This is a genomic window from Streptomyces minutiscleroticus (assembly GCF_014650875.1).
In the GTDB taxonomy this organism is placed as follows: Bacteria; Actinomycetota; Actinomycetes; order Streptomycetales; family Streptomycetaceae; genus Streptomyces; species Streptomyces minutiscleroticus.
Map to the genome: position 1 here is coordinate 1 of NZ_BMVU01000012.1, position 56,969 is coordinate 56,969.

The window sequence follows — 56,969 nt, forward strand, 5'->3', positions numbered from 1 at the left end:
CGCGAGGACGGGGCCGAGGTCGACCGCGACCTCGCCCCCGTCCTCGCGCAGGCCCTTCATCAGCGCGTCGTGCGTGGTCCGGTTCGCGGTGTCCCACGCCTCCCGGAACGCCGAGGTGCCGGTGAAGGACCACACCGTCCGCCGCACGAGGTCCCGGACCGCGCCCGGCGGCGGGCCCGCGCCCGCGTTCTCCGGCGGTCCGGCGGCGAGCTCCGTCAGGATCTCCTCGGTGACGGCGTCCGTCACCGCCCGGCGCACGCCCGGCTCCGCGGCCGGCGCCCTCATCGCCCCGACGTACCGCCGGACGTCGCCCACCTCGTACGTCGCCCAGGCGGAGAGGGTGCCGAGCGGCGCGAGCAGGCAGGCGAGCGCGACGAGCGCCGCCGAGAGGGCGCCGCGTGCACGGAGGGACCGCCGTCCCGCGGACGCCGGCGGTGCGGGCTGTGACGACACCTCTCCAGGTAAGGACGTACGGTCCCGGGCGGCGAGCCCCCTGACTGCAGATGGGCCCGTACGACGACCCGTACGGGGGCCCGGCGGTCCGTACGGGGACGGGACCCGTGCGCGGGCGGCCGGAGGGGCGGCGGCCGCGCGGGAGCTCCGGTCCGGGATGCGGGCGCCGTCCCCGCGTGCTTGGCTGAACGGGTTCGGTCGGCGGGGTGGTGGGGCCGACCCCGGGAGGTGAGCGCGGTGAGCACGCGCGCCGAGGGCCCGCGCGGCATGGAGCCGCGCGGTGTGGAGCCGCGTGCCGCGGGCACCGGCGACCCGCGCTGGGACCACGGCCGGGAGGCGGAGCGGCAGAGGCCGCTGCGCGTGCGCGGCCGCAGCGTCGCCTGGCTGCCGCCCCTGCTGCTGCTCCTCGCGATCGCGGTCCTGGACGGCAACACCTCCGGCGAGTTCCGGATCATCTCCTGGATCGTGCTCGTCCCCGGGATCGCGGCCGCGATCTGCGGCGTCGCCGGCACCGCCGTGTTCGCCGCCCTGTCCCTCCTCACCTACGTCGAGGTCGACAGGGCGTGGCCGCACCAGTACCAGACCGGCCTGCCCGACTTCATCCTCGTCGCCGCGGGCAGCGCCCTGGCGGTCATGGCCTGCGCGGTGCGCGTGCGCGGCGAGCGGCGGATGCTGCACATGCGGGACGTCGCCGAGACCACCCGCCGCACCGTGCTGCGGCCGCTGCCCGACCCCTGGGCGGGGCTCGACCACGCGGGCGTGTACCTGGCCGCCGACAGCGAGGCCCACGTCGGCGGCGACTTCTACGACATCCAGCCCAGTCCGTACGGCACCCGGGTGCTGCTCGGGGACGTGCAGGGCAAGGGGCTCGGGGCGGTCGAGGCGGCCGCGGCGGTACTGGGCACCTTCCGCGAGGCGGGCCACCACGAGCCGGACCTGGCGGCCGTGGCCGAACGCCTGGAGCAGCGCATGATCCGGCACCGCCACTACCTCGCCGACCTCGCGGGGGAGCCGGACGCGGGGACGCGGCCCGGCCGGCTGATGGACCGCTTCGCGACGGCGGTGCTCGTGGGGTTCCCGCCCGCCGGGACGCCCGGCGGGCACGTCGACGTCGTCACCTTCGGCCACGAACCGCCCCTGGTGGCCGGCCCGCGCGGGGTGCGCGCCCTGCCGCCCGGCGAGCGGCTGCCGCTCGGCCTGGGCGACCTCGTGGCCGGGGCGGCGCCGGTGCGCCCGCAGCGCGTGTCCCTCGCGCAGGACGAGACGCTGCTGCTGTTCACGGACGGGGTGACGGAGGCGCGGAACGCGAGCGGCGACTTCTTCCCGCTGCACGAGCGCCTCGCCGCGGCCGTCGCCGCGCATCCGCGGGCGGTGGCCCCCGCCCCGCTGGTCCGGCTGGTCCGGGACGCCGTCCTGGGGCACGCGGGCGGCCGGCTCGCCGACGACACGACCCTCTTCGCGGTACGCCGCACCGCCGCGCGGCCGGCCGCCGGACGGGGGGACGGCGGGGCGTCGTAGGCGGGGGAGCGGGCGAGGCGCGGAGGGGCGGCCGCACACGGGCCGCGGGCCGCGTTCCGCGGACCCGGAACCGCGTCGGGACCGTGCCCGGAGCGGCGTCGGAGCCGCACCGGAGCCGTGTCCGCGACGGCGTCGGAAGCGCGCCGGAGCCGTGCCCGGGCCGTGCCCGGGCGGTTCCGAACTCCCCGCCACCGCCGCCGGGATGCCTCGTCGACCTGTTGTTTCCCCTCCACCGTCGCGGCTTTGCACCCGCAGCGGTTACGGTGCTGGCGTGGTGATCGAAGGGGAGGGGAGAGCGGCCGTGCCCGGAACCGTACTGCTTCTGGCGGCTGCGCCGGTCGGCAGGGGACGCGCGGTGGACGCGACGTCCGTGCTCACGGTGCTCGCGGCCGTGGCGCCGTCCGTGCTGTCCGGCACGCCGACGGCGAACGTCGTGGAACTGCCCGACCCGACGGACCCGCAGGCCGTCCTGACCCGGCTGCGCGCGGCGGCCATGGCGCCCGGCCCGCTCACGGTCTTCCTCACCGGACAGCTCGGCCTCGACCGCAAGCAGCGGCTGCCGCACCTGGCCCTGGCCCGCACGACCCCGTCGACCGTCCGCTACACGGGGTTCCCGTGGCACTGGATCGAGCAGGAGGTGCGGCTGCGCGAGCCCGGCGGCACGACGCTCTTCGTGGACCTGCACGCCGACGCGGCGGCCTGGCGGCAGCTGGCCGGGCAGCCGCTCACGATGGCTCCCGGCGTACGGCTGTACGGCCGGATCGCGCCGTCCCCGGCGCGCCGCGCGAAGGCGCAGCCCGCCTACATGAAGGCCCTCGCGACCATCCTGCGCAGCGGCCACCGGCCGCCCGTGCGGGAGCTGCACCAGCAGGTCCTGGCCCGCCTCCAGGCCGAGGACCCGCAGTCCCCGGCGCGGGACATGGTCCTGTCCTTCGACAGCTGGCACCCGGCGGCCCCGCCGAACATGCCGGTCGTCCCGGTGGCCCCCGGCACGTACGGCGCGCAGGGCGCCCACGGAGCGCAGGTCCCGCAGGGCGTTCCCGGGGCGTGGGCTCCGCAGGGTGTCCACGATGTGCGGGCCCCGCAGGGCGCCGGCGACGAGTACGGCGCGCAGGGCGTCCCCGGCGCGCGGTCCGCAGGGGACGCCTCCGGCGGCCGCGTTCCGCGGGGCGCCCGGAGCACGGACGCCTCAGCCACCGAGTCCGTCGCGTCCGCAGTGCCCGGCGCGTCCGCAGTGCCCGGTGCGTCCGCCGCGGCCGATGTGTCCGAGGCGCCCGGCGCGCCTCGTGCGGCCGACGCGCCCGACGCGCCCGCCACCGTTCTGCGGGTCGGTTCCGTCCTGCAGGCCGAACCCTTTCCGCAGGCCGCGCCCGACACGCAGGACGCGCCCGACACGCCGGACGCGTCCGGGGCACAGGGCGGGCCCGACGCGCAGGACGCGGCCGACGTGTTCTCCGTCCTGGCCCCCGGGTCCGCCGCCAGGGCCAGGGCCAGGGCCAAGGCCGCCCCGGCTCCGGCGGAAGCCCCCCGTGTCCCGGCCCCGTCGTCCCCGGCGTCCCCGTCCTCCGCGCGGGCGTCAGTCGAGGACGGCGACGCCTCCGCCCCCGGCGCCCACGAGGACGCGCACGCCGCGATCAGCGCGGCCGTACGGGAGGGGCGGCACGAGGAGGCCCTCGAACTCGCCGTCCGGCGGGAGCACGCCGCGCTGCGCGAGCACGGCGCCGGGTCCGACGAGGCGATCCACTGGATGGAGGTCCGCGCGGACCTGGCGATGTTCGCGGGGGACGCCGCCCGCAGCTGCCGGGCGTGGATGGAGACGGCGCTCGCCCGGCTGGACGCGGGCCAGTCCCCGGACACGTACGGGGTGGAGGCGGCCGTCGACCGCGCCCACCACCAGTGGACGCACGTGCGGGACGCGGCCGGCGCCCGTGAACTCGGCACGGACCTGGTGGAGCTGCGCCGCCGCGTGCCCGGCCGCCGGGCCGGAGCGCTGCTCAACGTCCAGCAGCGCATGGAGCACCTGCTCGCCCCCGCCTGACCCCGCGCGCGGGCGCACGGGGACGAACGCATCGGACCGGTGCCGACCCGTGCCGACCGGAGCCGGGAAGTCCGGCCGGAAACGGCCTTGCGCCGCCGCACGGCGGAATCGTCACGGATCCGCAAGGACGCCGCGCGGACGGGTCCGATATGCAACTCGAGTGCCATGATGGTGAGTTATGGCTGAGGGGGACGACGTTCGACGGAGAACGATTCGTGTGCGCCTCGCGGAGGACGCGCATGACAGTGACGTCGGGGCGCTGAAGAAATGGCTGGAGCGGGAGAGCGGTCTGGAGGAGCTGGCCCGCAGGGGTGAGCTGCAGATCCACGAGCGGGCCGCGGCCGACGAGCGCGGCACCCCGATGGGTGCCGGCATGGAGATCGTGCTGCTGCTGACCGGCTGGGCGGCCAACCGGCTGTTCGACGCGGTGCTCGACCAGACCGTGCGGGCCGTGACGGCGTGGCGGGCCAACCGCCGGTCCGTGGAGAGCGGGGAACCGCCCGAGGCCGAGGTCGCTCCGGGCGACGACGAGCGGTAGTCCCGTGGCGCGTACCGAACCGCGCGACAGGGCGAACCGGGCGCTGCTCGTCGGCGTGCCCGTGTACGACGCGAAGGCGCCCGACGACCCGCACGGCGTGCCGGGCGACATCCCGGCCGTCGAGCACAACCTCACGCACCTCACCGAGGCACTGATCCGGGGCAGGGTGTTCCGCGAGGACGAGGTCGTGCAGTGCAGGCCGCGCGGCGTCGACGAGTTCCACCAGGCGCTGGACGGGGCGGTGGCGGAGGCCGGAGGGCTGCTGCTGCTCTACTTCGCCGGGCACGGGGCGCTGCCCAGCGCGGGCGACGAGCTGTGGCTCCAGATGCGCAACGCCAAGACGGTGCCGGGCGCCACCGCCGTCTTCCAGGGCGCCTGCGCGTGGAGCAGCGTGCTCACCGTGCTGGCCACCGCCCGGGCCCGGCACGTGGTGGTGATCCTCGACTGCTGCAACGCGGGCAACGCGGCACAGGTGTGGGACGGCTTCTCCGACGCGGACAAGCGGTTCGTGTCGGTCCTCATGGGCGTGCAGGCCAACAGCCGTGTCGACGCGGGCGATCCGGACACGCCCACGCCGTTCACCCGGCGGCTGGTGTCCTTCCTCACGGAGGGCGTCGACGACTCGGGCGAGGTCACGTTCGCGACGCTGGCCGAGGCCCTGCGCGAGGACATGCCGCGGCGCGGCGCCCTCACCCTGCGCGACGAGCCGTGGACGCCGCAGTACCGGGTGGGCACGTCGGGGAAGGACGTACGCCTCGCCGTGGTCGGGGCGGGCCCCGTACCCTCGTCTTCCCCGTCCCCGAGGCCCGAGCCGTCCGCGCCTGAGCCGCCCGTGCCCGTGCCGTCCCTCCGGGACCGCGTCCGCGCGGCGCTCGCCGGGGTGCTGCGCCGGTCCAGGGCGCTCCCGTACCCCCCTCTCCAGGGGCGGCTGCGGAGTCTTTCGGCCGGGCTCCGCCGACACGGCCGCCTCGCCGTGGCCGTCCTCACCGTCCTGCTGCTCACCGGGACCGGTCTCCTCACGTACGCACTGGTCACCGGCCCCCGCACCACCTGCGCCCCACCCCTGGAGCTGCGCCTGCTCACCGACCCGGAGCTGGAGCCCACCGTCCGCAGGGCCACGGACACGTACCTGACCTCGGCGGCGAACCTCACCGGCGACGGCTGCCGGCGCAGCGGCATCACCGTCTACAGCGCCCGGGCCGCCGACGCGGTCACCGCCCTGCGCGAGCAGTCCGACCAGTGGCAGGAGCCGCCCAGCACCGGCGACGACGTCAACCCGCAGCGGGACGTCGGCCCGCAGCCCGACATCTGGATACCGGCCTCCTCGTCGAGCGTGTCCCGGGCGGAGCCGGACGGGGTCGGCGGGGCCTTCGTGACGCTCGAAGGCGACGCCACGCCGTTCGCGTACTCGCCGACGGTGCTGGCCGTGCCGCAGGCCATGGCACTGGAGGCGACGCGGGAGCGGACCGGCCGTCCCCTGGCCGAGCTGCTGGCGAAGCTGCGCGGGAAAGGGGGCGAGGTGCGGCGCGCCGACCCGGAGTCCACGGACTCCGCGCTGCTGGCGGCCGTCGGCCTCTACGGCGCGGGCGGGCGCGACGCCACCGCGGCGGACCGCACGGTGACCGCCGGGGAGGCCGCCGAGGCCGAGCGGGTCCTGGAGCGGTCGGGGCCGCCCGACCCGACCGGCGCCGACCTGCTGTGCGCGCTGCCCGGCGACGACGCGGCGGACAAGCGCACGGCCGTCCTCGTCCCCGAGTTCCTGATGCGCAGCGGCGTCGGCTGCGCCGCGGCGACCCGCACCCAGCGGATGGCGGAGTACCCGCAGGACGTGCCGGGTCTCGACCCGGTGTTCGTCCGCGTCCGCTGGGAGGAGGGCGACCGCGACGGGCCGGCGCGGGACGACGCCGTGCGCCGGTTCGAGAAGTGGCTGACCACGAAGGACCGGGGACTCGCGGTGTTCGGCGAGGACGGCTTCCGCGGTCCGCGCGGCGACCACGCGCCTCTGGACGACGAGGAGGACGCCGAGGACCCGGGCACGGGCGAGGGGACCCTGCGTGTGCCGGGGGCGCTCGCCGGCGCCGTGCCCGGCACCGCCATGGAGTCGTCCCTGGCCGCCTACCGGGACGCCGACGGGCCCGGCCGGGTGCTGTTCCTGCTGGACAGCTCCGGCTCGATGGGCGATCTCTGGGAGGGGCCGGGCGGCGGGCCCGGCATCGTCGCGCAGTCGCTCGGCGGCCTCGGCGGCCGGGACGAGTACGGCGTGTGGGCGGTGGCCGACCAGCCCGGCGGCGACCACGCGCACAGCGTGCTGCTGTCCATGGGCCGGCACACGCGCGAGGAGGCCGAGCGGACCCTCGACCGCCACGCCCGGGTGCACGACGCCGAGGCGGACCCCTACACGGCGCTGAAGGCGGCGCTCGGCGAGATGGCGCGGCGCGGCGCGGAGGACCCCAGGCCGCAGCTGATCGTCCTCGTCACGGACGACGAGGACGACGACCGCCTGCGGGGCGCGCGGCTGACGGACCTGCTCGACGCGGCGCGGGAGGGCCAGGTCCCGGTGGTGACGGCGATCCTGGAAGGCGGCACGTGCGACCGCGGCGAGCCGGACGCCCGCCTCGCCGAGGCGAGCGGCGGCCGGTGCCTGGACACCGGGGACGACCTGGTGGCGGGCCTGCGCGACGAGGTGTCCCGCACCGGGACGGGGAGGGAGTGACGCCCATGAGCCGCCCCCGCGGTCTTCGGCACGGTGCCGTGCCGCTGGTCGTCCTGCTGCTGGCGCTCGTCGCCGCGGCCTGCACCGACGGCCGGCTGGAGGGCCCCGCCCGGCCCACCGGCTCCGGCGGCTCCGGCGAGGTCGTGCTCGCCAGCGGCCGCGACGTGACCGGCGAGGCGGGCATCCGCAAGCAGCTCATCGACGCCTGGAACGCCGAGCAGCAGCGTGAGGGGACCGGCCGCTGGGCCCGCCTGGTGGAGCTGCCGGGCTCCGCCGACGAGCAGCGCAGCCAGCTGCTCGGCGCGCTGCAGTCCGGCAGCGCACGGTACGACGTCGTGAACCTCGACGTCACCTGGGTGCCCGAGTTCGCCGCCGCCGGGCTGATCCGCCCGCTGCCCGGTGACCTGGTGGACGACGACGTCGTCCCGTCGGTGGCGCGCACGGCCCGCTGGGACGGCGAGCTGTACGCCGTCCCCTTCAACAGCGACGTCGGCCTGCTCTACTACCGCCGCGACTACCTGAGGAAGGCGGGCGTCGACGACACCGACCCGTTCGGCCCCGACACCGACTGGCGGACCGTGCGGGAGCTCAGGAACAGCCTCGCCGACGCCTCCGACCGGCTGCCCGAGGCGTACGAGGAGAGCTGGACGACGCAGCTCGACGAGTACGAGGGCCGTACGGTCAACGCCGTCGAGGCGTTCGCCTCCGTCCCGGGCGGCGGCCCGTTCACCGACGGGGAGGGCCGTTACACCGGCACCGAGCGGACCCTGGAGGCGGGCGTCGCCGAGCTGCGCAGGCGCACGGACACCGCGTACACGCTGTCCGCGGCGTTCCGCTCGGACGAGGCGGAGTCGGTGGCGGACTTCGCGGACGGCAGGACGGCGTTCCTGCGCCACTGGCCGTACGTCTACCGCAGCCTGCACCAGTCGCTGACGGAGGACCAGGTCGGAGTGGCGCCGCTGCCCGGCAGGGCGGTCCTCGGCGGGCAGAACCTGGCGGTGACCCGGGCCTCCGCGCAGAGCGACGCGGCCCGGGACCTGATCGGGTTCCTCACGGGCAGGGAGAGCGAGCGCTGCCTGCTGGACGCCGGGTTCGCGGCCACGCGCACGTCGGCGTACACGGACGACGACCTCACCTGCGGGACGGCCACCTCGAACGGCGCCACCGGGTCCCCCGGCGCGACGGTCTCACCGGGCGCGTCCTCGTCCGGCTCCCCGCCCGCCGCCCCGGCGTCCGGCGAGCGCGCCGACCGGATGCCGCGCGACGGCCGGGGCCGTCCGGCGTACGCCCGCGACGTGCTCCTGCCCGCGCTCCGGGACGCCGTGCAGCGTCCCCGCACCCCGCAGTACGGCGCCTTCACCCAGACCTTCACGACCACGCTGGGCCCCCTCTTCGGCAGCACCCCGCCGACCGACGCCGAGCTGGCGGCCCGGCTGGACGAGGCGCTGCGGCGGGTGCTGGGGGACTGAGACGGATGCCGGGCGCGCCGGGCGGCTGAGCCGGAGCCCGCACGGGCCCGGCCCCCGGGGCCGTCGTCCCGCGCGTCCCGTCAGCGCGCCGTCGTGGTGACGACGGAGCCGGGGGCGGAGCCCGGCCCGGTGACCCGCCCGGTGGCCGGCCCGTCGACCGCCTCCGCGGGGACCGCGTAGGCCGCGGCGATCAGCGCGACGACGGCGATGACGGCCGCGGTGAGACATCTGGAGTAGCGCGCGGTAATGCGTCGGAGCACGGCGGCCTCGCCTCAGCTGAATCGAATCGTCGGTTAAATGAGCTTAATGTGGCGTTTAACGTAAGGGGTGCCGGACGGCACGGCAAGGGGTTCGGGGTCTCCGAATCGCCGCCGCGGCCGGATCTGTCGGCCGTCAACTGCATCGACAGGCGGCCGAGTTGGGTTTCCGCCTGATGGTAAGTCACCTTAATGGCATGCTTAAGCCATGCCGGACCGTGACGACCAGGAGACCATCGGGCGCAGGGTGCAGCGCCTGCGGACCGAACGCGGTCTGACGCAGAGGCAGTTGGCGGAGCCCGCCTACACCCCCGCGTACGTGTCGACGCTGGAGGCCGGCCGCGTCCGTCCCTCCGAGGAGGCGCTGCGGCACATCGCCGGGCGGCTCGGCGTCGCGTACGACGAGCTGGCCACCGGACGCCCCGCCCGCCTCGCCACCGATCTGCGGCTGCGCCTCACGGACGCGCAGCGCACGCTCGCCACCGGCGAGGCCGAGGTGGCCGCCGAGCAGTACGCGCAGCTGCTCGCCGAGGCCGAGGAGCACGGTCTGGACGCGGAGGCGGCGGCCGCGCTGCTCGGCCTCGGCGAGTGCGCGCTGGAGTCCGGGAACCTGGCGGCCGGGCGGCTGCGGTTCGAGGAGGCGGAGAAGCGGCTCGCGGACGAGCCGCTGCCGGCCCGGGTGCCCGCGCTGCGCGGCCGGGCCGTCTCCCACTACCTGGCGGGCGAACTGCGCTACGCCTGCTACCTGCTGGAGTCCGCGCTCGACGAGCTGAACCGCACCGGGATGCACGACCCCGACGCCCTGCTGCTCCTCTACACGGCCGTGATAGCGCCGTACATGGACATGGGCGCGCACGCGCGGGCCGCGCAGGCCGCCGAGTTCGCGCTGGCGCTCGCCCCGCAGGTGCGGGAGCCGGCGCTGGTGGCGCGCATGCACCGCTCGGTGGCCCGCACGATGATCGCCGAGGGGCGGATCGCGGACGCCGACGCGTCGCTGGCCAAGGCGGCCGAGCTCTACCGCCAGCTCCAGATCCGCACCGAGCTGGCCCACTGCCACTGGATGCGCGGCTACCTGTACGCCCAGAACGGCGAGCTGGAGCGCGCGGAGAGCGAGCTGCGCGAGGCGCAGGAGATGCTCTCGGCCAAGCGGGCCGCCCTCTACACCAGCCAGGTCGCGGTGGAGCTGGCCGACGTGCTGCACCGCCGCGGCAAGTCCGACGAGGCGGCGGCCCTGCTCCACGACGTGCTGGGCGACCTGTCCTCCGAGCGCGGCGCGATCCACTCCGGCGCCGCGCACCGGCTGCTCGGCATCATCGCGGAGGACGCCCGCGACACGGACAGGGCGGAGGAGCACTACGTACGGGCGCTGAGCCTGCTGGAGCGGGCGGGCGCGGCCGGCGACCTGGCCGACCTGTGCCGCCTCCTCGGCGACCTGCTGCGGCGCACCGGGCGGGTGGAGGCGGCCCTCGACGCGTACCGCACGGGCCTCGGCCACCGCACGGCCCCCGGCACGACGACCCTGGGCCCGGCCCCGGCCCAGCCCCCGCTCTGACCGGCCGCATCCCCGCTCCGACCGGCCCGGACACCGCTCCGGGCGGCCCAGCCCCCGCTCCGACCGGCTCGGTCCTCGCTCCGACAGGCCCGGACACCGCTCCGAGCGGTCCGGCCCCCGCTCCGGCCGCGAGGAGCGGCTGACCCGGCGGCGTACGCCCGGCGGCGGAGCGGCGGGCACGGGCCGGCGCGGCCTCCCGGCCGCGCTGCGGCACGACTTCCTGCGCGCAGGCGGCCTCCTGGTGGTGGGCGCGACCGCGCCTTCGCGCTCCGCTTCTCGTCCGCGGCCTGGCTGGTGGCCGTGGCCGCGAGCGTCCCCACCGGCCGGCGGCCCCGTCGACCCGACGCTCGGCGAGTTCGCCTCCCGCGCCGGGTGGGACACCGGGGCGTCCATGGCGGGCCGCACCCTGCGCCTGACGGGCTTCGTCACCCGGAGCGACGGCGGCACCTGGCACGTCGCCCGCCTCCTGGTCTCCTGCTGCGCCGCCGACGCCCGGGCGCTGAAGGTCGAGGTGCGGGGGGCCGGCGCCCCGGCGGCCGACACCTGGGTGACGGTGACCGGCACCTGGCACCCCACGGGCACCCCGGGCACGGAGTCGGCCGTCCCGGTCCTGGACGCGACGGAGGCCGGCGCGACGGAGGAGCCCACGGACCCTTACGAGAAGCGGTAGTCCGCCCACGGAACTCGCTTACGGAGGGCGGAAGTTCTCCGGGGCGTCTGCTCCGGCCTCCTGATCCGTGGCTGAAGACAAGGGTGTTCACCGTGTGCTTCTTGTGTTGTGCTTCGATGTACGCCACGTACGGGACCTGTACGCACGGCGGACTCGGCCGCATCGCACGGGACTTCGCAGACACCGGCGGGGGGCATGGACGAGGAAGAGTTCGACGCGTTCTACGCCGCCGCGTTCCCGCGGCTGACCGGCCAGCTCTACGCCTTCACCGGGGATCACGGCGAGGCGCAGGACGTCGTCCAGGAGGCGTTCGTACGCGCCTGGGACCACCGGCGGGACTTCCTCGCCGACGGGTCGCCCGAGGCGTGGATACGCACCGTCGCGATGCGGCTGGCCGTCAGCCGCTGGCGGCGCGCCCGGCGCTGGCTGGAACTGGTGCGCCGGGACCCTCCGCAGGACCACGTGCCGGGTCCCGGTCCCGACCGCACGGCGCTCGTGGCCGCGCTGCGCACGCTGCCCGAGACCCAGCGGATGGCCATCGTTCTGCACCATCTGTGCGACTTGACCATCGAACAGGTAGCCTCCGAGACCGGTGCGCCCGTGGGCACGGTCAAGGCCCGGTTGTCCCGCGGCCGGGCGGCGCTGGCCCGGCGGCTCGGCGAGACCGACGGGCTGGGCGAGAGGGAGGACGGGCGTGTCCGGTGAGCCTGTGCCCGGGGGGCCGGGGAAGGGCGGGACGGCGGACGGCGGAAGCGGCGGGACCGCGGGGGGCGTCGAGAACGGCTCGGAACTCTCGTCCCTGTTACGTGAGTTGGCCGCGGCCCACGAGACGCCGGCGCCGGTGTCCGGCGCGGAGATCCGCGGCCGCGCGGTGCGGCGCGGGTGCCGCCGCCGCGCCACCGCGGCGGCCTCGGGCGCGACCGGCGCGGCGGCCCTCGCCCTCGCGCTCACCCTGGCGTTCACCGGCGCCCCGGACGGGCGGCACGGACACGGACAGCACGGGCACACGGCCGCGGACCGCCCGGCGGCGAGCACCTCGGCGACCCCGTCGTCCCCGGCGGCCGGGCGGGGGGTGCCGGTCGCGCGCGTGGACCTCGCCCGCCGCGTCCTGACCGTCGCCGGCCGTACGCTGCCCATCTCCTCCGGCGCGGAACGCACGCCCACGCCCACGGGCCGGATGACCGTGATCGCCAAGTACGAGATCACCGTGGTGCCCGGGACGCGGACCGGGAGCGGGACGCACGGCCTCAAGGCCCCCTGGGTGATAGAGCTGCGGGCCCCCGGCGACCGCACCGGCTACATCCTGGCCCTCACCCACGACGAGAAGGCGCCCGGTGCCCGGGACCGCACGGGCGGCTGGATCGGCCTGCGCACGCGGGACGCCAAGTGGCTCTACCAGCGGCTGGCCCCCGGCGCGGCCGTCGAGGTCGAGGGCTCCGCCCCGGACGCGGGACGGAGCGCGGACGCCGGGAGCGCGCCCGCGTCCCCGGCTCCGGGGAGTCCGGGCCCCGAGAGCCCCTGACGTGTCCGGCGGCGGCCGTCCGCCGTCCTCAGCCCCTGCGGCGTCCTCCTGCGGCCACCGTCTCCCGTGGCTGCTCCCAGTCGCACGGCGCCGGGACACCCGGCGGCACCGCCCCGTGCTCCTTGAGCGCCACGCTCACCAGCCCGAGCAGCAGCTGCACGTCCGCGTCGCAGTCCAGCAGGACGGTGATCCAGTCCGCGCCGGGGTGGGCGCGTATGGCGCTGTTGTGCTGGAGCTGGGGGCGCAGGCGCTCGACGGCCGTGCGCGTGAGGTTGAGGTCGGCGGCGTCGTCGGAATGGAAATGGACGATGTCGTGTCCGGCCGATGCGAAGGCGTGCCCAACGGCGCACCGGGACGGGCCACTTACCAGGTTCGGCCATGTCTCCAGCAGAGCCATGGCGCGATGAGCCGCGGTCATAACCACATCCTCGCGCACGCTTCACCTGGAGGACCAGCCCTGTCCACCCGTCACTTCTCCCCCGTCCTCCGCGGCCCCTCCGCGCCGGGGCGCACCACGCGCCCCGGTGTCGCCCGGCCGCGGGGCGCGGGGCGCGCCGTCGCCGCCCGGCGGGCGGCCGGACGCGCCGGCGGGAGCGGTGGACGCGGCGGGGCCCGTACGGCATCCGCGCCGCACCGGGGGCGCGCGGGCGGGACGCCCCGGACCAGGGACGTCAGGCCGATGGGTCAGCGTGCCCGCACCGGGTCCGCCGCCGTCCGCGCGGTGCCCCGGGCCCCGTGACGGCTGGGCGGTCCGCGTCCGAGGGGTGCCGGCCGTCCCGGTTTCCGGCTCGTTTCCGGCGTGCGCCCGCAGGCCAATTCGTTCGAAAACTGATGGTATGGCTGCTTGTGTGCCTTGATGGGGATACGGGCGAACCGCAGGGAGGTGTCGGATTGAGGCGGGGCGATGCGGGCCCGGGGCCCGTGGAATCAGCGGACGAGCACGAGTGGACCGGCGCGCGGCCGTCGTCCGGACCGCCGCCGGCCGGGGGACCGCCGGTGACGGGTCCGCCGGACGCGGAGCCGCCGGACGTGGAGCCGCCGGACGTGGAGCCGCCGGACGTGGACTTACCGGTGCCCGGGGAGGGCCGCACCGGGGCGGTCCCGCGGGGACCGGTCGCGGGGGAGCCGGGCGGGAGGGGGCCGGGCGGCCGGAGGCCGCCCGAGGAGGACGCGGAGGGGCAGGACGCGTACGGGAGCGGTTCGTACGGGAGGGGTCCCCACGGGAGCGGAGCGCGCGGCCCGTACGGTTCGCACGCTCCGTACGACCGGGGGCCACGCGGGAAGAAACCGTCCGGTCGAGGGCCGTCCGGTCAAGGACTGTCCGGCCAAGGGTCGTCAGGCCGGGGGCCGTACGACCAGGATCCTCACGGCCGGGAGTCGCCCGGCCGGGATCCGCGTGCTCAGGACCCGCCCGGCCGGGAACCGCTCGGCAGTGATCCCTCCGCGCGGTTCAGGGCCGCCCCCGCGCCGGTCGTCCTGGCCTCGCTCGGACCGGTCGAGGACGCCGTCGAGTCGATCGGCACCCGCCAGGACGAGCGGAACACCTGCGCGGAGCTCGCCGCGTTCGTGTGCCGGCACGGCTGCGAGGCCGGCGAGGTGGACCTGCTCGACGAGGACCTGCCGGCGGGCCGGCACGCGCCCGACCCGCCCCTGGCCAGGGTCGCCACCGCGGGCCGGCGCGACCTGCTGGAACCGCGCGTCCCCGGCTCCGTCCGCTCGCTCAGGGTGCAGGCGCTCGACGAGGGGCACCCGATCACCGCCTCGGACGACCTCAGCGGGGGCGTGCCGCGCCGGGCCGTGTCGGTGCCGCTGCTCGCGCACGGCCGGCTGTACGGCGTGCTGCTCGCCGTCCGCACGGGCGCGCCCTTCACCCACCGGGAGACCACGACGATGCACTACGCGGCGCGGCTCGCCGCCGTGCACATCGGTCACGCCCGCCGCCGTGCGAGGGCGCGGGGCACGGCGCTCGACCTGCGGCGCACCCTGCCGGCCGGGTCCGGGCACCCGCACCCGAACCTCGACGTCGCCACCCGCTTCCTGCCCGTGGGCGGCGGCGCCGCGGCCGGCGGGGACTGGTGCGAGACGGTGCGGCTGCGCTTCGGGCGGACCCTGCTGGTGGCGGGCGACGTGATGGGGAACGGCCTGGAGGCCGCCGTCGACATGAACGCGTACCGTTCGATGCTGCGCTACGTCGCCGCCGCCGGCCCGTCCCCGCACCAGGTGCTGTGCCGGCTCGACGACGCCGCCGCCGGGGACGGCGCCCGGCGCCCGGCGACCTGCCTGCTCGTCCGCGTCGACCCGGTGCGCGGCACGGCCGTCCTGTCCAGCGCGGGGCACCTGCCGCCGGTGGTCTTCGCGGGGGACGGCACGGCCCGGCTGCTCCCCCTGCCGGTCGGTCCGCCGCTGGGTGCGGGCGTGGGCGGCTACGAGGCCGTCACGCACGCCCTCGCGCCCGGGGACGCGCTGCTGATGTTCACCGACGGCCTGGTGGAGCGGAGGGGCGTGGACATCGACGCGGCGCTGGGCCGGCTGACGGCCCTGACCCCGCCGGCCGGCGCCGACCTGCGCCATCTGCTCGACCGGGTCCTCACGGCCCTGGAGACCCACAGCGCCGAGGACGACGTGGCGGTCCTGGCCGCGCGGATCAGCCCCGGCGCGGGGGTGCGCGCGCCGGGGAACGGTGCGGAGGACGTGGCGGAGGGGGCGGGGGAAGGGGCGCCGGAGACCACCGGGACCGTGGGGGCGTAGGCCCGGCTCAGTGGTCCGCGTAGCCGATGGCGCCCACGGTCCAGGCGCTGACGTCCTTCAGGGCGACGCGGTACATGCCGCCGGTGTCGGGGATGCCGACATTGCCCTGGAGGATGCGGGCGACGTGGAAGTGCAGGTGGGTGGGGCGGGCGACCGGGCGAGGCGAGTCGCCGTCCGCCCGCTCGGGCGGCCCGGCCCCCTCGGGCGGGTCGTGCGGGGCCCGGGGACCGTCGGACCCCGCGAAGACGGCGGCGAAGGCGCCCAGCCGGTCGGAGTCCCGCAGCACCTCCGCGACGCGCTGCCTCCACAGCGACTCCGGCGCCAGCCGCCCGGTGAGGACGGCGCCGGGGATCACCACGGTGAGGGACATCTGGTTGCTGTGCTCCGACTCCACCATCGCGGCGATGTCGGCCAGCAACTCGTCGGGGTGCGACCCGGCGGAGGACGCGCGGTGCGGCTCGGGGAGCGATGCCCGCGGGGCCTCGGGAAGCGACTCGGGGTGCGCCATGGGGAGCGACTCGGGGTGCGCCATGGCCGATGACTCTACTACCGTACCGCCGTGCCGCGACGGCACCACGGCGCCGTTCGCGCGCCCCGCGCGCGCCGTGACCGGTCGGCCGCCCCGGACCCGCCGGGCCTCGGCCCGCAGTCGGGTCCGGACTCGGGCCCGTGTCCGGCCGCGACGTGGCGCCGGGCGACGCGGGGGCCGCGGCGGGCGGAGCGAGCACGGTGACCGGCTCGCCGGGCCCGGGCGCGGGCGGCGTCATCTGCTCCGACGGCGGCTTCGGCGGGGTGGTCCGCTGGAGGAGGACGGTGTCGAAGCTCACCGTGCCGGTCTTCTCCGGCACCGTGATGTGGTCGAGGACCGTAGTGTCGGCCTGGTCGGCGAGGGGAACCTTCGCCGCGGGTGAAAAATCTCGCGCCCGGCCGTACGGCGGTCCTCACCGGTCTCACCGGCCTCATCGCCGAAGCGCCCGGTACCGCTTCAGGAGCGCGGTGATCCGCTCGTTGTCCCGCTTCCCGTTCAGCTCGGCCAGGAGGTCGTCGGGGCAGAGCCCGTAGAGGTCGCCCCACCACTTGCGGCCCCGGTCGTCCCAGATCCGGTAGCCGCCGGGGACCCCCCTGGCGACGAAACGTCTCCTGCCCACCGGTGCTCTCCCCCGCCCCTCCGCGCACGTCCGCGCGCCGCCGTCCGAGGGGCGACCCTACGCGCGCCGCACGGCGGCGCGCGACGCGATATCCGGCGCCGCCCCACGACACGGCATCCGGCACCGGCCCGCCCGCCTCGCGGGACCGGGGACGCGGCCCGCGCCGTCCGTCCTGCCCGGACGACGTGGAAGCCCCCGGGCCGGAACCCGGGGGCTTCCACGTCACTGACGAACCGGACGCGGCGGCGGACGGTGCCGATGACGTCGTCCGGCGTCATCGGCACCAGGCGGTGTCAGACGAGGTCGAACCGGTCCAGGTCCATGACCTTGCTCCACGCCGCGACGAAGTCCGCCACGAACTTGCCCTTCGCGTCGTCGCTCGCGTAGACCTCGGCGAGCGCGCGCAGCTCGGAGTTGGAGCCGAAGACGAGGTCGGCACGGGTGCCGGTCCACTTGACCTCGCCGGTGGCCCGGTCGCGGCCCTCGAACGTGGCCTGGTCCTCGGAGACCGAGCTCCACGCGGTGCCCATGTCGAGCAGGTTGACGAAGAAGTCGTTCGTCAGCGTGCCCGGGGTCTCGGTGAGGACACCGGTCTTCGAGCCGTCGTAGTTCGTGTCGAGGACGCGCAGGCCGCCGACCAGGACGGTCATCTCCGGGGCGCTCAGCGTGAGCAGGTTCGCCCGGTCGACCAGCAGGTACTCGGCCGGCAGGCGGTTGCCCTTGCCCACGTAGTTGCGGAAGCCGTCGGCGCGGGGCTCCAGCGCGGCGAAGGACTCCGCGTCGGTGTGCTCGTCGGTGGCGTCGACGCGGCCCGGCGTGAAGGGCACCTCGATGTCGAAACCGGCGTCCTTGGCGGCCTTCTCCACGGCCGCGGAGCCGCCGAGCACGATCAGGTCGGCCAGGGAGACCTTGCGCTCCGATACGGCGTTGAACTCCTGCTGGACGCTCTCCAGGGTGCGCAGGACGAGCGCGAGCCGGTCGGGGTTGTTGACCTCCCAGCCCCGCTGCGGCTCCAGGCGGATGCGGGCGCCGTTGGCGCCGCCGCGCTTGTCGCTGCCGCGGAACGTCGAGGCCGACGCCCACGCGGTGGAGACCAGCTGCGAGACGGTCAGGCCCGAGTCGAGGAGCTTGGCCTTGAGGGCGGAGACGTCACCGGCGTTGATGACCTCGCCCTCGCGCTCCGGCAGCGGGTCCTGCCACAGCAGCGTCTCCTCGGGGACCTCCGGGCCGAGGTACAGCGACTTCGGGCCCATGTCGCGGTGGGTCAGCTTGAACCAGGCGCGCGCGAAGGCGTCCGCGAACTCCTGCGGGTTCTGCCAGAAGCGGCGGGAGATCTGCTCGTAGACCGGGTCGAAGCGCAGCGCCAGGTCGGTGGTGAGCATCGCCGGGGCGATCTTCTTCGAGGCGTCGTGGGCGTGCGGGACGGTGCCCTCGCCCGCGCCGTCCTTCGGCTTCCACTGCTTGGCGCCGGCCGGGCTCTCGGTCAGCTCCCACTCGTAGCCGAAGAGGTTCTCGAAGAAGCCCATGCTCCACTGGGTGGGCGTGCTGGTCCAGGTCACCTCGAGACCGGAGGTGATGGCGTCCGCGCCCTTGCCGGTGCCGAACGTGTTCCGCCAGCCCAGGCCCTGCTCCTCGACGGAGGCGGCCTCCGGGTCGGCCCCGACGTGGTCGGCCGGGCCGGCGCCGTGGGTCTTGCCGAAGGTGTGGCCGCCGGCGATCAGGGCGACGGTCTCCTCGTCGTTCATCGCCATGCGGCGGAACGTCTCACGGATGTCGCGGGCGGAGGCCAGCGGGTCCGGGTTGCCGTTCGGGCCCTCGGGGTTGACGTAGATCAGGCCCATCTGGACGGCGCCGAGGGGCTCCTCCAGCTCACGGTCGCCCGTGTAGCGCTCGTCGCCGAGCCAGGTGGTCTCGGGGCCCCAGTAGACGTCGTCCTCGGGCTCCCACACGTCCTCGCGGCCGCCGGCGAAGCCGAAGGTCTTGAAGCCCATCGACTCCAGGGCGACGTTGCCCGTGAGGATCATGAGGTCGGCCCAGGAGATGTTCTTGCCGTACTTCTTCTTGACCGGCCACAGCAGACGGCGGGCCTTGTCCAGGTTGCCGTTGTCCGGCCAGCTGTTGAGCGGGGCGAAGCGCTGCTGGCCGGCGCCGGCGCCGCCGCGGCCGTCGCTGATCCGGTAGGTGCCGGCGCTGTGCCAGGCCATACGGATCATGAGCGGGCCGTAGTGCCCGAAGTCGGCCGGCCACCAGTCCTGCGAGGTGGTCAGCACCTCCTGGATGTCCCGCTTCACGGCCATCAGGTCCAGGGACTTGAACGCCTCGGCGTAGTCGAAGTCCTCGTCCATCGGGTTGGCCACGGCCGGGTTCTTGGCCAGGATCTTCAGGTTGAGCCGCTCGGGCCACCACTGGCGGTTGCCGTCGCCCTGGGTCGGGTGCGGGGCGCGCGCCGTGTGCGCGACGGGGCAGCCACCCGCGCTCTCCGACTCCGTTTTGGGGTCTGTGACGATGGCGTCGTGGTTCTCAGACATGGGAATCCTTCCGGACCGAGCAGGTCGCGAAGTTGGAGCTGGGGAACTGCGGGTGGTGACGAGGAGGCTGGAACGGCGATGACGCGGACTCGATGACGCTGACTCTTCGGGTGACCTCGGCCTCGGCGCGCGAGAGCGGGGTCGTCGGGCGCGGCCGGGCGCGCCGCCCCCTCCGCCGTGCGGCCGGCGCCGGCGACGGACCCGCACCACCGTCACTCCCGTGGTGCCGGTCCCCCCCCCCGACGCGCTCCGCGCACCGGCCCGGGCGCCCGGACCGGCGGGGTGTGGCGTACGAGCCCCACCCGGTTGAGCATGTGAGAAGCCTCCGACACGACGTGAAGAGAGGTACGACCACGTGATCGTTCGTCTCCTGCCGTCCTGGGGCCTCCTGTCCCTTGGCGGGTACCGGAACAGATCCTACGATGGACTGAGTCCAAGTCAAGAAGAAAGCCAAGCCCATGGCCGGTTGAGACCCACGCCCTCACCCATGGACCCGACCCCGCGCACCACCGAACGCGAATAGGTGAAACGACATGAGTGACCTGCTGGAGCGGCTGCGAGGGCGTGGCTGGCGGATGACGTCCCAGCGGCGCGTCGTCGCGGAGGTCCTCAGCGGCGACCACGTCCACCTCACGGCCGACGAGGTCCACGCCCGCGCCGTGGAGCGGCTGCCCGAGATATCCCGCGCGACCGTCTACAACACCCTGGGCGAACTGGTCACCCTGGGCGAGATCGTCGAGGTCTCCACCGAGGGCCGGGCCAAGCGCTACGACCCCAACGCCCACCACCCCCACCAGCACCTGGTCTGCTCCGGCTGCGGCACGATCCGCGACGTCCACCCGGTGGGCGACCCCCTCTGCGACCTCCCGCCGGACCAGCGCTACGGATTCGTCGTATCGGAGGCGGAGGTCACCTACCGGGGGCTGTGCCCCGACTGTGCGTAGGACCGCTGCGCGTACGCGTGCAGGCAGGACTGCGAGGGGGCCTCGGCCCCGGCCGGTCGGCCGGATCCGTACAGGCGCGCCCCGGGGCCGCCCGGACGGACCGGGGCAGGGGTGCGAGTCCCGCGACGCGAAATGCCAGAACCCGCGTACGGCGAAGGGCGACTCGCTTCACGAAGGGCGGCTCGCTCTGCGGCGACAGGAAAAGAGCCCGTGCTCCAGGAGGGTCCGAGCCTCTGGAACCGGCCCGGGGACCGGTCAACCGGCGTGTCCCGGCAACCGGTCAACCGGCGTACGCGGCGGCCATGGTGCGTCAACGCTCACTTGGTCCTGCTGGGGACGGAGCGCCCGGTCCGGGCCTCGGACGCGATGCGGGCACGGTGATCGCCGACCGCGCCCCGGTGGCATAAGGCACAGAGGAATGCGGACATCCTGGGCAGTCGTCCTCATTCACCCCTTTTGCCCGGGCGAATCTCCTTCGACGGTAACCGCGAGACGGAAAAAAAGACCGCCGACGCCTCCGCCCTGCCGCCTCCGGCGCGTACAACCCCTGCGTCCTGGGCCCGATGAAGCGCTACCACTTCGAGGTCCTGCCCGGGGGCAGCGGGCCCGGCCCGGTCGACGGGGCGAGGCCCGGTCGGCCCGACAGGGACGACGACGAGCGGCCGGACACCGTGAAGTCCGGCACGGGTACGGGTCCCTCGGCGCAGGGCGGCACGTCGGAGCAGGCGGTGGCCGCCGGGACCGACGCGGACGGCGACCTCGCCGGGACCGGTTCGTCCTCCGTGACGGCGCCGATCGCCCTCACGGGCGCCGTCGCCGTCGCACTCGGCGCCGGAGCGGGTCGTCGCCGTACGCCGCCGCAGTGCCGCGGACAACGCCTGACGACGGGGTGCCCGGCCCCGCGGCCGGGCGCCCCGCCCACTGCTCCGGACAACGGAGAACCCCCGGATCGACGACCCGGGGGTTCTCGCCGGAACGGGTGACGAGAACACGACTCGCGCTCTCGGCCCGGAGAACCGAGGTGATCCACGCCGGAGCCGCGGTCACCGATCGGGCGCGGCCGGAGCCGCTGCCACCGGCCGGGCCCGGCCGGCCTCGCGCGAAGCCGCGCCCGTACCGGGGGCGGACCGGACGCTCATGCGTCGTCCATGGGCCAGAAGTCCTCGTTCTCCTCGAAATCAGGTGCCTGGAAGGGGTTCGTCGTCGGAGGCGGCGACACCGCGGAGGCACAGGGGGAGGCTCCTTCCGGAGCGGAGAACGGCGAGGTCAGGTCGATGGGGGATCTCCCGGGCGTCAGTAGGGGTGTGGAGGGAACCTGGCGTGCCGCGACCGGGCACAACGGTCCTACAGCTTGCTCATCTTGGCGTACGGACTCAGGATCCGCTCCTGCGCCGAGCTGAAGTCCACGAGTACCGCGATCCCGTCCTCGACGCCGATCACCCGGCCGAGGCCGTACACGTCATGCGTGACCCGGTCGCCCACGGCGAACTCCTTGAGGGGCGGTACGACCGGGGCCTTGAAGGGACTGGTGGACAAATGGCGCTTCGGTGCTGCTCGCTTTGTCATTACCATCAGTATGCGCCCGCGCGTACCCGTCCTCCACGGCTTTGCGTCCGCCGTCCGGCACGACTCCGGACGGTGAGGACCCCTTCGCAGGGCCGGCCGCGGGAGCCGAGGGCCCGCACCGTCGCGGTCGGGCGGCGTCCGGCCGGGCCCTCCGGCACGGATCCGGCACGCGACGAGTGATCCCAACGCACAGCAGAAAGGCCCGGGTCGACGACCTGGGCCTTCTTCGTGGAGCGGGTGACGAGAATCGAACTCGCGCTCTCAGCTTGGGAAGCTGATGTTCTACCATTAAACTACACCCGCACAAAGCGCCGGTCGGAGCCGGTGCCGAAGTGCTCGCTCACTCTACCCCATGCCTGGCCCCCGGTGCTGACGCCGTGGGGTCCTCGTCGTTCGGGGGCCGTTTCCGAGTCGTGCCGGAGGTTCCTCGGGGGCGCGCCGGAGCCGTTCCGGACCCCTGCGGGACCCCTTTCGGGGCAGCTCCGGGACGGGGACCGGGGCCGACCGGCGGGCGGGAGCCGTCGCTGCGCTGCGGATTCCCGGGGAGTGGACGGGGCTGCGCGGGGCAGAAGTTGGGGCGTACGGTGGGGGCGGGGCCGAGGGTCCTCGTGTGGCCGGAGTGCCGTCTGGAGCGCCTTCCCGTTCATCCCCTAATGTGGCTTTCGTCGTCAGTCAGACGCGGCTCTTGGGGAAGGGACTCTGAGGACTTGATGGAGCGCACCGTCGTCCGTTGTGCCGAGGGGCACGTGTTCAGCACCGCTTCGTTCCCGATGCAGATGGCCGAGCGGCTCGGTCCCGGCCGGCTCATCCGTTGCCCACGGTGCGCCCGGCTCAGGAACGCCGTTCCGGTCGGGGCGCAGAAGCAGTAGGGCTGAGCACCAGCGCGGTCACACGTCGTACCCGTGCGCGGGCCCGTCACCGAGGTGGCGGGCCCGCGCGCGTATCCTCGGGGCGTGCTTCTCTCAGACAAGGACATCCGGGCCGAGATCGACTCCGGGCGGGTACGGATCGATCCCTACGACGCTTCCATGGTGCAGCCGTCCAGTATCGACGTGCGCCTCGACCGCTACTTCCGGGTGTTCGAGAACCACCGCTACCCGCACATCGACCCCTCGGTCGAGCAGGCGGACCTGACCCGGCTCGTCGAGCCGGACGGGGACGAGCCGTTCATCCTGCATCCGGGGGAGTTCGTGCTGGCCTCGACGTACGAGGTCATCACGCTGCCCGTCGACATCGCCTCCCGCCTGGAGGGCAAGAGCTCGCTGGGGCGGCTCGGACTGGTCACCCACTCCACGGCCGGGTTCATCGACCCGGGCTTCTCCGGGCACGTCACCCTGGAACTGTCCAACCTCGCCACGCTGCCGATCAAGCTGTGGCCGGGGATGAAGATCGGGCAGCTGTGCCTGTTCCGGCTCAGCTCGCCGGCCGAGTTCCCGTACGGCAGCGAGCGGTACGGCTCCCGCTACCAGGGCCAGCGCGGGCCGACCGCCTCCCGGTCCTTCGTCAACTTCCACAGGACCCAGGTGTGAGCGACGTGAGCAGCGAACGGGAGAACCTGACCTACGAGCGGTTCGGCGTCGCCGTGCGCGAACTCGCGCAGACCATCGCCGACGACGGCTACGAGCCGGACATCATCCTGTCCATCGCCCGCGGCGGGGTCTTCGTCGCCGGCGGGCTCGCCTACGCCCTGGACTGCAAGAACATCCATCTGGTGAACGTCGAGTTCTACACCGGCGTCGGCACCACGCTCGAGATGCCCGTCATGCTCGCGCCCGTGCCCAACGCGATCGACTTCTCCGACAAGAAGGTGCTGATCACGGACGACGTGGCCGACACCGGCAAGACGCTGAAGCTCGTCCACGACTTCTGCCTGGACACCGTCGCCGAGGTCCGTTCCGCCGTCATCTACGAGAAGTCCCACTCCCTCGTGAAGTGCGAGTACGTGTGGAAGCGTACCGAGGACTGGATCAACTTCCCGTGGAGTGTCCTGCCTCCAGTGCATACGTCGGGGGAAGCGGCCAAGCCGAACAGAGAAGCGCTCTGACCTGCGGTTACTGTATTTCGCAGCTGTACCGCGCGCGAATGGGTCAAAACGTCCTGTATGCCTCGGGGGCCGTGTCCGGCGGCAGGGAGCGGGTGAAGAGCACGTACACAGGACCGTAGGGCGTACTGGTCCGCAAGCTCTCCCACTGGTCGAGTTCGTGCGCGCAGTACCGGCGCAGCAACTCGCGGAACTGGTCGAACTCCTGGTCCGACAGAGGGCCGTCGTGCCGGGCTGAGGTGTCCATGGCGTACAGGCCAATGCGCGGGCGGTGGCGTTCTGTTGACCAGGCCAAGCCGCCGGCGATCTCGGAAACCGTCGTGGCGCGAGTCACCGTGGGTTCGAATCCCACCCCACCGCACAGGTTGAGCGCCCTTGACCAGGAAGAACGGTCAGGGGCCTTCGTGCTGCGCGCTGTCCGTGAGTGCTCGTCGTTCCCCGGTGTTCCCCGCTCGATCGGGCACGATCGGGGCACGGCTGTTCACACGGCGGATCGAAAGCCATCGGCCTCCGGGGAGTGTCAGTGGCTGGTGGCAGACTCCGTCGGCATGAGTGATCAGGTGCGTTTAAGAGACGTCGTACCGGCTGATCTGGAGGAGTTCTTCGCGCAGGAGCATGATCCTGAGGCCGTGCAGCGGTCGAAGTTCCCGCCCCGGGAACGGGAAGCCTTCATGACCCACTGGGCTACGAAGGTCCTCGGGGACCCCACTGTCTTCGTGCAGGCCATCACCGTCGACGGGGAGCTGGCGGGCAATGCGGTGGCCTGGTGGGACGAGGGGCGGCGTTTCATCGGGTACTGGCTCGGCAGGCAGTACTGGGGGCGGGGGATCGGTACGCGGGCGCTGACGCTGTTTCTGGAACGGGAGAAGGCCCGTCCCCTGTATGCCGATCCCCATGCCGGGAACACCGGTTCGGTGCGCCTGCTGGAGAAACACGGCTTCCGGCGTACCGGGACGGTCCGGTATGGGGAGAATGAGCACATCATGTTGGTGCTCGACGAGAACCCCGCCTGAGTTCACCACCGACCCCGGCTCCCGCGACGGTGTTGAATCGGCTCCCACCCGCCCTTGGCGGGCTCTCCGCCGTCCCCGGTCAGGATCCCGCCGTGGTACGTCCGGTATCCCGCCGACGAGGGCCGGTCAGGATGTGCTCGATGCGCGCCACGACGAACGGGCCTCCCCCGAGTCTCGGAGCAGGGCAGGGCCACTGCCCTCATGGAGTCAAGTCGGCCAGATCGTCGAGGCGCCGGTGACGAAGAGAGCCGGGCGGGTGCGCGACGCCTGACGTTCCCGGGACCTTCCGGCCGCACGGAAAGAGGGCTCCCGGTCGGCCTGTGCCGACCGGGAGCCCTCTGTCGTACGCGGGTCCGCCCGCCGTCAGAACGTGCCCAGCTTGACGAGCGACAGCAGGGCGATCAGCTGGATCGCGGACGCGCCCAGGGCGCGCGACCAGGGCAGGTCGTGGGACTTGGAGACCATCAGGGTCAGCAGCGCGCCGCCCGCGATCCAGGTCGCCCAGCCGAGGATCTGCACGAACGGGGCGTCGCCGCCCGCGAACATGGCCACGACCAGGCGCGGGGCGTCCGAGATCGACATGATCAGCATGGAGAGGCCCACCGTGGGCTGCCAGGCGCCGTCGCCGCCGAGCTGGCGGGCCAGCGTGTGCGTGACCACGCCCAGGATGAACGCGCTGATGACGATCGCGACCGCGGTCGTCAGGACGATCGGTACGGCGGCGGTGAGCGTCGCGTTGATCGCGTCCTCGCGCGCGCCGTCGAAGCCGAAGACCGCCAGCAGGCCGTAGAGGAACGTCACGATGAGGGCCGGGACCCACATCGTGTAGTCGCGCATCTGCAGGAAGGTCTGGTTCGGGCGCAGGACGATGCCGCTCAGCAGCTCCTTCCAGGGCAGGCGCGGGCCGACCGGAGGCGGCGGTGCCTGGCCGGCGCGGTAGGTGTCGCCCTGGCTGTAGGGGTCCTCGCCGACCGTGAACGCCTGGGTGTGGCCCGGGTTGTTCGCCGCGTACGGATCGGGGCCCTGGTGCCGGCCGCCGCCGTCGCCGAAGTACTCCGGCTCACCGTGCCCTCCGCCCTGGGTCCACTGCTGGGGGCCGCTCCCGTACTGCTGCCCGCCGTACTGCGGCTGCTGCTGCGGGTACGACGGCTGCGGCGCGGACGGGTAGCCGTACGACGGGCCGCCGCCCTGCGGGGCCTGCTGCCCGTACGGCTGCTGCCGCGCGTGCTGTTGCGGGTGCGCCTGTTGCGTGCGGTTGTCCCGGCCGCGTCCGATCCTGAATCCAGCCACGTTGTCGAACGTACCTGCTCCCGCGGGGCGGCGTGGTGGGACCGGCCCGTCGGACCCGGCATTGCTGCCGAGCTGTGACATCCCTTACGGGGGTTCACCGGGGCGTCCCTTAGGGGCGCCGTCCGGCGGGCGGACCGGTGACGGCCTTCGGCCAAGTGGGTTCCCCGGGGCGGCTCGGCGTCCCCGCTCCCGGCCTCGGACGGGCTGCGGCCGGGCCCGCGCCTGGAGGGCGCGGGCGCGGGCACGGGGTGGTACGGCGGCGGATCAGGTGGCGGCGTTCGGGCCGCACACCGGGCAGGCGCCGGTGGAGACGCCGATCGCCGACGGCGGGATGGAGCGTGCGCCGGTGGTGACGATCTTCGTGCCGCCGGAGGGCAGGCAGGTGACGGCACCGTCGAAGTCGTTCTCGCCGTTCGCACCGGCGAGCGGGTCGGACCTGCCGCCGCCGTTGACGTCGCCCACCGTGAGGTTCAGTGGCACGGTCCCACCGCCCGAGGGTTATACGGGACACGAAAAGTCCCTGAGTTCTCCGTGAACCGTGGGACGGGACGGAACAGGACATGGGGAACGGGGCGGAGCGGGACATGGGAACGGGACCGGGCGGGAGGGGGCGGGGCCGTCAGCCCTTCGTCTCCAGGAACTCCGCGCTGGAGAAGGTCAGGACGGGCTTCGCCGCCACCACGCCCTCCTTCGTGCCGGGGTACACGGCGACGGTGTCCTCCGTGTCCCCGCGCGACGTGCGCACCACCAGGTCCGCGCGGCCGTCCCCGTCGTAGTCGGCCACGTCCAGCACACGCGTGGTGCCCTCGGCGGGCGGCTCCACGGTGATCGCGGCGGATACGGACGGGCCCGCCGTGCGCCCGCGCAGGACGCGCAGCCGGGTGCCGGCGGTGATCAGTTCGTCGAGCCCGTCGCCGTCCAGGTCGCCCGCGTCCAGGGCGGTGCCCGGCAGGTCGAGCGTGCCGCGCGCGGTGCCGGGGACGTCGTAGCGCAGGGCGGTGCCGCCGGCGGAGCCCACGGCGGCGTCCAGGTTCCGGCCCCGGCCGAAGCGGCCGAGGGCGACGTCGGCGCCGGCGGGCAGGGTGACGCCGGTACGGGCGGGGCCGCCGGGGCCGCCCAGGACGACGGCGGACGCGGCGTCGCCCTCGGCCGCGCGCACCAGCAGGTCGTCGTACCCGTCGCCGTCGACGTCCGCGGCCGGGCCGGTGGGCACGTTGCCGGGCGAGGCGAGCGGGGACCCGGCCGCGCGCGGGGCGCCCCCGCGGCCGAACGGGCCGCGCAGGAGGCTGAGGCGTCCGTCCGAGGCGTGGACGACGAGGTCGACGGCGTCGTCGCCGTCGAAGTCGCCGCACACCGGCTGGTCCGGCCAGTCGTCGCCGAAACGTGCCTGCGCGGGGATCGACAGCTTCACCGCACGGTCGGCGAGCCCTTTCGGCGAACCGAAGAGGATCTGCAGGGGCACCGGCGGGCGCCCCTGCCCGTCGTACGGCGGGTCGGTGGACACGATGAGGTCGGTGAAGCCGTCCCCGTCCAGGTCGCAGCTCTCCTCCGCGTCGAAGACGGCGGGCAGCCGCCCCTGCGTGCGGGCCGCGTGCGTGGCCGGGCCCAGCAGTTGCCGTGCGCCGGGCACGAGCCCGTCCCGCGTGCCGTAGACGACGCCGATGCCCGCGTCGTCGCCGTGGCTGTTCCCCGGGTCCACGACCAGCTCGTCCAGGACGAGGTCGCGGTGGCCGTCGCCGTTGAAGTCGGCGGCGGTGTCGCTGCCCCCGCCGCGCGGGACGGGCAGCAGCGGCGAGGCGGAACGGGCCGTGCCCGCGGACGTACGGCCGGCGGCCGGGCCGTCGTCGTGGGCGGTGGGACCGCAGCCCGCGAGCAGCAGTGCGCAGCATCCCGCCACGGCGCCCGGCACGAGGCCCGCGCCCGCCGTCCGTCTCCCGTTCTTCCCCTTGTTCACATCCACCCCGGTCGCATCACGAGACAACAACCTGCACATGATGCGCTTCCGGCGCCCGTACGTCACCGGGGAGGCGAGCGCCCGTACGGCGCCGAAGGAGGCCGGGGCCCGTACGCCACCGGGAGGGGCCGGGCCCCGTACGGCGCCGGGGGAGCCGGGAACGACCGCACCCCATGTCCCGGGCGTACCGGGACATGGGGTGCGGGAGCCGTACGGCCGTTCCGGCCTCACTTCACCGGTGCGGGCTCCGGCTCGCTCTCCGAGGGCGCCTCGCCCGCCGGGGGCTCGTCGTCGACCGGGGTCCTGACCGAGTCCAGGAGCAGCTGGGCCACGTCCACGACCTGGATCGACTCCTTGGCCTTGCCGTCGTTCTTCTTGCCGTTGACCGAGTCGGTCAGCATCACCAGGCAGAACGGGCAGGCGGTGGAGACGATGTCGGGGTTCAGCGACAGCGCCTCGTCGACGCGCTCGTTGTTGATGCGCTTGCCGATCCGCTCCTCCATCCACATCCGCGCGCCGCCGGCGCCGCAGCAGAAGCCGCGCTCCTTGTGGCGGTGCATCTCCTCGTTGCGCAGGCCCGGGACCTTGCCGATGATCTCGCGCGGCGGCGTGTAGATCTTGTTGTGGCGGCCCAGGTAGCACGGGTCGTGGTAGGTGATGATGCCCTCGACCGGGGTGACCGGGACCAGCTTGCCCTCGTCGACGAGGTGCTGGAGCAGCTGGGTGTGGTGGATGACCTCGTAGTCACCGCCGAGCTGCGGGTACTCGTTGCCGATCGTGTTCAGGCAGTGCGGGCAGGTGGCGACGATCTTCTTGGCCGACCTCGGCCTGCGGGACTCCTGCGTCACCTTGCCGTCGTCGTCCAGCTCCTCGCCGAACGCCGTGTTCAGCGCCATGACGTTCTCCATGCCGAGCTCCTGGAACAGGGGCTCGTTGCCCAGGCGGCGGGCGGAGTCGCCGGTGCACTTCTCGTCGCCGCCCATGATCGCGAACTTCACGCCCGCGATGTGCAGCAGCTCGGCGAAGGCCTTGGTGGTCTTCTTGGCCCGGTCCTCCAGGGCGCCGGCGCAGCCGACCCAGTACAGGTACTCGACCTCGGTGAGGTCCTCGATGTCCTTGCCGACCACCGGCACCTCGAAGTCGACTTCCTTCGTCCACTCCAGGCGCTGCTTCTTGGCCAGGCCCCAGGGGTTGCCCTTCTTCTCCAGGTTCTTGAGCATCGTGCCCGCCTCGGACGGGAACGCGGACTCGATCATCACCTGGTAGCGGCGCATGTCGACGATGTGGTCGACGTGCTCGATGTCGACCGGGCACTGCTCGACGCAGGCGCCGCAGGTGGTGCAGGACCACAGCACGTCCGGGTCGATGACGCCGTTCTCCTCCAGGGTGCCGATCAGCGGGCGCTCGGCCTCCGCCAGCGCCGCCGCGGGCACGTCCTTCAGCTGCTCCTCGGAGGCCTTCTCCTCGCCCTCCACGGTCTTGCCGCCGCCGGCCAGCAGGTACGGGGCCTTGGCGTGCGCGTGGTCGCGCAGGCTCATGATCAGCAGCTTCGGGGAGAGCGGCTTGCCGGTGTTCCAGGCCGGGCACTGCGACTGGCAGCGGCCGCACTCGGTGCAGGTGGAGAAGTCCAGCAGGCCCTTCCAGGAGAACTGCTCGACCTGCGAGACGCCGAAGACGTCGTCCTCGCCCGGGTCCTCGAAGTCGATCGGCTTGCCGCCGGACGTCATCGGCAGCAGCGGGCCGAGCGCGGTGGAGCCCTTGGCGTTGCGCTTGAACCAGATGTTGGGGAAGGCCAGGAAGCGGTGCCAGGCGATGCCCATGTCCGTCTTCAGCGAGACGGTGATCATCCAGACGAAGGAGGTCCCGATCTTGATCATCGCGACCAGGTAGATCAGGTTCTGCAGCGCGGTGACGCTCAGCCCCTTGAAGGCGGCGACCAGCGGGTACGAGGCGAAGTACGCGGCCTCGTAGCCGTGCACGCCCGCCAGGGCGCCCTCCAGACCGCGCAGCGTCATGATCGCGAGGCCGATGATCAGGATGACGGCCTCGACGAAGTACGCCTGGCCGAAGTTGGAGCCGGCGAAGCGGGACTTGCGGCCGGGCCGGGTGGGCAGGTTCAGCTGGCGGATCACGATGAGCGTGAGGATGCCGAGCGTCGTCATCAGGCCGATGAACTCGACGAAGATCTCGTACGGCAGCCAGTGCCCGATGACGGGCAGCGCCCAGTCGGCCCGGAAGAGCTGGCCGAAGGCGTTGACCAGCGTCAGCACCAGGGAGAAGAAGCCGACGGCGACGAACCAGTGCGCCACGCCGACCACGCCCCACCGGTTCATCCGGGTGTGGCCGAGGAACTCCCTGACCACCGTGACGGTGCGCGCGCCCCAGTCGTCGGTGCGGGTGCCCGCGGGGACGGGCTGCCCGAGCCGCACGAAGCGGATGATCTGTGCGATGGCGCGGCCGAACAGTGCGACGCCGACCACGGCGAGGACCAGCGACACGATGATCGCGGCGAGTTGCATGGGAGGCTCCTCGGGCCTGCGAGGTGGGCTTCAGCGGGTTGCTTCAGCGGGGGATCACCAGGGGATTACTAAGCAGTAACTTATCCAGTCCGTCACAGGCTACCCACTTCCGCGGTCGCACTGTAGTCAGACGTGCGGTGATCTGCGTCGCTGAGGTGTGCCTGAGCGGGTCGTGGCGCCCCGTCGTACCCGGGGGGTCGCTGTGCGTATACCCCCGGTCGGCCCCTCATGCCGGACGGGCGCGCGGGTACCCGTGGGCGTGCGTCGTCGCGGCACGCGCGTGCGTGCGCACGCCGCCGTGCCGTGCGGGTCCCCGCGCGGGTTGAACAGGCTTCGGAGCGCGAGGAACCGGCCCCTGCGCGTAAGAAGCGGATAAGAGTTGAGTCCGCTCGACTCAGGTCTGTTGACTCCGGAGCTTCCGTGAGGCACTCTTGAGCCTGTTCCACTCAAGTCAGTTGGAGGAATCGAAATGGCACGTGCGGTCGGCATCGACCTGGGCACGACTAACTCCGTCGTCAGCGTTCTGGAGGGCGGCGAGCCCACCGTCATCACCAACGCCGAGGGCGCCAGGACCACGCCGTCCGTCGTCGCCTTCGCCAAGAACGGTGAGGTGCTCGTCGGCGAGGTCGCCAAGCGCCAGGCGGTCACGAACGTCGACAGGACCATCCGGTCGGTCAAGCGCCACATGGGCACCGACTGGAAGATCAACCTGGACGGCAAGGACTTCAACCCCCAGCAGATCTCCGCGTTCATCCTGCAGAAGCTGAAGCGGGACGCCGAGGCCTACCTGGGCGAGAAGGTCACGGACGCGGTCATCACCGTCCCGGCCTACTTCAACGACTCCGAGCGCCAGGCGACGAAGGAGGCCGGCGAGATCGCCGGTCTGAACGTCCTGCGCATCGTGAACGAGCCGACGGCCGCCGCCCTGGCCTACGGCCTCGACAAGGACGACCAGACGATCCTCGTCTTCGACCTCGGCGGCGGCACCTTCGACGTGTCCCTCCTGGAGATCGGTGACGGCGTCGTCGAGGTGAAGGCCACCAACGGCGACAACCACCTCGGCGGTGACGACTGGGACCAGCGCGTCGTCGACTACCTGGTCAAGCAGTTCCAGTCCGGCCACGGCGTGGACCTGTCCAAGGACAAGATGGCCCTCCAGCGCCTGCGCGAGGCGGCCGAGAAGGCCAAGATCGAGCTGTCCTCCTCCACGGAGACCTCGATCAACCTGCCCTACATCACCGCGTCCGCCGAGGGCCCCCTGCACCTCGACGAGAAGCTGACCCGCGCCCAGTTCCAGCAGCTGACCGCGGACCTGCTGGAGCGCTGCAAGACCCCGTTCCACAACGTCATCAAGGACGCCGGCATCTCCATCGCCGAGATCGACCACGTCGTCCTCGTCGGCGGCTCCACCCGCATGCCGGCCGTTGCCGAGCTCGTCAAGGAGCTGACCGGCGGCAAGGAGGCCAACAAGGGCGTGAACCCGGACGAGGTCGTCGCCATCGGCGCCTCGCTCCAGGCCGGTGTCCTCAAGGGCGAGGTCAAGGACGTCCTGCTCCTCGACGTGACCCCGCTGTCCCTCGGCATCGAGACCAAGGGCGGCATCATGACCAAGCTCATCGAGCGCAACACCACGATCCCGACCAAGCGGTCCGAGATCTTCACCACGGCCGAGGACAACCAGCCGTCCGTGCAGATCCAGGTCTACCAGGGCGAGCGCGAGATCGCGGCGTACAACAAGAAGCTCGGGATGTTCGAGCTGACCGGTCTGCCGCCGGCGCCGCGCGGCGTCCCGCAGATCGAGGTCTCCTTCGACATCGACGCCAACGGCATCATGCACGTGACCGCGAAGGACCTGGGCACGGGCAAGGAGCAGAAGATGACCGTCACCGGCGGCTCCTCGCTGCCGAAGGACGAGGTCGACCGGATGCGCCAGGAGGCCGAGCAGTACGCGGAGGAGGACCACCGCCGCCGCGAGGCCGCCGAGACCCGCAACCAGGGCGAGCAGCTCGTCTACCAGACGGAGAAGTTCCTCAAGGACAACGAGGACAAGGTCCCGGGCGACGTCAGGACCGAGGTCGAGACGGCCGTCGCCGAGCTGAAGGAGAAGCTCAAGGGCGAGGACTCCGGCGAGATCCGCGCGGCCACCGAGAAGGTCGCCGCCGTCTCCCAGAAGCTCGGCCAGGCCCTGTACGCCGACGCCCAGGGCGCGCAGGCCGCGGGCGCCGGTGCCCCGGGCGCCGACCAGGCCAAGGCCGACGACGACGTGGTGGACGCCGAGATCGTCGACGACGAGCGCAAGGACGGTGCCGCGTGACGGAGGAGACCCCGGGTTTCGAGGAGAAGCCCGACGTCCCCTCCGGCGCCACCTCTGACGACGCCGAGCCGAAGGCCGCCCCCGAGGAGGGGGCGGCCCCGGCCGGGGACGCATCGGAAGCAGCACAGACCGCGGGCCTGACGGCCCAGCTGGACCAGGTCCGGACGGCGCTCGGCGAGCGCACCGCGGACCTCCAGCGGCTCCAGGCCGAGTACCAGAACTACCGCCGCCGGGTCGAGCGCGACCGGATCGCGGTCAAGGAGATCGCCATCGCGAACCTCCTGACCGAGCTCCTGCCCGTGCTCGACGACATCGGCCGGGCCCGGGAGCACGGGGAGCTGGTCGGCGGGTTCAAGTCGGTGGCCGAGTCCCTGGAGACGGTCGCCGCCAAGATGGGCCTGCAGCAGTTCGGCAAGGAGGGCGAGCCCTTCGACCCGACGGTCCACGAGGCCCTGATGCACAGCTACGCGCCGGACGTCACGGAGACGACGTGCGTCGCGATTCTGCAGCCTGGGTATCGGATCGGCGAGCGCACCATCCGCCCCGCGCGGGTGGCCGTCGCCGAGCCCCAGCCGGGCGCGCAGACGGTGAAGGCGGCCGACGAGGCCGACACGGCCGAGGACAAGGAGAGCGGTGGCCCGGACGAGGGCTGACGCTGAACGGATGAGAGAGGAGGGACGTCGGGGATGAGCACCAAGGACTTCATCGAGAAGGACTACTACAAGGTCCTCGGCGTCCCCAAGGACGCCACCGAGGCCGAGATCAAGAAGGCGTACCGGAAGCTCGCCCGCGAGTTCCACCCGGACGCCAACAAGGGCAACGCCAGGGCCGAGGAGCGCTTCAAGGAGATCTCCGAGGCGAACGACGTCCTCGGCGACCCCAAGAAGCGCAAGGAGTACGACGAGGCGCGCGCCCTCTTCGGCAACGGCGGGTTCCGTCCGGGACCCGGCGCCGGAGGCGGCTCCTTCAACTTCGACCTGGGCGACCTCTTCGGGGGCGCCCAGGGCGGGGCCGGGGGAGCGGGCGGCGCCGGCGGCTTCGGCGGCGGGCTCGGTGACGTCTTCGGGGGCCTGTTCAACCGCGGCGGCGCGGGACCCGGCGCACGGACCCAGCCGCGGCGCGGCCAGGACGTCGAGTCCGAGGTCACGCTGAGCTTCACGGAGGCGGTGGACGGCGCGACCGTACCGCTGCGGATGTCCAGCCAGCAGCCCTGCAAGGCCTGTTCGGGCACCGGCGACAAGAACGGCACGCCGCGCGTCTGCCCGACCTGCGTCGGCACCGGCCAGGTCGCCCGGGGCTCGGGCGGCGGCTTCTCGCTGACCGACCCGTGCCCGGACTGCAAGGGCCGCGGCCTGATCGCCGAGGACCCCTGCGACGTCTGCAAGGGCTCGGGGCGCGCCAAGTCCTCGCGCACGATGCAGGTGCGGATCCCGGCGGGCGTCTCCGACGGGCAGCGCATCCGGCTGCGCGGCAAGGGCGCTCCCGGCGAGCGCGGCGGGCCCAACGGCGACCTGTACGTCGTGGTCCACGTCGACGCGCACCCCGTCTTCGGCCGCAAGGGCGACAACCTCACGGTCACGGTGCCCGTCACCTTCGCGGAGGCGGCGCTGGGCGGCGAGGTCAAGGTGCCCACGCTGGGCGGACCCGCGGTGACGCTGAAGCTGCCGCCGGGCACGCCCAACGGCCGCACGATGCGCGCCCGGGGCAAGGGCGCGGTCCGCAAGGACGGCACCCGCGGCGACCTGCTGGTCACCGTCGAGGTGGCCGTGCCCAAGGACGTGTCGGGCAAGGCCCGCGACGCGCTGGAGGCGTATCGCGAGGCGACCGCGGACGAGGATCCGCGGGCGGAGCTGTTCCAGGCCGCGAAGGGAGCATGAGGACCATGGACGGAACCGGTCGTCGACGCAACCCGTACGAACTGACCGAGGAGACACCGGTCTACGTCATCTCGGTGGCGGCCCAGCTCTCCGGACTGCACCCGCAGACACTGCGCCAGTACGACCGGCTCGGCCTGGTCTCCCCCGACCGCACGGCCGGGCGGGGCCGCCGCTACTCGGCCCGGGACATCGAACTGCTCCGCCAGGTGCAGCAGCTGTCCCAGGACGAGGGCATCAACCTGGCCGGCATCAAGCGCATCATCGAACTGGAGAACCAGGTCGCGGCGCTGCAGTCGCGGGTCGCCGAACTCCAGGCGGCCGTGGACGGCGCGGCGGCGGCGATGCAGCAGCGCGAGGCCGCGGTCCACGCCTCCTACCGGCGCGATCTCGTGCCGTACCAGGAGGTGCAGCAGACCAGCGCGCTGGTGGTGTGGCGGCCGAAGCGGTCGCAGGACTAGCCGGTCCGCACAGGGTACGAAGGGGCCGGGAGGCGGTGAGCCTCCCGGCCCCTTCCGCCGTTCCCGCCCCCGTGCCGTCCCCCTCGCCGTCCGTCACCGGCCCGCCGACTGCCAGAGGGTGACGGCGAGCGCGACGCACGAGGTGAGCGCCGCCAGGGAGGGCAGGGGCCGGCGGGCGCGCTCCAGGGCCTCCAGGCGGGTCTCGTGCTCGTCGAGGGTCCTGTCGGCCTGGTCGGCGCGCTGCAGCAGGAGGGCGAGGTCGCCGCGGGTGGTGGCGAACCCCACGCCGACCGTGCCGCGCAGCCGCTCCGGCTCCAGGGCCACGGCCTCGGTCTCGCTTGCGGTCATGGGCACATGGACGCTCCTTCCGGGGCCGAGGCGTACGAGGGGAGGGGGAGGGGCGAAGGCGGAGGAGGGCGGGACGGCCGGCGGTCAGGCGCCGAGGGCCCCGGAGCCGTCCAGGGCGTGGGCGCAGCGGTCGGCCATCCGCCGGGTCTCGTCCTCCACGTGCGCGGCGAGCAGCGGGTCGGCGGCGATCCGCTCCAGCAGTCCGGCGATGCGGCGCAGCCGCACCGGTACGGGGGCCGGGCCGACCGGGCGCAGTCCGAGCCGCTCGCGCACCGCCTCCTCCAGCTCCACCACGCCGTCGGTGATGTCGCGGACGGTGTCGGAGAGGTACAGGGGGCCGAGGGCGGCCGCGCGGTCCGGCGAACCGTCGTCCGCCCGTCCGTGCGGCGGGCCGTGCCCCGCGGGCGCCTGCGCGCCGACGAGCTCGGGGAACCGGCGGATCAGCAGGGCCATCCACGGGTTTCCGCGGTGGTGGTTCATCCGCTGACCCCGCACTTCTTGCGCACGTGCAACCCCTCCCGAGGTATGGGAACATGCGTTCGATAACAACGAACGAGCGAACAGGGTTGCATGGTGCGGGCGCGAGCGCAAGGCGGTTCGGGGCGCGGCGGGTTACGGGGTCCGGCGCGATGACAGGTCGATCAACTGGGCCTGCCGCGTGGGGAGATGAGGGGCACGGCTGGTTGCGTGCGAGCGCGCGCGGTGGTGGATGCGTGCGTGATCGGTACGCTGCTCCCGCGACGGGGCCTAGGGGAGGGCGGGCGGATGAGGACCGGCTCACGGGCGGAGGCACGGGCGGAGCAGGAGGTCCGGACGACGGACCTGGAGGAGTTCGCCGGCTGGGTGGAGGACCTGGTCCGGGCACGCGGCTACGACATCGACAACCCGCGCGGCGGCGGCCGCTCGAAGCTCGCCGACGACGCGGGGGTGCACCGGGCGGCGGTCGGCCGGCTGCTGCAGCGGCAGTCCATGCCCGACCTGGAGACGACGCGGCGCCTGGCCGCCGTGCTCGGGGTGCCGCTGCGCGACATGCTGATCCGGTCGGGGCGGCTGACCGAGGACGACCTGCCGCTGTCCGGCGGCGGGCGTCCGGCGGACGGGGAGGCGCGCCTGAGCCCGGAGGAGGCCGCGCGCCGCATGGGTGTCCCGCCCGAGCTGCGGGCGCTGTTCGTCAAGGTGGCCCGGCAGTTCCTGCCCGGGAGCGCCTGACCGGGCACGGCCGGACGGCGACCGTGGGCGGCGGGGCGGACGGGGACGAGGGAAGGGCCGCGGGCCGAAGCGACGTCGGGGGCCTCGAAGGAGTACGCCATGGGGAATCCGGACGGCCGCGGTGACGAGGCGGCACGTGTCTCCCGGCTGGTGGGCGACCTGCTCATCGGACTCGGCGAGAAGGTCCGGGCGGCCGGGCCCGAGGGCGTGCGCATCCTCACCGACGAGGAACTGCAGCGGGACCGGCTGGACTGGTTCCGCGCGGGCTGGCAGGAGCACGGCCGCGCGACCGCCGCACCGGCCCCGCCGCCGCGCCCGCACCCCGGTGACGGGACGCCCCCGGAACCGCCCGCCCGCCTCCTGCGCTTCCCGGACCGCTCACCGAGGGACGGCGAGGACCACGGGGACCGGGACGGCTGACGGGGCGGCCGGCGGACGGGCCGCGGCGGCGGTACGCCCGCCCGCCGCCGCGCGGCGGACGCGGAACCGCTCACGGCCGCGTCCGGGCGGTCCCGGGACCGGTGCCGGAGGGCCCGGGCCGGACCCGCCGGCCCGGGCACCGGATCAGTGCTTCGCGGCGCCGCACTCCTCGCGCGAGCCGAAGATCTTCGCCAGTGTGCAGAGGATGGCGCTGCCCACGGCGTCCCGCTCGTCCTTGTTGCTCCTGTCGTGCCGGCCGGCCTCGTCCTCGCGCTCCAGGGCGCCGTCGTCGCCGTACTCCCACGAGGTGTGCGAGGTCTGCACCGAGCCGCCTTCCGGGAGCCCAGCCAGGCCGTGGCTCTCCAGCCAGCCCCGGTTCTCCTGGATCCAGCCGCACCATTCCTCGTCGTTCCAGTCCTTCTGCGGCCACTCCCCGTCCCGCGGGCCCTCACCCTGCAGACCGTCGTCCTGTCGGCCTTCGTCCTGTCGGCCTTCGTCCTGTCGGCCTTCGTCCTGCAGACCGTCGTCTTGATGGCCCGCGTCCTGCTGGCCTTCGTCCTGTCGGCCCTCGCCCTGCTGGCCTTCCTCCTGTCGGCCTTGGTCCTTCTGGCCCGCGTCCTGTCGGCCTTCGTCCTGTCGGTCCTCGTCCTGCAGACCGTCGTCCCCCCGGTCCTCGTCCAGTCCGCTCCCGCCCGCTCCGCCGCCGTTCTGCCAGGCGCCCTCCGTGTACTGCTTGGCGCACTCGTTGATCGCGTCCCGCAGGCCGTCCAGGTCCTTCAGGGTCTCGACGCTGAAGTCGCAGGCGTCGGAGTCCTCCCAGGCGGAGTCCCTCCGGTCGGAGTCCTTCCGGTCGGCGGCCGGGAACGGGTCTTGGACCGCCGCGGACGCCGACACGGCCGTGCCGGCCGTCAGACAGCCCGCCAGAAACAGCGGTACGAGGCATCGGGAAAGTGTGCGCATGCGGACTCCATCGGGAAGGTAATCGGAACGCCCGATCTGGGCGATTTGTCTTGTTCCAGCAACTTCCGTAAGTGGCCGCCGCGCAATCGGTGCTGGTCCGAACAGGTGCTCCGCCGGATCCGCGTGAGGATACGGTTGGATCACGTTCGGTGAATCTTCCTTTCTTCATCGCAGTGTCTTCACATACTGAACCGAGAGTGCTGTTGCGATCTCGTTAGGCGATTACTCCTTGACGTGAGCGACGCTCGCACGTTGGCTTTTCAGTCACCTGGGCAGCAATGATGCGCCCTCGTCCGGAAGGCATCCGAAGTGAACAGCCGAATGCGTCGTATCGCCATATCACTGGCGGCTTCCGCTCTGTCCCTCCCGCTCGCCGCCTGCGGCTCCGAGAGTGCGGACGCCGGTTCGTCCGGTCCCACCAAGGCGAACGACATCACCGTGGGTCTGCTGCTTCCGGAGAAGGAGAACGCCCGCTACGAGAAGTTCGACAAGCCCATCATCGAGAAGAAGGTCGAGTCCCTGACCGAGGGCGGGGGCCGGGTCGTCTACGCCAACGCGGAGCAGGACGCCGCGCGGCAGCGCGCGCAGCTCGCGGAGATGGTGGAGGACGAGGTCGACGTGGTGCTGCTGGACGCGGTCGACTCGCACGACATCGCGAGCGGTGTGAAGGCCGCCAAGGCCGCGGGCGTCCCCGTCGTCGCGTACGACCGGCTGGCCGAGGGGCCCGTGGAGGCGTACGTCTCCTTCGACAACGAGATGGTCGGCGAGGTGCAGGGCCGGACCCTGGTCGAGGCCATGAACGCCGACAGCACCGACAAGGTCGTCATGATGAACGGCGCCGTCACCGACCCGAACGCGGCCCAGTTCAAGAAGGGCGCCCTCGCCGAGCTCTCCGGCAAGGTGAACATCGTCAAGCAGTACGACACCGAGGAGTGGAAGCCGGAGAACGCCGAGGCCAACATGCGCGAGGCGATCGCGGCGGTCGGCAAGGGCGACATCGCCGGGGTGTACTCCGCCAACGACGGCATGGCCGGCGGCATCGTCGCCGCGCTGAAGGCGGCCGGCGTCACCGACCTCCCACCGATCACCGGCCAGGACGCCGAGCTCGCCGCGGTGCAGCGCATCCTGGCGGGCGAGCAGTACATGAGCGTCTACAAGCCGTACGCCGAGGAGGCCGAGGCCGCCGCCGAGATCGCCGTCGCGCGCGTCAGGGGGCACGGCATCGAGTTCGACGCGCTCACCCGGGACAAGGTCGACAGCCCGACGAAGAAGCGGATCCCCGCCCGGCTCGTCTCGGTCCTCTCGCTGACGAAGGACACGATCAAGGACACGGTGATCCAGGACGGCGTCTACGAGGTCTCGGAGATCTGCACGGCGAAGTACAAGGCGGCGTGCGCGGAGGCCGGCATCGAGTGACGGCCGCGCGGCCGCGTCGCCGCACCGGCGGTGGGGCCGCCGGCGGGCGCGAGGGAGTTCACCCCTCGCGCCCGCCGACGGCCTCTTCGCTTGTGCGAATCTTTGCCGCCTGATCGGGCCGCCGGTGCGCGGGTACGGCGGGCAGGGGCGGAATCCAGCCGTCCGCGGCCGGGCGCCGGCCGGGCGGCGCGCGGGTGGTGCGGTCCGCGCCCGGCGCGCTCCGGCGCCGTCCGTCCGCCGCGGGGCTTCAGCTTGTTGCAAGAGGCCGCGTGGAGTGCCTGGCATTTGGGGATTCTCCGGTGCGATGGGGGGCAGGGGCGAGGCGGAGCCGTGTTGCGGAGCCGGGGGCCTCCGCGCATAGTTGCGCTGCGGAAAAGGCGGGAACCAGGGGTGGAGGATGGCCGGGCACACGACGGACGCACACCCGCACGGAGCCGACCGGCTGTGCGAGGCCGGGAACCGGGTGTACTCCCGGGCGGTACGGCGCGGCCGGATTCCCCGGCAGGACGCGAAGGCCGTCCCCTGCCTGGTCGACCTGGGGCTGCTGCACCCCGACCCCGACGACATGGAGCGGCTGGTGCCGACCGCGCCGCAGGAGGTCATGACGCGGCTGCTGCACGAGATGCACGAGCAGGTCACGACCGCCCAGTCGCGGATGGGCGCCGCCGTCTCCGCCTTCGAGTGGTACGCCCGGCTGGGCCCGCCCGCCCGGACGTCCGCCCAGGGCGCGGCGATCCGCGTGCTCGACGGGCTGCCGCGGATCCAGGCGGCGGTCGACGCGGCGACGGACGCGTGCCGCGCCGAGGTGCTGACGGTGCAGCCGGGCGGCATCCGGCGCGAGGACGAGCTGTCCGAGGGGCTGCACCGCGCGCTGGCGCTGCGCCGCCGCGGCGTGCGGATGCGGGACCTGTACACGCACGTCGCCCGGCACGGCCAGGGCCTGCTGAACTACATGGAGCTGATGGGCGACTCGGTGGAGGCCCGCACCCTCGACGAGGTGGTCGAGCGGCTGATGCTGTTCGACCGGACGGTGGCCTTCATCCCGGCCAACGCCGACCGCACCGTCGCCCTGGAGCTGCGCCACCCGGCGCTCGTGGAGTACCTGGTGACGGTCTTCGAGCGGCTGTGGCGGCTGGCCGTCCCGCTCGCCGCGCCGCTGCCCGACACCGGCATCGAGGGCATCACCCACCGGGAGCGGGCCATCGCGGCGCTGCTCGCCGAGGGGCACCAGGACGCGGTGGTGGCCGAGCGGCTCGGCATCAGCGTGCGCACCTGCCGGGCCCACATCGCCCGGCTCTCGGAGACGCTCGGCGCGGCCAGCCGGACGCAGCTGGGGGTGCGCATCGCGCAGGCCGGCCTCGACGGCCCGCCCCGCGCGCCGGAGCTGCTGCCGGTCTCCGCCCCGGAGACCCCGGCGGGCTGAGGCCTGCCCGCCGCCCGGCGGACGGGCCCGTACGGCGGCTCCTGGTGCCGTGACCGGAAGGGTTCACCGGCTCACGACGCCCGGCACGGCACTTCGCCGCGTTGTCGGAGCCACCCGGGTACGCCCGGTACGAGGGTGGTCCTCCGCCTCGCGACGCACCGCACCGGACGCCGCGAGCCCACGGCAGACCTTTCCGGTCACGGCACTAGTGCTCCTGGTCCAGGATCCCCGACTGCGCGATGAGGAAGCCCAGCTGGGCGCGGCTGCCGCTGCCCAGCGCGGCGGCGAGCTTGGCGATGTGGGCGCGGCAGGTGCGCACGTTCATGCCGAGCCGACGGGCGATGGCCTCGTCTACGTGCCCCTCGACCAGCAGTTTGGCGATGGAGAGCTGGACGCCCGTGATGCCGTCGCGGGTGGGCTCGTACGGCGCCTCCTCGCGCAGCGGCGTGGCCCGCCGCCACAGGTGCTCGAAGACCTTGATCAGGTACTGGACGAGACCGGGGTGGCGCAGCTCCAGGGCCACCTGCTGGTCGTCGTGGACCGGGATGAAGGCGACCGTGTCGTCACAGATGATCAGCCGGCCGATCAGCTCCTCCAGGGTGCGGATCTCGACCTTGCCGTGCGACATCACGTCGACGTACGCCATGGTGCCCAGGCTGTGCCGGGCGGTGTGCTGATACAGCGTGCGCATGCTGACCCCCCGCTCCATCAGCGGGCGGTCGCGCTCCAGGGCCTGGCGCAGGACCGGCTCGCTGCGGCCGCCGCCCGGCTGGATCGTCAGCACCTCGGAGCGGCACTCGGCGGTGGCGAGGTTGAGGGCGGCGTTGATGCGGTCGGCGCCCTCCAGAACCGTTATGGCGTGCGTGGGAGCCGGGGTCAGGGCGCTGAGCACCATGAATGGCTCGAAGACTTCGGTCAGCTCGATGCTGGAGCGGCGCCGGTCCTGGATCTCCCGCTCCAGGGGGTGCAGACGCTGAGCGAGGGCGACCGACGGCGGGACCGGGCGGAGCCAGTTCGCGTCGTCGGGGTCCGGGTGCAGCAGGGCGTAGTCGAGGAGGCACGGGGCCGCCGCGATCTCGGCGCGAGCGATGCGTCCGGTGCTCAATGCGCTCGCATATAGCTGCGCTCCCTCCTCGCAAAGATCGGTGAGGGAATGGGGATGTGTCGGTTGTGAGTTGTTTGTGGGCAAATCTCCACCCCCCAGGGTCCTGAACATGCAGGAACATGATGCATCGCCCCTGTGGCACTGACATGCCTGAATGAGCCATCGTCTTCCGTGGCACGGGGGGAAGGGAACTCATCAAGTGAGGACGAAGCCGACTATGTACAAGAGATTGCTTCGCTCGGCGCTTGCGCTTGCTTTCTCTACGGCCGTGATCTTCGGTGCGGTGAGTGCCGCGGCCGGGGCGAACCCCGCGGCCGACGGGGGGCAGGCGGTCCAGGCGACCGGGCAGGACACCGGGTGGGGCTTCTCCGCCGCCGGGAACGACACCGGCTGGGGTGTCGCACCGGCCGAGGCGACCGGGAACGACACCGGCTGGGGCGTCGCGCCGGCCGTCGTCACCGGGAACGACACGGGCTGGGGCGTATCCCCGGCCGCCGGCTCACCACACGCTGCCTCATGACCACGCCACCCGACGACCGGTCCTTCCGTCGGGAGATGGCCACCGCCTACCGCTCCGGATGGCACTTCATCGACCTGGTCACCGCGATCCCCCACAGCGGCGACTCGTTGATGGTGACCGTCTTCGGTGAGCCGGTGGTGGTCACCCGCGACGAGGACGAGGACGTGCGGGCGTACCGGTGTCTGCGCCGGCCCCGGGGCGCCCCGCAGCCCGTGCGGTGTGCCATCCGGTACGGAATGATCTTTGTGAACCTCGACCAGCGCGACCACCGGCAGGTCGAACCGGAGCCCGCTCCGGACGTACGAACCATCTCAGCCACCCCCCGCAGTGCCTGACGCGATTCCCCCGTCGTTGTAGATCGCGCAGGTACTTCCCCCCGCAGCGGCGTCACCGTGACCTGAACACGGTGACGCCGCTGCAGTTTGTGCGGAAACTTTCCGAACGTCCGTCTCCTCGGACGGCCGGGCCCGGCGACGTCGCTCCCGGAACCGCCTTGAGTGGAATAGACTCAACTTTGTGCACGTTGCTCGAAGCAGTACGGGCAACGGCCGGCGCACCGCCGCGACGGCTGACGCAGAGGAGGAGACAGCGAACGTGGACGCCGAGCTGACGAACAGGAGCCGGGACGCGATCGGCGCGGCCGGCAACCGGGCCGTGTCCGGAGGGCACCCCGACCTCACCCCCGCCCATCTGCTCCTGGCGCTGCTCGAGGGCCAGGACAACGAGAACATCACCGACCTGCTGGCGGCCGTGGACGCCGACCTGGCCGCCGTGCGCGCCGGGGCCGAGCGGGTCCTGGCCGGGCTGCCCAGCGTGACCGGGTCCACCGTCGCGCCGCCGCAGCCCAGCCGCGAGATGCTGGCGGTGATCACCGACGCGGGCGAGCGCGCCAAGGAGCTGGGCGACGAGTACCTCTCCACGGAGCATCTGCTCATCGGCATCGCGGCCAAGGGCGGCGCCGCCGCCGACGTACTCTCCCAGCAGGGCGCCTCGGCGGAGAAGCTGCTGGAGGCATTCCAGAAGAGCAGGGGAGGGCGCCGGGTGACGACCCCGGATCCCGAGGGCCAGTACAAGGCGCTCGAGAAGTTCGGCACCGACTTCACCGCCGCCGCGCGCGAGGGCAAGCTGGACCCCGTCATCGGACGGGACCAGGAGATCCGCCGCGTCGTGCAGGTGCTGTCCCGCCGCACCAAGAACAACCCGGTCCTCATCGGCGAGCCCGGCGTCGGCAAGACCGCCGTCGTCGAGGGGCTCGCGCAGCGGATCGTCAAGGGTGACGTGCCCGAGTCCCTGAAGGACAAGCGGCTCGTGGCGCTCGACCTGGGCGCCATGGTTGCGGGTGCGAAGTACCGCGGTGAATTCGAGGAGCGGCTGAAGACCGTCCTGGCCGAGATCAAGGACAGCGACGGGCAGATCATCACCTTCATCGACGAGCTGCACACCGTCGTGGGCGCGGGCGCCGGCGGCGACTCCGCCATGGACGCGGGCAACATGCTCAAGCCGATGCTCGCGCGCGGCGAGCTGCGCATGGTCGGCGCGACGACCCTGGACGAGTACCGCGAGCGGATCGAGAAGGACCCCGCCCTGGAGCGGCGCTTCCAGCAGGTGCTGGTCGCCGAGCCGACGGTCGAGGACACCATCGCGATCCTGCGCGGTCTGAAGGGCCGCTACGAGGCGCACCACAAGGTGCAGATCGCGGACTCCGCGCTGGTGGCCGCCGCCACCCTGTCCGACCGGTACATCACCTCGCGCTTCCTGCCCGACAAGGCGATCGACCTCGTCGACGAGGCCGCCTCCCGGCTGCGCATGGAGATCGACTCCTCGCCCGTGGAGATCGACGAGCTGCAGCGCGCCGTGGACCGGCTGCGCATGGAGGAGCTGGCGCTGGACAAGGAGACCGACCCGGCCTCCCGGCAGCGGCTGGAGAAGCTGCGCCGCGATCTCGCCGACAAGGAGGAGGAGCTGCGCGGGCTCACCGCCCGCTGGGAGAAGGAGAAGCAGTCCCTCAACCGCGTCGGCGAGCTGAAGGAGAAGCTCGACGAGCTGCGCGGCCAGGCCGAGCGGGCCCAGCGCGACGGCGACTTCGACACCGCCTCCAAGCTGCTGTACGGCGAGATCCCCGCCCTGGAGCGCGACCTGGAGGCCGCCTCCGAGGCCGAGGAGGAGGCCGCCCGCGACACCATGGTCAAGGAGGAGGTCGGCCCCGACGACATCGCGGACGTGGTCGGCTCCTGGACCGGTATCCCCGCCGGGCGGCTCCTGGAGGGCGAGACCCAGAAGCTGCTGCGCATGGAGGAGGAGCTGGGCCGCCGCCTGATCGGCCAGAGCGAGGCCGTGCGGGCCGTGTCGGACGCGGTGCGCCGCACCCGCGCGGGCATCGCCGACCCCGACCGCCCCACCGGCTCGTTCCTCTTCCTCGGCCCCACGGGCGTCGGCAAGACCGAGCTGGCCAAGGCGCTCGCGGACTTCCTCTTCGACGACGAGCGGGCCATGGTCCGCATCGACATGTCGGAGTACGGCGAGAAGCACAGCGTGGCCCGGCTGGTCGGCGCGCCCCCCGGCTACGTCGGTTACGAGGAGGGCGGCCAGCTCACCGAGGCCGTACGCCGCCGTCCGTACTCCGTGGTCCTGCTCGACGAGGTGGAGAAGGCGCACCCGGAGGTCTTCGACATCCTGCTCCAGGTGCTGGACGACGGGCGCCTGACCGACGGCCAGGGCCGCACGGTCGACTTCCGCAACACCATCCTGATCCTCACCTCCAACCTGGGCAGCCAGTTCCTGGTGGACCCGCTCTCCAGCGAGGTCGAGAAGAGGGAGCAGGTCCTGGAGGTCGTCCGGGCGTCGTTCAAGCCGGAGTTCCTCAACCGGCTCGACGACCTGGTGGTCTTCTCGGCGCTGACCAAGCCCGAGCTGGAGCGCATCGCGCGGCTCCAGGTCGACCGCCTGGCCCGGCGGCTCGCCGAGCGTCGCCTCACCCTGGAGGTCACCGACGAGGCCCTGGCCTGGCTGGCGGAGGAGGGCCTGGACCCGGCGTACGGCGCCCGGCCGCTGCGCCGCCTGGTGCAGACCGCGATCGGGGACCGGCTGGCCAAGGAGATCCTGGCCGGCGAGGTCACCGACGGCGACACGGTCCGCGTCGACTCCTTCGGGGACGGCCTGATCGTGGGCCCGGCGACCGGAGCGGCCGAGAAGACCCTCTGACCGGTACCGGTACGGACACCGGTACCGGCACCGTCCGCACGGCCCGTCCCGCGCACCGGGGCGGGCCGTCCGCGTCGCGCGCCGTACGGCCCCTCACATGGTGGAGGCCGAGAACCGCACCAGCGCCGTCCCCCGGGTGCCGGGGGCGTCCCCGTACTCCACCCGCACCCGCACCGCGTGCGCCCCGGCCGTGTCCGGCAGGCCGTCCCCGGTCCGTTCCCCGCTGCCGCCATGACGGCCTCTCCTCCCGTCCGCCGTCCGCCGGGACCGGTCCCGGCGGACGGCGGACGAGGACGGCCTGCGCCCTGAAGGGGTTGCGACCGACCGGATCGGGTCAGCCGACAGGCGGTGGGCCCGTCGGGGCTTGCCACGCCCCCTCCCGCATGGGGGAGGATGGCGGAATCCGTACGAAGGGAAAAACACGGTGAGCATCGACCCGTCCTCGATTCCGAACTTCGGGGGCCAGCCCGAGCCGCAGCCCCAAGGGCCGGCGGGCCCCGTCGTCCCGGATCAGGACCTCGTGAAGCAGCTCCTGGACCAGATGGAGCTCAAGTACGTCGTCGACGACGAGGGTGACCTCGCGGCGCCGTGGGAGCTGTTCCGTACGTACTTCATGTTCCGCGGCGAGGGCGACCAGCAGGTCTTCTCGGTGCGGACGTTCTACGACCGGCCGCACCAGCTCGACGACAAGCCCCAGCTCCTGGAGGCGATCGACGACTGGAACCGCCGCACCCTGTGGCCGAAGGTCTACAGCCACACCCACGACGACGGCACCGTCCGCCTCATCGGCGAGGCGCAGATGCTGATCGGCACCGGCGTCAGCCTGGAGCACTTCGTCTCCTCGACCGTGAGCTGGGTGCGCGCCGCCATCGAGTTCGACCGGTGGCTCGTCGAGCAGCTCGGCCTGGAGCAGGACGTGGACGAGGCCGGCAAGCCGGAGGACGGCGAGTAGTCCTCCGCTTCCCACGGCGACCGCGGGGGACTCTCCTCACGGCCCGTCCGGAGGAGTCCTCACAGCGACTTGTGGGCGTGCACGACCAAGTACGCCCCGTACGCGAACGAGAGCCCGGCCAGGGCCGCGACCACCAGCGCCGCGTGCCAGGGCCGGGCTCTCGCCGTGCGCACCAGCGCCACGGCCGGCGGCAGCAGCAGCGGGAAGGCCGGCAGCAGGAACCGCGGCTTGGACTGGAAGAAGCCCGAGCCGCCGACCGCGACCAGCAGCAGCGCGCCGCAGTAGACGAGCAGCGGCAGCGGCGCGCGGTCGGCCGCCAGCAGCAGGAAGAGCAGGACGCCCGCCGCGACGAGCGCCAGCGCGACGGGGAAGACGAAGCGGTCGCCGTGCAGCAGCAGGTGCCGGACGAACTCCAGCGAGCCCCGCCCGAAGTCGAAGCGCGAGCCCCATCGGCGCTGCACCTCGAAGTAGCCGCCGGTCACGTCGCCCGTGCGGTACCCCACCCACAACACGTAGCCGGTCCACCCGGCGGGCGCGAGCGCGGCGCCCGCCCACAGCCGGCGGGGCACGTCCCGGCCGCGCCGCCGCCAGACCTCGTACGCCGCCGTCACCACGACCGCCGCGGCCACCGCGAACCCGTTGGGACGGGCGAGGCCGGCCAGCGCCGCGAGCGCCCCGGCCCACAGCCAGCGGTCGGTGAGCAGCGCGTACAGGGCCCAGGCGGCGAGCGCGGCGAGCACCGGCTCTGTGTATGCCATCGACAGCACCACCGAGTGCGGCAGCAGGCCCCACAGCAGCACCAGGACGGTGGCCACGGCCCGGCCGTGCAGCCGCAGTCCGACGGCGTAGATCCCGCAGGCCGCGACGGCGGCGGCCGCCCACGCCAGGAGCAGGCCCGCGCCGGGGCCGCTGAGCGGGGTCAGCTCGGTCAGGACGCGGATCAGCCCCGGGTAGAGCGGGAAGAACGCCAGGTCGCTGAAGGAGCGCGGCGGCATGGGCACGGTGCGCCCGTAGCCGTCGGCGGCGATCCCCACGTACCAGACGGAGTCCCAGGAGCCGCCGAGCAGGGCGAGCGGGCGCCCGCCGGAGGACCACGCGGTCAGGGCCACGGCGGCGACGCCGAGCAGCCGGACGGCGGCGAACAGGCCGAGCGCGTGGACCAGCCCGGAGGCCGCGGGCAGCCGCCGCGGCCGGGCGCGTTCCCCGGGGCCGGACTCCGTGGTGACGGCGGGGGACGCGAGGGTACTGACGGAAGTCACACCGGAACATTGCATGGCACATCGGGCGAATGCGAGCATTGTCCCCCGACCGGGTGGGATCTCCGGCCCCGCGCCCCCGCGGACGCCGGCCGGTGTCAGCCCGCGAGCCGCCGCAGCCGCTCGGCCGCCTCCTCCAGCACGTCCTTGCGCTTGCAGAAGGCGAACCGCACGAACGGGGCGCCGGCCTCGCGGTCGTCGTAGAAGACCGCGTTGGGCACGGCGACCACCCCGGCCCGCTCCGGCAGCGCGCGGCAGAACGCGAACCCGTCCGTCTCGCCCAGCGGCCGGACGTCGGTGGTGACGAAGTACGTGCCCGCCGTGCGGAACACCGAGAACCCGGCGTCGGCCAGCCCCGCGCTCAGCAGGTCCCGCTTGGCCCGCAGGTCGTCCCGGAAGGCGCTGAAGTACGACTCCGGCAGCGCGAGCGCCTCGGCGACGGCGTACTGGAAGGGCCCGGAGGAGACGTACGTCAGGAACTGCTTGGCCGAGCGGACCGCGCCGACCAGCTCCCGGGAGCCGGTCACCCAGCCGACCTTCCAGCCGGTGAACGAGAAGGTCTTGCCGGCGCTGCCGATGCTCACCGTCCGCTCGCGCATCCCCGGGAAGGTGGCCAGCGGGACGTGCTCGGCGTCGTCGAAGACCAGGTGCTCGTACACCTCGTCGGTGACCACGAGCAGGTCGCGCTCGACGGCCAGCTCGGCGATCGCGGTCAGCTCCGCGCGGGTGAGGACCGTGCCGGTCGGGTTGTGCGGGGTGTTGATCAGCAGCAGCCGGGTGCGGTCGGTGACCGCGTCCCGCAGCTCGTCCAGGTCGAGCCGGAAGGTTCCCTCGTGCGGGCGCAGCGTCACGGGCACGCGCCGCCCGCCCGCCATGGCCACGCACGCCGCGTACGAGTCGTAGTACGGCTCCAGGGCGACCACCTCGTCGCCGGGCTCGACCAGCGCGAGCAGGCAGGCCGCGATCGCCTCCGTCGCGCCCGCGGTGACCAGCACCTCCGTGTCCGGGTCGTACGCGAGGCCGTAGCGGCGCTCCTGGTGGGCGGCGACCGCGGCGCGCAGCTCCGGCACGCCCGGGCCCGGCGGGTACTGGTTGCCGCGGCCGTCGCGCAGCGCCCGGACCGCGGCCTCGCGGACCTCCTCGGGGCCGTCCGTGTCCGGGAAGCCCTGGCCGAGGTTGATCGCGCCGGTGCGGACGGCCAGCGCCGACATCTCGGCGAAGATCGTCGTTCCGAACTCGGCGAGCCGGCGGTTGAGGAGGGGACGTGCGCTGGAAGTCATGGCCGCCATCCTGCGCCGAAGCTCTGAGGTTGCTCAACTCTGCTTTGGCCGCGTGACGGCGGGGGCATCCCCCGGTCACGTACGAAGCACACGCCCACGGGGGGCCGCTTCGGGGGAACGGAAGGAGGGTGATGTCATGATCATGTTCATCATCCTGGTGGTCGCCGCGGTGATCGTCGGATCCCTGCTGGCGGGCCGGAGGTCCGGTCGCCGCACGGACCTGCGCAAGCGGCACGCGGCGCGCGGCTCGGCGGGTGGTTCGTCGAGCAGCACGTCGAGCGGCGTGGCGAGCGGCGGCAGCTGGTGGGCGGGGGACGGGGGCGGCTCGTCCGGCGACTCCGGCGGGCACCACGGGGGTCACGACGGGGGCGGCTCGTCCTGCGGAGGCGGGTCGTCCTGCGGAGGCGGCGGAGGATGCGGGGGCGGCAGCTGACGCGGGGCGGTCGGCCCCGCGGGACCGCATCCCGGCCCGTCCCGTCACCCGGCGCCCGCCGGAAGCAGCTCGTGCTTCCGGCGGGCGCCTCTCCGTTCCCGGGCCCGCCCGGGCGCCCGCGGCTCCCGGGACCACGACCCGCGCCGCACCGTGCCGGCCGCCCCGCGCGTTCCGGAACGGCACGGGCGGGGGCGCGTCGGGCGCCCGGCGGCGCACTTGTGTTGAACAGTTGAGCTGGGCTGCCCTCGGGGGGATGGAAACCCTACGAAGTTGGGTAAAAAGGCTGTGGCGGACGCGCCGTTCATGATTCCCTCGTTATCCCACCGCAGTCCCCGGAACCCCCCCCTCGACTTCGGGCCACCGGGTCGATCTCCCGGCGCCGACCGGGATGCGACGGAATGTCAGCCCTTCATTTGCGTGCCAGCGGAGCCGACCCATGCTCACGACCCTCAACACCGCCTACACCGACACGCGCGCTGCCGACCTCGCCTGGGCCCTGGGGCGCGAGCCGCTGCCCGCGCTCGCCACGCTCGACCTCGACATCGCCGACGCGAAGCTGCAGTTGAGGCTGCTCGGAGCCTCCCACCAGGTCCTGCTCGAGGAGGACCGGGGCATCTGCTCGGAGACCGTCGCCTGCATCGCCGGCAGCAGCACACCGCTGCCGCTCGGCGTCGCCAAGCGCGTCGGCGACTGGGAGTACGAGTTCGCGGCGCGCGTCGAGACGCTCTCGCGCGGTTCGTTCGCCGGGCGCGCGCAGGAACTGCTCGCCCTGGTCTCCGACCACCCCAACGGCCTGGCGGGCGTCTTCCCCGGCAGCCCGCACGCGTTCACCGCGATGCTCGCCCACCACCGGGAGGGCCAGGTGCACTGGCGCACCTGGCACGCCTACCCGCAGGAGGGTCAACTCGTGGCCACGCGTACCCGGGTGGGGGTGAGGGTCGCCGAGCCCGCGCCCGTGTGACGGGCGCCCGCGGGACCGCCACGCGGGCGTGCCCCGTCTCCGCCGGCCCGCCGGTGCCCGTGCGGGGGACCGGTGGGCGGCGCGTCCGGGACCGGGCGGTGGCCCGCACCGCCACGGGCGCCGGTCCTCCCCGCGGGCGCCGCTTCCATACGTGTGGGTGACAGGACGCAGACGGGCGGTGACGTAGCGTTCCGAGCGTGATCGAACCGCACACGTCCACTCCCACGCTCGGCGTCGCCCGCGCGGACGGGTCCCACCCGCCGGCACCTCCGCGGACGGCCGCCGGACCCGCCCGTGCGGACCTGCCCGTGCGTCCCGGGACCGGACGGTTCCTCGTCCTCACCGGCGTCTTCACGTGTGCGGCCTGCGGCCTGGTGTACGAACTCGAACTGGTCGCCATCGCCTCGTACTTGACGGGCGACTCGGTCACCGAGACCTCCGTCGTGCTGTCGGTGATGGTGTTCGCGATGGGCGTCGGCTCCCTGGCCGCGAAGCGGCTGCGCCGCCACGCCGCCGCCGGGTTCGGCGCGGTCGAGGCGCTGCTCGCGCTGGTCGGCGGGTGCAGCGCCATGGCGCTGTACGCGGTCTTCGCCTGGGGCGGGGCGTGGGCGGGCGGCCCCCGCCTCTTCCTCGTCGCCTTCTCGCTCGCCATCGGCCTGCTCATCGGGGCCGAGGTGCCGCTGCTCATGGAGCTGATCCAGCGCGTGCGGCGCCAGGAGGCGGGCGGCGCGGTGGCCGACCTGTTCGCCGCGGACTACGTGGGCGCGCTCGTCGGCGGGCTCGCCTTCCCGTTCCTGCTGCTGCCGCTGTCGGGCCAGCTGACCGGCGCCCTGCTCACCGGGTCCGTCAACGCGGTCGCGGGCGCCGCGCTGGTCCTCGGGCTGTTCCGGCGGGACGTGGGCCGCCGCGTCCGCTGGACGCTGCTCGTCGTCAACACCGTCGTGCTCGCGCTGCTCGCCTCGGCCGCCGCCCTCGCCGACGACTTCGAGCGGGCGGCCCGGCACGCGGTGTACGGCGGGGACGTCCGCGTGGCGCTGCGCACCGACGTCCAGGAGGTCGTGCTCACCGGCGGTCCGCACAGGCCGCTGGAGCTGTTCCTCGACGGCCGGCTGCGGGTCAGCGAGCGCGACGGGCGGCGCTACCACGAGGCGCTGGTGCGCCCCGCCATGGCCGGGCCGCACGCGCGGGTGCTCGTCCTGGGCGGCGGCGACGGGCTCGCGCTGCGCGAGGTCCTGGAGCACCCGGGGGTGCGCCGGGCCGACGTGGTCGAGCCCGACGCGGGCGTGGTGCGGCTGGCGCGCACGGACCCCCGGCTGTCCGCGCTGAACGGGCACGCCTACCGCGACCCGCGGGTGCGCGTCGTGACCCAGGACGCCTTCCAGTGGCTGCGCGGCGCGCGCACCGCGTACGACGTCGTCGTCGCGGACCTGCCCGACCCGGGCATCACGGCCGGCACGAAGCTGTACTCGCAGGAGTTCTACGGGCTGGTGCGCGGCGTCCTGGCCGACGGCGGGCGGCTCGTGGTGCACGCCGGGCCGGTGGTCCCGCGGCCCCGGGTCTTCTGGACGGTGGAGGCGACGGTGCGGGCGGCCGGGCTGCGGACGCGGCCGTACCGGGTGGACGGCCGCGACCCCGGGTCCGCGGCCGGCGCGGGGCGGGCCCCGCGGGACTGGGGCTTCGTCCTGGCCTCCGGTACGGCGCCGCGGCTGGGGCTCGACCCGCGCGCGCCGCGGCCGCGCCACCTGACCCCGGCGTCCCTGCGCGCGGACGCGCGGGCCGCCGAGCGGCTGCGGCTGCCGGGGCTCGCCGCGTCCACGCTGGTGCATCCGAGGTACACCGGCTGAGCCCGCCGGGGCCCGTCTGCCGGGGGATCCCGGGGAATCCCGCGACGGCCGGGTGCGGTTCGGGCCGCGCTGGGTAGGCTCGGACGACATGGAGCATGAGGTGTTCGTTCCGGTCCCGGCCGAGCGGCTTCGGGAGGCGCTCGGCGATCCCGTGCGGGTGGCCCGGGCGGTGCCCGGCCTCCAGCAGGAGGCGGGGGCGGACCCCGGCTCCGGCCGGCTGAAGATCCGCGTCGCCGGCCACTCCATCACCTATCGCGGAGCGCTCCGCGTCATCGGACGGGACGACGGCACGTACGCCGTCGTGGGCGACGCCGCGGAGGTCCGCGGCAGCGGCTCGGTGCGGCTGGCGCTCACCGTACGGCTCACCCCGGAGGGGACCGGCACGAAGGTCGCCTTCACCGGGACGGCGACGGCCGACGGCCGCGTGACCGACCTGCCCCCGGACGCGGTGGCGTCGGCGGCCACGCGCCTGCTGGACCGGTTCGCGCAGAACCTGGGGGCGGGGGAGCCGTCCGCGTCGTCCGCGTCGTCCGTGCCGGACGCGGACAGGGGCGGAGCCGGGGCCGGCGCCGCCTCCGGTGGTGACACTTCGCGGGGGGCGGCCGAGGAGGGCTCGGCCGGCAAGAGCCCGGCCGGCGCCGGCCGGACCGGTGGCGGCTCCGCCGGGGAGGACGCCGCCGGTGGCACGGGGCCTGCCGCGGCCGGTGACGAGGGGGCCGCCGGGGGCGGCGACGACACGGCTGGTGACAAGGGTTCCGCTGGGGGCGGCGACGGTACGGCCGGAGGGCAGGCAGGCAAGGGCTCCCCGACAGCCGGGGCGCAGGCCGGTGGCGCAGATAGGGCCGAGTCCGGTGGCGCGGACGGAGTCGCGGGCGGTGGCGCCGACGGGCCTGAGGACAGTGACGCCGATGAGCCCCTGGGCAGCGGTGCCGACGAGCCTGCGGGCGGTTACGCCGACGAGGCCGCGGGCGGTGGCCTAGAGGGCGGTTCCGGGGGCGTCTTCGAGGCGGAGGCGTCGCCCTCCTCGCCGGACGCGTTCGACGGCGCCGACTTCGAGGGCGGGTTCGAGGAGGACGCCGAGCCGCCCGCCGAGGCCGCGCACGCCCGGCGCACCATGATCGGGCGCAGTGCGGAGGAGGTCGACCACGCCCCGCCGCGCGGCCGGTACGCCCCCGTACCCGTGCCCGAGGACGCCTCGTCCGGCGCCGTCCTGCGCTGGGCGGCCCCCGCCGCCGCGCTCGTCCTGGCCTCCGCCGTCGTCGTGGGCCGCGCCCTGCGCAAGCGCCGCTGACCGCGCCGGGCGGCCGCCCACCGACCCCGGCCGCCCGGAGCGACCACCCGCCAACCCCCGGCCGCCCGGCGCGCCTGGAGCAGCCGCCCACCGGCCCCCGGCCGCCCGGAGCGACCACCCGCCAACCCCCGGCCGCCCGGCGCGCCTGGAGCAGCCGCCCACCGGCCCCCGGCCGCCCGGAGCGCCTGGAGCAGCCGCCCACCGGCCCCCGGCCCCCGGCCCCGGCCGCCCGGACCGACCCGGAGCGACCACCCGCCAACCCCCGGCCGCCCGGAGCGGGCCCGAGGCTCCACCGCCCCGTCCGGCGCCCCGGGCCCGCCGCGCACCGTACGGCGGCCGTGCCGTCCGGCCCGGTCCCCGGCCAGTAGGGTCGGGGGGTGAGCAACGAAGAGATCACGCTGACCGCGGGAGACGCGGAGGTGACGGTGTCGCCGGGCAACGGCGGCCGGGTGGCGGGCCTGCGCGTCGGCGGGCTCGAACTGCTGCGGCAGGGGCAGAAGTTCGGCTGCTTCCCGATGGTCCCCTGGTGCGGGCGGATCAGGGACGGCCGTTTCCGGGACGGCGCCGCCGTGCACCAGATGCCGCTCAACTCCCCGCCGCACGCCATCCACGGCACCACCCGCAACGGCCCCTGGCGCACCGCGCGCGCGGCCGGGAACGAGGCCGTCCTCACCTTCGACCTCGGCGACCCCTGGCCCTACCCCGGCCGCGTCACCCAGATCGCCGAACTCGCCGAGGACTCCCTGACGCTCACCATGTCGGTGGAGACGTACGGGTCGTCCTTCCCGGCGCAGATCGGCTGGCACCCCTGGTTCAACCGGAACCTGGGCGGCGAGGACGTGCGCCTGGACTTCACCGCCGCCTGGCAGGAGGAGCGCGGCGAGGACCACCTGCCCACCGGACGGCGGATCGAGCCGCGCCCGGGCCCCTGGGACGACTGCTTCGGGATGCCCGGCGGCGTCGACGTGACCCTCACCTGGCCGGGGCAGCTGGAGCTGAAGGTCACCAGCCGCGAGGAGTGGGCGGTCGTGTACGACGAGCAGGAGGCCGCCGTCTGCGTGGAACCGCAGACCGGTCCGCCGAACGGGCTCAACACCGCGCCGCGCCTGGTCACCCCGCTCGAACCGCTGGAGGCGTCCACCACCTGGACCTGGCGGCGCCTGTGAGGCGCGGCCACGCCCGCCCGTAAGCTGACGGGCATGAGTGACGTCAACGCGGCCACGGCGCCGGACACCCGCGCAGCGCTCCTGCAGCAGATCAAGGACAAGGCCGTCGTGCACGGCAGGGTCACCCTGTCGTCGGGCCTCGAGGCCGACTACTACGTGGATCTGCGCCGCATCACCCTCGACGGCGAGGCCGCGCCGCTGGTCGGCCAGGTGCTGCTGGACCTGACGGCGGACCTGGAGTTCGACGCCGTGGGCGGGTTGACCATGGGCGCCGACCCGGTGGCCGCCTCGATGCTGCACGCCGCCGCGGCGCGCGGCCGGCGCCTGGACGCGTTCGTCGTCCGCAAGGCCGCCAAGGCGCACGGCCTGCAGCGCCGCGTCGAGGGCCCGGAGATCAGGGGCCGCCGCGTGCTGGTCGTCGAGGACACCTCCACCACCGGCGGCTCGCCGCTCACCGCGGTCGAGGCCGTGCGGGAGGCCGGTGCCGAGGTGGTCGCCGTCGCCACCATCGTCGACCGGGCCACGGGCGCGGCCGAGAAGATCCAGGAGGGCGCGGGGGTCCCCTACCTGTACGCCTTCTCGAAGGACGAGCTCGGCCTGGACTGAGACCCGGACCGGCACTGATCCGGGCACCCGGCCCGGCACCTGATCCGGGCACCCGGCCCGGGTGCCCGACCGGCATCCGTCCGGGTACCGGATCGGTGAACGGCCCGGTACCCGGGGCCTGCGCGCGGACCGGCACCCGGTCCGGTGAACGGCCCGCCGTCCGGTCCGGTACGCGGACCGCCGTCCGGTCCGGCGAACGGCCCGGCATCCGGCCCGGCCCCCGGCCCGAAAGTCGTCCGAAGCCCGCGCGCACCGCGGGTGGAGCAGCCGGGCAAGTCTGGAAAGATGGGGCCGACGACGACGTCGCACCCTAGGTCAGGGCAGTAGTAAGCACCACGCAACCCGCACATACGAGGAGCGGACAGATGCCCATCGCAACCCCCGAGGTCTACAACGAGATGCTCGACCGGGCGAAGGCAGGCAAGTTCGCCTACCCGGCCATCAACGTGACCTCCTCCCAGACCCTCCACGCCGCGCTGCGCGGCTTCGCGGAGGCCGAGAGCGACGGCATCGTCCAGATCTCGACCGGCGGTGCGGAGTTCCTGGGCGGCCAGCACAGCAAGGACATGGTCACCGGTGCGGTGGCCCTCGCCGAGTTCGCGCACGTCGTCGCCGCGAAGTACGACGTCCAGGTCGCCCTGCACACCGACCACTGCCCGAAGGACAAGCTCGACGGGTACGTGCGTCCGCTGCTCGACCTCTCCGCCGAGCGTGTCAAGGCCGGCCGGAACCCGCTCTTCCAGTCCCACATGTGGGACGGCTCGGCCGAGACCCTCGCCGACAACCTGGCCATCGCCCAGGAGCTGCTGGAGAAGGCCCGCGCCGCGCACATCGTCCTCGAGGTCGAGATCACCCCGACCGGCGGCGAGGAGGACGGCGTCTCGCACGAGATCAACGACTCCCTCTACACCACGGTCGACGACGCGGTCCGCACCGCCGAGGCCCTGGGCCTGGGCGACAAGGGCCGCTACCTGCTGGCCGCCTCCTTCGGCAACGTGCACGGCGTCTACAAGCCGGGCAACGTCGTGCTCCGCCCCGAGCTGCTGAAGGAGCTGAACGAGGGCGTCGCCGCCAAGTTCGGCAAGCCGGCCGGCAGCCAGCCGTTCGACTTCGTCTTCCACGGCGGCTCCGGCTCGACCGAGCAGGAGATCCTGACCGCCCTGGAGAACGGCGTGGTCAAGATGAACCTCGACACGGACACGCAGTACGCCTTCACGCGTCCGGTCGCCGACCACATGCTCAAGAACTACGACGGCGTCCTGAAGGTCGACGGCGAGGTCGGCAACAAGAAGACGTACGACCCGCGCACCTGGGGCAAGCTCGCCGAGGCGTCGATGGCCCAGCGCGTCACCGAGGCCGCCCGGCACCTCCGCTCCGCGGGCAACCGGATCAAGTAACCCCGCCGCCCGGAGGAGCCGTCCCGCGCGACCGCGCGGAGCGCTCCCCGC

At 73.8% G+C, this 56,969-nt stretch carries 50 protein-coding genes, 2 tRNA genes and 1 pseudogene; 34 read left to right on the plus strand and 19 right to left on the minus strand.

Features of this window, described 5'->3' with window-relative positions; translation table 11 throughout:
- Nucleotides 1-453: pseudogene (locus IE271_RS14765) on the minus strand (hypothetical protein); the annotation flags it as partial.
- Between the two features lie 267 nt (nt 454-720).
- Here IE271_RS14765 and IE271_RS14770 point away from each other — a divergent pair.
- The 5 genes from IE271_RS14770 (at nt 721) to IE271_RS14790 (ending at nt 8,729) form a co-directional block, all read left to right on the plus strand.
- On the plus strand, nt 721-1,971 hold the full coding sequence (locus IE271_RS14770) for a PP2C family protein-serine/threonine phosphatase (protein ID WP_190190865.1): 1,251 nt from the start codon (nt 721-723) through the stop codon (nt 1,969-1,971).
- Between the two features lie 271 nt (nt 1,972-2,242).
- Nucleotides 2,243-4,009 carry a collagen-like domain-containing protein gene (locus tag IE271_RS42010; RefSeq protein WP_229919343.1) on the plus strand — a complete coding sequence of 589 codons (1,767 nt, stop codon included), beginning with the start codon at nt 2,243-2,245 and terminating at the stop codon, nt 4,007-4,009.
- A 217-nt stretch (nt 4,010-4,226) separates the two neighbouring features.
- Nucleotides 4,227-4,547: a hypothetical protein gene (locus IE271_RS14780; protein WP_229919344.1), complete on the plus strand. Its 321-nt coding sequence runs from the start codon at nt 4,227-4,229 to the stop codon at nt 4,545-4,547.
- Nucleotides 4,548-4,551: 4 nt separating this feature from the next.
- A complete protein-coding gene (locus IE271_RS14785; RefSeq protein WP_190190755.1) occupies nt 4,552-7,260 on the plus strand; it encodes a VWA domain-containing protein in 2,709 nt (902 codons plus the stop codon).
- Between the two features lie 5 nt (nt 7,261-7,265).
- Nucleotides 7,266-8,729: an extracellular solute-binding protein gene (locus IE271_RS14790; protein ID WP_190190756.1), complete on the plus strand. Its 1,464-nt coding sequence runs from the start codon at nt 7,266-7,268 to the stop codon at nt 8,727-8,729.
- An 80-nt stretch (nt 8,730-8,809) separates the two neighbouring features.
- On the opposite strand, the gene IE271_RS14795 is transcribed toward IE271_RS14790, so the two are convergent.
- Complete coding sequence (locus tag IE271_RS14795; protein WP_190190757.1) at nt 8,810-8,989, minus strand: hypothetical protein; 180 nt, start codon at nt 8,987-8,989, stop codon at nt 8,810-8,812.
- Nucleotides 8,990-9,194: 205 nt separating this feature from the next.
- Here IE271_RS14795 and IE271_RS14800 point away from each other — a divergent pair, with 205 nt between their 5' ends.
- From IE271_RS14800 to IE271_RS14815, 4 genes are all read left to right on the plus strand, one after another.
- Nucleotides 9,195-10,538 carry a helix-turn-helix domain-containing protein gene (locus tag IE271_RS14800; RefSeq protein WP_190190758.1) on the plus strand — a complete coding sequence of 448 codons (1,344 nt, stop codon included), beginning with the start codon at nt 9,195-9,197 and terminating at the stop codon, nt 10,536-10,538.
- Nucleotides 10,539-10,929: 391 nt separating this feature from the next.
- Nucleotides 10,930-11,208 (plus strand): TIGR03943 family putative permease subunit, encoded by a 279-nt coding sequence (locus IE271_RS14805; protein WP_190190759.1) that lies wholly within the window; start codon nt 10,930-10,932, stop codon nt 11,206-11,208.
- Nucleotides 11,209-11,403: 195 nt separating this feature from the next.
- The gene (locus IE271_RS14810) at nt 11,404-11,913 is read left to right on the plus strand and encodes a SigE family RNA polymerase sigma factor (RefSeq protein WP_190190760.1); all 510 of its coding nucleotides are present in this window, start codon (nt 11,404-11,406) and stop codon (nt 11,911-11,913) included.
- The gene (locus tag IE271_RS14815) at nt 11,903-12,730 is read left to right on the plus strand and encodes a L,D-transpeptidase (protein WP_229919345.1); all 828 of its coding nucleotides are present in this window, start codon (nt 11,903-11,905) and stop codon (nt 12,728-12,730) included. Before IE271_RS14810 ends, IE271_RS14815 begins: the two co-directional genes overlap by 11 nt.
- A 28-nt stretch (nt 12,731-12,758) precedes the next feature.
- Here the strand turns inward: IE271_RS14815 and IE271_RS14820 are convergent, their stop codons facing one another.
- Nucleotides 12,759-13,148 carry a luciferase domain-containing protein gene (locus IE271_RS14820; RefSeq protein WP_190190761.1) on the minus strand — a complete coding sequence of 130 codons (390 nt, stop codon included), beginning with the start codon at nt 13,146-13,148 and terminating at the stop codon, nt 12,759-12,761.
- Between the two features lie 1,148 nt (nt 13,149-14,296).
- Between IE271_RS14820 and IE271_RS14825 the strand changes: the two genes are divergently transcribed.
- Nucleotides 14,297-15,478, plus strand: coding sequence for a GAF domain-containing SpoIIE family protein phosphatase (locus IE271_RS14825; protein ID WP_229919346.1), 1,182 nt, complete (start codon nt 14,297-14,299; stop codon nt 15,476-15,478).
- Between the two features lie 7 nt (nt 15,479-15,485).
- Here the strand turns inward: IE271_RS14825 and IE271_RS14830 are convergent, their stop codons facing one another.
- From IE271_RS14830 to katG, 3 genes are all read right to left on the minus strand, one after another.
- Entirely contained in the window at nt 15,486-15,875 is a 390-nt protein-coding gene (locus IE271_RS14830; protein WP_190190868.1) for a hypothetical protein, read from the minus strand.
- Between the two features lie 562 nt (nt 15,876-16,437).
- A complete protein-coding gene (locus IE271_RS14835) occupies nt 16,438-16,626 on the minus strand; it encodes a hypothetical protein (RefSeq protein ID WP_190190762.1) in 189 nt (62 codons plus the stop codon).
- A gap of 293 nt (nt 16,627-16,919) precedes the next feature.
- Entirely contained in the window at nt 16,920-19,154 is a 2,235-nt protein-coding gene (gene katG / locus IE271_RS14840) for a catalase/peroxidase HPI (protein WP_190190763.1), read from the minus strand.
- Between the two features lie 533 nt (nt 19,155-19,687).
- On the opposite strand from katG, the gene IE271_RS14845 reads away from it, so the two are divergent.
- On the plus strand, nt 19,688-20,098 hold the full coding sequence (locus IE271_RS14845) for a Fur family transcriptional regulator (protein ID WP_190190764.1): 411 nt from the start codon (nt 19,688-19,690) through the stop codon (nt 20,096-20,098).
- A 1,344-nt stretch (nt 20,099-21,442) separates the two neighbouring features.
- On the opposite strand, the gene IE271_RS14850 is transcribed toward IE271_RS14845, so the two are convergent.
- Nucleotides 21,443-21,664: a hypothetical protein gene (locus tag IE271_RS14850; RefSeq protein ID WP_190190765.1), complete on the minus strand. Its 222-nt coding sequence runs from the start codon at nt 21,662-21,664 to the stop codon at nt 21,443-21,445.
- 229 nt (nt 21,665-21,893) lie between these two features.
- Nucleotides 21,894-21,967, minus strand: a tRNA-Gly gene (locus IE271_RS14855).
- Between the two features lie 650 nt (nt 21,968-22,617).
- Here IE271_RS14855 and dcd point away from each other — a divergent pair.
- Both dcd and IE271_RS14865 read left to right on the plus strand, forming a co-directional pair.
- Nucleotides 22,618-23,193 (plus strand): dCTP deaminase, encoded by a 576-nt coding sequence (gene dcd, locus IE271_RS14860; RefSeq protein ID WP_190190766.1) that lies wholly within the window; start codon nt 22,618-22,620, stop codon nt 23,191-23,193.
- A 5-nt stretch (nt 23,194-23,198) separates the two neighbouring features.
- Nucleotides 23,199-23,708, plus strand: a complete 510-nt coding sequence (locus IE271_RS14865; protein WP_190190767.1) for a phosphoribosyltransferase — start codon at nt 23,199-23,201, stop codon at nt 23,706-23,708.
- A 43-nt stretch (nt 23,709-23,751) separates the two neighbouring features.
- Here IE271_RS14865 and IE271_RS14870 read toward each other — a convergent pair whose 3' ends face one another.
- Nucleotides 23,752-23,952 (minus strand): hypothetical protein, encoded by a 201-nt coding sequence (locus tag IE271_RS14870; RefSeq protein ID WP_190190768.1) that lies wholly within the window; start codon nt 23,950-23,952, stop codon nt 23,752-23,754.
- A 21-nt stretch (nt 23,953-23,973) separates the two neighbouring features.
- On the opposite strand from IE271_RS14870, the gene IE271_RS14875 reads away from it, so the two are divergent.
- Nucleotides 23,974-24,066 (plus strand) — tRNA-OTHER (locus IE271_RS14875).
- Between the two features lie 187 nt (nt 24,067-24,253).
- Nucleotides 24,254-24,718: a GNAT family N-acetyltransferase gene (locus IE271_RS14880; RefSeq protein WP_190190769.1), complete on the plus strand. Its 465-nt coding sequence runs from the start codon at nt 24,254-24,256 to the stop codon at nt 24,716-24,718.
- 363 nt (nt 24,719-25,081) lie between these two features.
- Here IE271_RS14880 and IE271_RS14885 read toward each other — a convergent pair whose 3' ends face one another.
- The 4 genes from IE271_RS14885 to IE271_RS14900 form a co-directional block, all read right to left on the minus strand.
- Nucleotides 25,082-26,089, minus strand: coding sequence for a Yip1 family protein (locus IE271_RS14885; RefSeq protein WP_190190770.1), 1,008 nt, complete (start codon nt 26,087-26,089; stop codon nt 25,082-25,084).
- A 183-nt stretch (nt 26,090-26,272) separates the two neighbouring features.
- The gene (locus IE271_RS14890; protein WP_190190771.1) at nt 26,273-26,488 is read right to left on the minus strand and encodes a hypothetical protein; all 216 of its coding nucleotides are present in this window, start codon (nt 26,486-26,488) and stop codon (nt 26,273-26,275) included.
- Nucleotides 26,489-26,627: 139 nt separating this feature from the next.
- The gene (locus IE271_RS14895) at nt 26,628-27,917 is read right to left on the minus strand and encodes an FG-GAP repeat domain-containing protein (protein WP_229919359.1); all 1,290 of its coding nucleotides are present in this window, start codon (nt 27,915-27,917) and stop codon (nt 26,628-26,630) included.
- 272 nt (nt 27,918-28,189) lie between these two features.
- Complete coding sequence (locus IE271_RS14900; RefSeq protein ID WP_190190773.1) at nt 28,190-30,481, minus strand: (Fe-S)-binding protein; 2,292 nt, start codon at nt 30,479-30,481, stop codon at nt 28,190-28,192.
- Between the two features lie 469 nt (nt 30,482-30,950).
- Between IE271_RS14900 and dnaK the strand changes: the two genes are divergently transcribed.
- The 4 genes from dnaK to IE271_RS14920 are packed head-to-tail and all read left to right on the plus strand — an operon-like array spanning nt 30,951 to nt 35,130.
- Entirely contained in the window at nt 30,951-32,795 is a 1,845-nt protein-coding gene (gene dnaK, locus IE271_RS14905) for a molecular chaperone DnaK (protein ID WP_190190774.1), read from the plus strand.
- On the plus strand, nt 32,792-33,448 hold the full coding sequence (gene grpE, locus IE271_RS14910) for a nucleotide exchange factor GrpE (protein WP_190190775.1): 657 nt from the start codon (nt 32,792-32,794) through the stop codon (nt 33,446-33,448). Before dnaK ends, grpE begins: the two co-directional genes overlap by 4 nt.
- Before the next feature lie 33 nt (nt 33,449-33,481).
- Nucleotides 33,482-34,672 (plus strand): molecular chaperone DnaJ, encoded by a 1,191-nt coding sequence (dnaJ, locus tag IE271_RS14915; protein WP_190190776.1) that lies wholly within the window; start codon nt 33,482-33,484, stop codon nt 34,670-34,672.
- Nucleotides 34,673-34,677: 5 nt separating this feature from the next.
- Nucleotides 34,678-35,130 carry a heat shock protein transcriptional repressor HspR gene (locus IE271_RS14920; RefSeq protein WP_190190777.1) on the plus strand — a complete coding sequence of 151 codons (453 nt, stop codon included), beginning with the start codon at nt 34,678-34,680 and terminating at the stop codon, nt 35,128-35,130.
- Nucleotides 35,131-35,223: 93 nt separating this feature from the next.
- Here IE271_RS14920 and IE271_RS14925 read toward each other — a convergent pair whose 3' ends face one another.
- Both IE271_RS14925 and IE271_RS14930 read right to left on the minus strand, forming a co-directional pair.
- The gene (locus IE271_RS14925) at nt 35,224-35,478 is read right to left on the minus strand and encodes a hypothetical protein (protein ID WP_190190778.1); all 255 of its coding nucleotides are present in this window, start codon (nt 35,476-35,478) and stop codon (nt 35,224-35,226) included.
- Between the two features lie 84 nt (nt 35,479-35,562).
- Nucleotides 35,563-35,958: a hypothetical protein gene (locus IE271_RS14930; protein WP_229919347.1), complete on the minus strand. Its 396-nt coding sequence runs from the start codon at nt 35,956-35,958 to the stop codon at nt 35,563-35,565.
- A 285-nt stretch (nt 35,959-36,243) separates the two neighbouring features.
- Between IE271_RS14930 and IE271_RS14935 the strand changes: the two genes are divergently transcribed.
- Nucleotides 36,244-36,687, plus strand: a complete 444-nt coding sequence (locus IE271_RS14935; RefSeq protein ID WP_190190780.1) for a helix-turn-helix domain-containing protein — start codon at nt 36,244-36,246, stop codon at nt 36,685-36,687.
- A gap of 99 nt (nt 36,688-36,786) precedes the next feature.
- Nucleotides 36,787-37,107: a hypothetical protein gene (locus tag IE271_RS14940; RefSeq protein ID WP_190190781.1), complete on the plus strand. Its 321-nt coding sequence runs from the start codon at nt 36,787-36,789 to the stop codon at nt 37,105-37,107.
- Nucleotides 37,108-37,251: 144 nt separating this feature from the next.
- On the opposite strand, the gene IE271_RS14945 is transcribed toward IE271_RS14940, so the two are convergent.
- Nucleotides 37,252-38,067: a hypothetical protein gene (locus tag IE271_RS14945; RefSeq protein WP_190190782.1), complete on the minus strand. Its 816-nt coding sequence runs from the start codon at nt 38,065-38,067 to the stop codon at nt 37,252-37,254.
- 309 nt (nt 38,068-38,376) lie between these two features.
- Between IE271_RS14945 and IE271_RS14950 the strand changes: the two genes are divergently transcribed.
- Together IE271_RS14950 and IE271_RS14955 are read left to right on the plus strand one after the other, a co-directional pair.
- Nucleotides 38,377-39,483 (plus strand): sugar ABC transporter substrate-binding protein, encoded by a 1,107-nt coding sequence (locus IE271_RS14950; protein WP_229919348.1) that lies wholly within the window; start codon nt 38,377-38,379, stop codon nt 39,481-39,483.
- Nucleotides 39,484-39,880: 397 nt separating this feature from the next.
- Nucleotides 39,881-40,906 carry a helix-turn-helix transcriptional regulator gene (locus IE271_RS14955; protein ID WP_190190783.1) on the plus strand — a complete coding sequence of 342 codons (1,026 nt, stop codon included), beginning with the start codon at nt 39,881-39,883 and terminating at the stop codon, nt 40,904-40,906.
- Nucleotides 40,907-41,111: 205 nt separating this feature from the next.
- On the opposite strand, the gene IE271_RS14960 is transcribed toward IE271_RS14955, so the two are convergent.
- Nucleotides 41,112-42,122, minus strand: coding sequence for a helix-turn-helix transcriptional regulator (locus tag IE271_RS14960; protein ID WP_190190784.1), 1,011 nt, complete (start codon nt 42,120-42,122; stop codon nt 41,112-41,114).
- 172 nt (nt 42,123-42,294) lie between these two features.
- Between IE271_RS14960 and IE271_RS14965 the strand changes: the two genes are divergently transcribed.
- The 4 genes from IE271_RS14965 to IE271_RS14980 all read left to right on the plus strand — a co-directional run bounded on the left by IE271_RS14965 (nt 42,295) and on the right by IE271_RS14980 (nt 46,684).
- On the plus strand, nt 42,295-42,531 hold the full coding sequence (locus tag IE271_RS14965; RefSeq protein ID WP_190190785.1) for a hypothetical protein: 237 nt from the start codon (nt 42,295-42,297) through the stop codon (nt 42,529-42,531).
- Complete coding sequence (locus tag IE271_RS14970; protein WP_190190786.1) at nt 42,528-42,866, plus strand: Rieske (2Fe-2S) protein; 339 nt, start codon at nt 42,528-42,530, stop codon at nt 42,864-42,866. The genes IE271_RS14965 and IE271_RS14970 overlap by 4 nt, the downstream gene beginning before the upstream one ends.
- Before the next feature lie 259 nt (nt 42,867-43,125).
- The gene (gene clpB, locus IE271_RS14975; protein ID WP_190190870.1) at nt 43,126-45,732 is read left to right on the plus strand and encodes an ATP-dependent chaperone ClpB; all 2,607 of its coding nucleotides are present in this window, start codon (nt 43,126-43,128) and stop codon (nt 45,730-45,732) included.
- A gap of 424 nt (nt 45,733-46,156) precedes the next feature.
- Nucleotides 46,157-46,684, plus strand: a complete 528-nt coding sequence (locus IE271_RS14980; protein WP_190190787.1) for a YbjN domain-containing protein — start codon at nt 46,157-46,159, stop codon at nt 46,682-46,684.
- 59 nt (nt 46,685-46,743) lie between these two features.
- Here the strand turns inward: IE271_RS14980 and IE271_RS14985 are convergent, their stop codons facing one another.
- The gene (locus IE271_RS14985) at nt 46,744-47,943 is read right to left on the minus strand and encodes a hypothetical protein (RefSeq protein WP_373308767.1); all 1,200 of its coding nucleotides are present in this window, start codon (nt 47,941-47,943) and stop codon (nt 46,744-46,746) included.
- 95 nt (nt 47,944-48,038) lie between these two features.
- The gene (locus tag IE271_RS14990; protein WP_190190788.1) at nt 48,039-49,229 is read right to left on the minus strand and encodes a pyridoxal phosphate-dependent aminotransferase; all 1,191 of its coding nucleotides are present in this window, start codon (nt 49,227-49,229) and stop codon (nt 48,039-48,041) included.
- A 127-nt stretch (nt 49,230-49,356) separates the two neighbouring features.
- Here IE271_RS14990 and IE271_RS14995 point away from each other — a divergent pair, with 127 nt between their 5' ends.
- The 7 genes from IE271_RS14995 to fbaA all read left to right on the plus strand — a co-directional run bounded on the left by IE271_RS14995 (nt 49,357) and on the right by fbaA (nt 56,918).
- Complete coding sequence (locus IE271_RS14995) at nt 49,357-49,653, plus strand: hypothetical protein (RefSeq protein ID WP_190190789.1); 297 nt, start codon at nt 49,357-49,359, stop codon at nt 49,651-49,653.
- A gap of 436 nt (nt 49,654-50,089) precedes the next feature.
- Entirely contained in the window at nt 50,090-50,614 is a 525-nt protein-coding gene (locus IE271_RS15000; protein WP_190190790.1) for a DUF2617 family protein, read from the plus strand.
- A gap of 197 nt (nt 50,615-50,811) precedes the next feature.
- A complete protein-coding gene (locus IE271_RS15005; protein ID WP_373308768.1) occupies nt 50,812-52,458 on the plus strand; it encodes a polyamine aminopropyltransferase in 1,647 nt (548 codons plus the stop codon).
- Between the two features lie 88 nt (nt 52,459-52,546).
- Nucleotides 52,547-53,749, plus strand: a complete 1,203-nt coding sequence (locus IE271_RS15010; RefSeq protein ID WP_190190791.1) for an SRPBCC family protein — start codon at nt 52,547-52,549, stop codon at nt 53,747-53,749.
- 377 nt (nt 53,750-54,126) lie between these two features.
- Nucleotides 54,127-54,915 (plus strand): aldose epimerase family protein, encoded by a 789-nt coding sequence (locus IE271_RS15015; protein WP_190190792.1) that lies wholly within the window; start codon nt 54,127-54,129, stop codon nt 54,913-54,915.
- Between the two features lie 33 nt (nt 54,916-54,948).
- Nucleotides 54,949-55,521 (plus strand): orotate phosphoribosyltransferase, encoded by a 573-nt coding sequence (gene pyrE / locus IE271_RS15020; RefSeq protein ID WP_190190793.1) that lies wholly within the window; start codon nt 54,949-54,951, stop codon nt 55,519-55,521.
- A 365-nt stretch (nt 55,522-55,886) separates the two neighbouring features.
- On the plus strand, nt 55,887-56,918 hold the full coding sequence (gene fbaA / locus IE271_RS15025) for a class II fructose-bisphosphate aldolase (RefSeq protein ID WP_190190794.1): 1,032 nt from the start codon (nt 55,887-55,889) through the stop codon (nt 56,916-56,918).
- Nucleotides 56,919-56,969 lie beyond the last annotated feature (51 nt).

Excerpts from the sequence above, each read along its gene's own strand:
- IE271_RS14800 (WP_190190758.1), top strand. The coding sequence starts at position 9,195 with ATGCCGGACCGTGACGACCAGGAGACCATCGGGCGCAGGGTGCAGCGC.
- IE271_RS14930 (WP_229919347.1), bottom strand. The coding sequence starts at position 35,958 with ATGAACCACCACCGCGGAAACCCGTGGATGGCCCTGCTGATCCGCCGG.
- IE271_RS14830 (WP_190190868.1), bottom strand. The coding sequence starts at position 15,875 with ATGGTGGAGTCGGAGCACAGCAACCAGATGTCCCTCACCGTGGTGATC.
- IE271_RS14805 (WP_190190759.1), top strand. The coding sequence starts at position 10,930 with ATGGCGGGCCGCACCCTGCGCCTGACGGGCTTCGTCACCCGGAGCGAC.
- IE271_RS14940 (WP_190190781.1), top strand. The coding sequence starts at position 36,787 with ATGGGGAATCCGGACGGCCGCGGTGACGAGGCGGCACGTGTCTCCCGG.
- IE271_RS14900 (WP_190190773.1), bottom strand. The coding sequence starts at position 30,481 with ATGCAACTCGCCGCGATCATCGTGTCGCTGGTCCTCGCCGTGGTCGGC.
- IE271_RS14925 (WP_190190778.1), bottom strand. The coding sequence starts at position 35,478 with ATGACCGCAAGCGAGACCGAGGCCGTGGCCCTGGAGCCGGAGCGGCTG.
- IE271_RS14850 (WP_190190765.1), bottom strand. The coding sequence starts at position 21,664 with ATGACAAAGCGAGCAGCACCGAAGCGCCATTTGTCCACCAGTCCCTTC.
- fbaA (WP_190190794.1), top strand. The coding sequence starts at position 55,887 with ATGCCCATCGCAACCCCCGAGGTCTACAACGAGATGCTCGACCGGGCG.
- IE271_RS14995 (WP_190190789.1), top strand. The coding sequence starts at position 49,357 with ATGATCATGTTCATCATCCTGGTGGTCGCCGCGGTGATCGTCGGATCC.
- IE271_RS14810 (WP_190190760.1), top strand. The coding sequence starts at position 11,404 with ATGGACGAGGAAGAGTTCGACGCGTTCTACGCCGCCGCGTTCCCGCGG.
- IE271_RS14970 (WP_190190786.1), top strand. The coding sequence starts at position 42,528 with ATGACCACGCCACCCGACGACCGGTCCTTCCGTCGGGAGATGGCCACC.
- IE271_RS15010 (WP_190190791.1), top strand. The coding sequence starts at position 52,547 with ATGGAGCATGAGGTGTTCGTTCCGGTCCCGGCCGAGCGGCTTCGGGAG.
- IE271_RS14935 (WP_190190780.1), top strand. The coding sequence starts at position 36,244 with ATGAGGACCGGCTCACGGGCGGAGGCACGGGCGGAGCAGGAGGTCCGG.
- IE271_RS14945 (WP_190190782.1), bottom strand. The coding sequence starts at position 38,067 with ATGCGCACACTTTCCCGATGCCTCGTACCGCTGTTTCTGGCGGGCTGT.
- IE271_RS14870 (WP_190190768.1), bottom strand. The coding sequence starts at position 23,952 with ATGGACACCTCAGCCCGGCACGACGGCCCTCTGTCGGACCAGGAGTTC.
- IE271_RS15000 (WP_190190790.1), top strand. The coding sequence starts at position 50,090 with ATGCTCACGACCCTCAACACCGCCTACACCGACACGCGCGCTGCCGAC.
- IE271_RS14960 (WP_190190784.1), bottom strand. The coding sequence starts at position 42,122 with ATGTTCAGGACCCTGGGGGGTGGAGATTTGCCCACAAACAACTCACAA.
- IE271_RS14820 (WP_190190761.1), bottom strand. The coding sequence starts at position 13,148 with ATGACCGCGGCTCATCGCGCCATGGCTCTGCTGGAGACATGGCCGAAC.
- katG (WP_190190763.1), bottom strand. The coding sequence starts at position 19,154 with ATGTCTGAGAACCACGACGCCATCGTCACAGACCCCAAAACGGAGTCG.
- pyrE (WP_190190793.1), top strand. The coding sequence starts at position 54,949 with ATGAGTGACGTCAACGCGGCCACGGCGCCGGACACCCGCGCAGCGCTC.
- dnaJ (WP_190190776.1), top strand. The coding sequence starts at position 33,482 with ATGAGCACCAAGGACTTCATCGAGAAGGACTACTACAAGGTCCTCGGC.
- IE271_RS14955 (WP_190190783.1), top strand. The coding sequence starts at position 39,881 with ATGGCCGGGCACACGACGGACGCACACCCGCACGGAGCCGACCGGCTG.
- IE271_RS14845 (WP_190190764.1), top strand. The coding sequence starts at position 19,688 with ATGAGTGACCTGCTGGAGCGGCTGCGAGGGCGTGGCTGGCGGATGACG.
- IE271_RS14790 (WP_190190756.1), top strand. The coding sequence starts at position 7,266 with ATGAGCCGCCCCCGCGGTCTTCGGCACGGTGCCGTGCCGCTGGTCGTC.
- IE271_RS14885 (WP_190190770.1), bottom strand. The coding sequence starts at position 26,089 with ATGTCACAGCTCGGCAGCAATGCCGGGTCCGACGGGCCGGTCCCACCA.
- dnaK (WP_190190774.1), top strand. The coding sequence starts at position 30,951 with ATGGCACGTGCGGTCGGCATCGACCTGGGCACGACTAACTCCGTCGTC.
- IE271_RS14770 (WP_190190865.1), top strand. The coding sequence starts at position 721 with ATGGAGCCGCGCGGTGTGGAGCCGCGTGCCGCGGGCACCGGCGACCCG.
- IE271_RS14990 (WP_190190788.1), bottom strand. The coding sequence starts at position 49,229 with ATGGCGGCCATGACTTCCAGCGCACGTCCCCTCCTCAACCGCCGGCTC.
- IE271_RS14880 (WP_190190769.1), top strand. The coding sequence starts at position 24,254 with ATGAGTGATCAGGTGCGTTTAAGAGACGTCGTACCGGCTGATCTGGAG.
- IE271_RS14920 (WP_190190777.1), top strand. The coding sequence starts at position 34,678 with ATGGACGGAACCGGTCGTCGACGCAACCCGTACGAACTGACCGAGGAG.